This is a genomic window from Limosilactobacillus fermentum (genome assembly GCF_013394085.1).
Taxonomy (GTDB): Bacteria; Bacillota; Bacilli; order Lactobacillales; family Lactobacillaceae; genus Limosilactobacillus; species Limosilactobacillus fermentum.
The window spans coordinates 1717851-1775521 of the sequence record NZ_CP040910.1 but is presented as its reverse complement, the minus strand read 5'-3'; the positions used below and the strand labels follow the sequence as shown (position 1 = coordinate 1775521).

The window sequence follows — 57671 nt, the reverse complement described above, 5'->3', positions numbered from 1 at the left end:
AAATCGATCAACTGGCAAATCAAGCTCAGGAAACGGTGGTGGTTGAAACGATCAAAGACGCCGACGCCACCGAGTTCATGAGCGATGACGATTACGATTTTTAGGAGGAGACAATGGCTTATACAAGCGTAAATTGGAACGTCGAAGAAGACGAATTTGACGAATACGTCTGGGACAAGGCAACCGCCCAGTTCTGGCTGGACACCCGGGTGCCGGTTTCAAACGACCGCGGCGATTGGCGAACCCTAACCGACAGTGAAAAGGGGGTCATCAATAAGGTCGTCGGGGGCTTGGCCTTGCTTGATACCCTGCAGTCAGAAGAGGGGGTCAACGTGATGCGAGAGGACGCCCGGACCCGCAAGGAAGTTGGCGTGATCAACGATTTCTTGATGATGGAATCGATCCACGCCAAGAGTTACGGGACGATCCTGAGCACTTTAAACGATCAAAAGACGATTGACGATACCTTTCACTGGATGAATAATGATCCGCGGATGCAATACAAGGTTCGTCGCATTAACGAGATTTACCAAAATGGCAATAACCTAGAAAAAAAGGTTGCTTCGGTCTTTTTGGAGGGGATCTTGTATTATTCCAACTTCTTCACCCCGCTGTGGTACCGGGGTAACAACAAGTTGGCCAACCTTTCAGAGGTCATCAAGTTGGTGATCAGAGACGAATCGGTCCACGGTACCTACCTGGGTTACAAGTTCCAACAGGCCTTTGCCGAACTGACCCCGGATGAGCAAACCCGCTTCCGGGCCTGGATGGATGACCTCTTAGCTGACCTGTTGGAAAACGAGTTCGCCTTTACCGAGGTCGTTTACGCTCCCATTCAGATGGTCGAGGATGTCAAACAGTTCGTCCGCTACAACGCCAATAAGGCGATGAACAACATGGGCTTTGCCGCCATCTTTAACCACGCCGCCATTGAAGACATTAACCCGATCGTGATGAACGGGATCTCGACGGAGACGGCCAACCATGACTTCTTCTCCCAGGTTGGGGCCGGCTACTTGATGGGCAACGCCGAGGCGATGTCCGATGAGGATTATGATTTTTAGGAAGTGTGACCCAACCGATAAACAAAAAAGCACCCCACGGGGTGCTTTTTTGTTACTGGGGTTGAGAAATCCTTCCCAATCCCTAATTTGATTTTTGCCTATTCCACAGATAACGTGCTCCCAACCACAGGCCTAGTACCTAAGTCTGGCCGCAGAACATCGCTGACGCGCTAACCTGCGTCCTATCCTTAGTCATACAGCCTGTCGAGGAGGTTGGGTCGTACTTCTTATTTACTTAACCGGTAGTCTGCCTGATCGGTACCACCCGGTTCGTAGGCCCGCATCCCCATCGCCGCCCGGTAGAGGGCCCGTTCAAAGGACTGGACGGAAAATGAGGAGGTATTGGTAAACGGCAGGTCGTACTTCTTGGCAATCTCGGCGGCCGACCAGGAGGTGGCGTGCTTGCTGTAGGCGGCGATCATCACAATCAGGTCGACGCCCTTAAGTTGGCGTTCCATCAGGCGCTTTTTGGGAATAAAGCTATCCACAATCCGTGGCTTACCGTTGTAACGCTTGACGATCCGTTCAAAGAGGACGTGGTTTTGCCCGCGCCCCACGATGATGGCGACCTTTTTCCCCTTCAGGTCCAGGTCGTAAGTCGGCTTGGCCGCTGGTTTGGGCTTGGCAACTTGTTTTGGCGCCGGTTTTGCCTGCCGGATTTGACTGGCGATCGTTGGCTTGGCACTAGCTTCGACCGGGTAGTGCCAACGGATGTGGGGTTCAAAGGGGTTAACGTCGGCGGGTTGCCCCGTGTACCAGGCTAGTTCAACGATGGAGCCTTCGTTGATCTCCATCCGTTCGATACTAAGCGTTTCCACTTGGTAACTCGTCTGTTGGCCATTGATGACGAGGGGAGCGCCGCTAACGTTTTGGCGGACGACCAGTTGGCCCGGACCCAGCTTTTCGACCTTCCCGTACCCGAAGGTGGCAATGGTAGAAGCCGGCACGTCCTTAGCGTGCCCCACCACCTTCTTGATTAGTAGGGTGCCGTCGCGGTGGCCGGGTGTGGCGACCACTTCGTCACCGTGTTGAATGCCAAACTGGCGGACAAGCGGTTCGGTGATGTGTTCGATATCTTGGTGATCGGCGTCCATCAGCATGGCCCCATTCAGTTGCCGCCGTACGAGGTAGTGGTGGGCCTTTAAGCGTGGTCGCTTAGCCGCCTGGCGTTCCTCTTTGGCGACTGAAGCGGCAAACAGTTCCGCAAAGCTGGGTTCTGCCGGGGCGGACTTGGCGGCCGGTGAAGGAGTCGCTGGCGCCGTTGAGGCAGGCTTGGCTGGCGCTGGGCTTACCGGCGCCTCGTTAACTGCGGTGTTGTCCGTTTTAGCTGGGGTGGCTTCCTTAACTTCCGGCGCGTCTGTTGGCTCCGCCGTTGGTGCCTGCTCCTTGACCAAGTTGGTGATGGCGCCGTGCAGGCTGGCGGTCACCTTTTTGAGCCGCTTTAAATGGCTCTTAGCCAGGCCTAGTTCGCCGGCCAGGGCTTCCTGGTCTTCTTTGCTCAGGTCGTCAATTAGGGCGGTGAGCCGTTTTTCCACCGGATCAAAGTCCACCGTGGCCAGGGGATCTTTGACCAGCTGGTTTAGGCAGCCGTCAAAATCCAGGATCAGGTTTTTGATGGTTTGGTGGGCGCTGAACTGTTCGCCACTGTATTTGACTGGTTCAAGGTCGTCTTGACCCGTGGGTTGGTTTAACGATGGGGCTGGGGTGGCCTCTGGTTCCGGCGTCACGGCAACTGGTTCCGGCGCCGCTTCTGGCTGGTCCTCCTCAACTGGGGTAACGTTAGCCTCCGGTGGCGTGGCGACCGTTTCTGTTGCCGGAGCACTAGCGTCTGCGGTAGTTTTCGTGAGTGTTTGTTCAATCAGGTTCGCCAGCGCGCGCAAGGCGGCTGGTCCGTTGGTTAGCTCGGGGGCTTGGCTCCCAAAGCTGTTCAGGACGGTTTGTAAGTCCTGGCGGTAATCGTACATTTTAAATCCTCCCGTGGTTTGATTAACCGGCGTATATCCCCAATGCACGGCTAATCAAACGAAAAATTAATCAATAGTTTCGTACCTTCTATCTTACCGGACTTTGGGGGTGATGAAAAGGGAAGTGCTCCCCAACCTAGTGAAAACAAAAAGGCTGGGAGCAGGTAACGGCTCTCAACCTTTTTGAATGTTACAGAGATAACGTGCTCCCCAACCGCAGGCCTAGTGGCTAAGTCTGGCCGGAGAACGACGCCAGGGAGGGCGTCAACCCCCGTCCTATCCTTAGCCTACGGCCTGCTTTACGGTTGGGTCGCACTTCTTTTTATAAATCCAACAACTGTTCAGGGGAAGTCAGCATGAAGTCGGCGTCGGCCAGCTTATCCTTATCGCCGGAGCCGTACAAAGCGGCGGCAAACTTGATCCCGGCGGCGTGGGCGGCTAGCAGGTCGTTAACCGTGTCACCGACGTAAACGGCTTCGCTTAAGTCGGTGTTACCCAGGCGCTTTAAGGCGACTTGGATCATGTCCGGGGCCGGCTTACCGTGTTTGACGTCATCAAAGGTGACCGCCGTCTTGAAGTTCTTGGCAAAGGCAAACTTAGCGGCGATGTGTTCTTGGTATTCGGCGCCTAACTTAGAAGTCGCCACGGCTAGGGACGTTCCCGGCCGGTTGGCTAACTTGGCCAGCGTGTCTTCTACGCCCGGGAAGATCGTCGTCCGGTCCTCGCGTTCGTAAGAGAGCTTGAACCAGTCGGCTAAAATTGCCTCGTGCTGGTCTTCCGGGATCTGGGAGATGACCAGGGCGTCCTTACCGGTGATTCCAAAGAGGTCGTGCTTCATGCGTTCGGCCTCTTCTGGCGAGTAGGTGTAACCGTACTTGGCCAAGACGTCAATCATGGCCGGCATGTACATTTCGTAGGTGTTGATCAGGGTGCCGTCAACGTCGAAGATGAAGTTTTTCATTGCTGTTCCCCCAAATGGTGTTTACTTGTTAAAGGTGCCCGCTTCGACCTGGCGAATGAAGTCGGCCAGGTGCTTGTAGTAGACATCCGGGTTGTCGATCATGTGGTGGTGGCCACCGTTTGGCGTGGTGACCAGCTTGGAGTTTGGAATCAGGCTGGCCATCGTTTCGGCCGTTTGCAGTGGCATCGTTTCGTGTTCCCCAAAGGTTAACAGGGTTGGCACGGTGATCTTTGGTAATTGGTCGCGGAAGTGCCAGTCCTTGAGCTTACCGGTAATGACGAATTCGTTGTCCCCTTGGAAGGCGTTATAAACGGCGGTACCGCCCAAATCCTTGACGTGGTACAGGCGGGACGGTTGCTTACGGTCAACGAAGTTTTCGTTTAAGACCTGGACGTCTTGTTGGTAGCGGTCGTTGTCGTAGTCGTTGTTTTCTTCGCACTTCTTCATGAAGACGACTTCTTCGGCCGGCAGGACTTCTTCGCGGCATTGGTTAACGTGGGCAACGTATTCGTCGATTTCGTCAACCATGGAGGAGATGATGGCTCCCTTCAAGTGGTCGCCGTACTTAACCGCGTACTCTTGGACTAAGAGCCCACCCCAGCTTTGGCCGATCAAGTAGAAGTTGTCGATGCCTAGCTTTTGGCGGACTTCTTCGACTTCATCCAAGAAGTATTCGTAGGTCAAGTACTTGTCGGCGATCGCCGGGTTTTGGTAGTCCGGTTGGTCGGAGTACAGGGAGCCCAGTTGGTCGTACATGTGGACCTGGACATTTAAGCCCTGCTTTTGCAGTTGGGCCGCCGTGTCTTCCCAGTATTCGTGGTTACCACCGGGGCCACCGTGCAGGGCCAAGAGGTGGATGGTACCTTCCCCTTGGGTGTTGGTCCACAGGTGGTAGCCGTTATCAAGCGTCAAAATCGTTGTGCCTTGTTTCAAAATTTTCAACTCCCATTCTCTTTGCGTCATCAACTAACGGTTTCCATTGTACCGCAAATTTTAATTAATATTAGCCGGAAATCCCGTGACTTTAGTCATGGGATGGATAGGCCACTATTGAGCCCCTTTATGGGGCTTTTTGTTTGTTTCTGTATATTTTTGGTTATTGATATATTTCTCGACAACTTCTTTGCTCATATTGCCCAATGTACTCATATAGTAACTCGGCGACCAAAGATGACCGCCCCAATATTGGCTACATCGTATTTCTGGATGATTCTGTAAAAAAATATAGGCACTACGTCCTTTGAGCGCCTTAATGGCACTAGCCGGAGCTTTGCTTGGCGGAAAACTGATCAGCATATGAATGTGATCCGGCATGACTTCCATCTTTTCGATTACGATGTCATTGTCATCTGCAACTTGCTGCAAGATAGCTTTCATTTCGTTAGATAAGACCTCGGTTGTAAAAGTCTGATTGCGATACTTAGTTACCCAGATCAAATGATAATGGAAATTATAGATATAACGACGAGTATAAATGGCATCTTTGATTTTTTCTTTAGTCATAATATGCTCTCCTTTGTTAATACATTGACATCATGATATAATGTTATCATGTCAATAAAGGAGGTGAAATCAAATGAAGTCAATGGCAAAAATGGAATATCATTATGGCCTAAAAATGCGCTGCTATCCTAGTGACCAACAAAAGCAGTTGATTAAAATCAACAGTGACGCTAGTCGCTTTATCTATAACGAAATGGTTGCGATCAATAAGGAACTGATGCAGCTTCGCAGAGTTAAGCTACCGATTGACATAGTTCAGGATCGTATTAAGCAACTAACTATGCGCCAAAACGCTAAGCAAATGTCTAATCACTATCAATTCTTAGAAGATAAACGAATTGATAGTTTGACGAAAGCTAATGCCATTCAGAACTATCGAAAAGCTTGGAATGCTTTTCGGAAGGTTCACGCCACTGGCGTTCCCAAATTTCATCGAAAGAGTTATCACTGGCGGTATCAAACCAATTGTCAATACCCGGGGCAAAAAACTGCGTTGCTAACTAACGGTACAGTCTGTTTTCTAGATAATAGTCATGTCAAAGTACCTAAAATAGGACTGTTACGTGTTGCCGGTTCGCAAGCACGGCTTTTGAAAAGAATATGCGAGACTAGAATTGGTACCGTGACGTTGACTAAAGATTCAGCGGATCGCTTCTTTTTATCAATGCAGTTAGCTTCAGATGAATCTTTTGTTAAAGTGTCCAAAGCTACTCATGGACATGTTGGAATTGATCTTAATACTGATAACTTCTTAACCGACAGTGAAGGCAACATAGTTCCTAATCCACGATATTACCGCACTATTAAAGGCAAATTAGCCAAAGAACAGCGCATTTTATCTAGACGGCAACAACGTGCAAAAAAAGAACATCGTTCTTTACGAGATAGTAAAAATTATCAAAAACAGCGCTTGTTAGTCGCTAAACTCCATGCCAAGGTAATGAACCAAAGGCATAATTTTCTCCAACAAATTTCTACCGCATTAATCAAGAACCACGATTTAGTAGTAGCCGAGGAGTTGCGTAGCAAGAATTTGCTTAAAAATCATGCTTTGGCACTTAGTATTTCTGACGTTGGCTGGCGAACATTTCTTGGCATGTTGGCTTATAAAGCAAAGCTTTATGGGCGTCAATTTATCACAATCAACCCAAGAAATACTACCCAAACATGTCGCGATTGTGGCTTTGTAATGGGCACTAATGGGACGGACAAACTAACATTAGATGATAGAAACTGGACTTGTCCTAACTGTGGTATTCACCATATTCGTGACTGGAACGCAGCTAAAAACATTCTTGATAAGGGAATAGCTAAACTAGCCTAGCTTATCTGTCCCTATGGCAACCTGGGGACATAAAAGGCGTTGGTAATTAGACGACCGCTGTTTGATTACAATTTCAGTTGGTCAAATAAGTTGTCCCTATCTACGCAAATTGTGGTTCGAAATCCGTGATGATATTCGGCTCACAAGCCACTGACTTTAGTCAGTGGTGGTTGACGCAGTTGAAAACGGTCGCTAGGCAAAGTCGGCTGGGAGTCGGAGTTCGACCGTGGCCGGGTCGATCGTGTAGGTGGCCTTTTCGTTGCCCCGCACCGTCATCAAGTAGTCGGTGGCAAAGAGGATTAACTCCAGCTGGTGGCCGTCCTCTAAGTGGTGGTAGACCGGCTGTAAGGGCAGGGTTAGGGTGACGGTTTGGTTTGGTTGGTAGTCGTCCGGTTTGGCGAGGCTGTGGCGGTTTTGCAGGTTAAGGTGGCCGTAGGAGATGACGTGGTAGTCGCTCGGCTCCTTTTCCAACTTGAACTCGCGCAGGTCATCGTACTTCCATTGGTAGCCCAGCGGAATGGCGTTTTTGCCCAACAGGACCGGGTTCTTGGTCAAGCGCCGAGCGGTCCCGCGGTCAACTAGGTACGCCGATAAGAGGCCGTGGTCGAGGTTGGTGGCCACGTCAACGGTCAGCTGCGGGGTACCGCGTAAAACCAGGTCGCCGGCCATTACCTCGGTGGCAAAGTGGGCCGAAAACTGGCCGTCGTCGTTTAACAGGGCGGTTTGCCACTTGGCCGGGTGGGCGCACCAGTCTTGGTAGGTGGCGTCTGCTTGGTGGTCGTTAAAGGTGATGGGGCTGGCTGAAGTAGCAGCGCCCTTCACCAGTTGGTGGTCGGCCACGTGGTAGGTAAAGTTCATCCGGCCGTCCCATGCCTGAGCGACTTGCCAGTTGTCTTCTTGGCGGTTGTCTTCGAAGAGCACCCGCGGTAAGACTTGATCGGCGTCGTTTTTGACACCCCACAGCTTATCGGCCAGCCACAGGTTAACCATTTCGCTAAAGTCCAGGGAGGCAAAGGCATTGATGTAGATGTGTTGACCCTGGTGAAGGATCAGGTGGGCCGGGTGGTCGGCCGCCTTTAAGTAGTCGTCTAAGGCCTTAACGTGGACCGGCTTGACGTTGGTGTCGTTTAGGCCGTGGACCATCATCACGGCCGCCTTAATGCCGGAGAAGTGGGGGTGGTAATTGCGCCGGGCCCAAAAGTCGTTGTAGTTACCACTTGCCCGGTCTTGGGCGGCGGTCATTTGCTGGAGGTACTTTTGGTTGGTGCTTTCGATGTGTTGGTAGTCGGCGGCGGACTTGGTGCGGCTGAAGGTTTCGGCCGCTAAGACGTCGGCGTCTTCGCCCTGGAAGCCGCCCGGGGCCACCACCAGGCCGCCCTCGCGGTAGTAGTCGTACCAAGAGGAGATGGCGGCTTCTGAAATGATCGCATCGAGCCCCGCGACCCCGGTGGTGGCGACCGCCGTCGCCAAGGTTCCCAGGTAGGAACGCCCGGTCATCGCCACGTGTCCGTTGGACCAGTCGGCGACCACGCTCTGGTTGCTGGTTCGGTCGCTAAAGGCCACCCGGTCGCCGTGAAGCCACTCGACGACCGCCTTCATCGCCTCGGTTTGTTCCGGCGAGCCACAGGTCTGCAGGCCGTCGGAGTCCTTGGTCCCGATTCCGGCCGAGTAAACGACGGCGTAGCCACGGGTGGCCAGGTAGTCGTTTAAGGTGTATGACGGGGTGGCCGCAAAGCTTTCGCTCGCCGGCCCGACTCCCTGGATGTCGCGGTGCTGGGCGGGAGTCGGGAAGGTTGCTTCGGCCGGGCTGTCGGCGTCAGGATCCTTGTGGGTGAGGGGCACGTTAACGTCGTGGGTGATCTTTTCGCCCCACTCGTCGTTGGTGCCCTGGTTGTACGGACTCGCGGTAAAGAGAACCGGGACCTTGAGCCCCTGGTTGGAATCAGCCGGGCGGATTACCTCGGCCTTAACTAGGTCGGCCTTCCCATCGAAGTCGGTGTCGAGGTCGGTTTGGACGTAAACGACCTCGTGGATGAAGCGGTGGGGGTTAAAGGAGGCGACTGGTTTACCGTTGAAAAAGATCGGCTTTTGGCTGGCCGGCAGGTGGTAGGTCCAGGTGAGCATCCCCTGGCTGGTCAGCTTGTCGAGCAGGCTGATCCCGTTTTTGGTCCGGGTCAACAAGAGCAGGTAGAAGGAATCGATCACCGCTGCTTGGTCCCATTCCTCGTGGTAGTGGTGGGGAAGGTTGCTACGCTTGATCCCCAGCAGGGGGTATTCGAGCGGGAAGTCGACGGCGACTTCAAAGTCGAGCAGCTGGAGGGCCAGCAGGTAGAACACGGCGTCGGTTGGTTGCTCGTCTTCTTTAAACCAGTCGTAGGCGTTGGTGGTTGGCGTGGCCAGGAGGCTCTTTAACCAGGCGGCCCGGCCGGCGTCACTGGTGGTTTCCAGGTGGGTTCGCAAAAGGAGGGCCAACAGGAGCTGGCTGGCCGAGAGGTTTTCGTCGCCGTCCATTAGCAGGTGGAGGGCCTTTAATTCGTGACGGCGGGTGGCGTCGTCGGTTTGAATCAGTGAGAATTGGTTGACTTTCACAATGAACACCCTTTCAAAATTGGCAATTTGTATCATTATAACGCAATCAACAGCGAGAAGTGGCAAGTTAGCCGTGTAGCGGGTGAGGAGCAAAAACAAGACAGGGCAAATGTTTAGATTTGCGTAATATGGAAGTGCGACCCAACCTATCAAGCAGGCCGTGGGCTAAGGATAGGACACAGGTTATCGCGGAACGCGGTGTTCTGTGGCCGGACTTAGCCACTAGGCCTGCGGTTGGGGAGCACGTTATCTTAGGAAGTGCGACCAACCTCCTTGACAGGCCGTATGACTAAGCTAGGGCAAGGGTTGCCGCCTAGGTGGTGTTCTTTGCCCGGACTTAGCCACTAGGCCTGCGGTTGGGGAGCACGTTATCTGTCTAATCTTCTGAAGATACAACAAGAGCCTGAGAGAAAATCGCGTTTCCTCTCAGGCTCTCTTGCTGTGTTCGTTAGTATTATCTAGCTATTATGGGGAGCACTTAACTATTTAATCATGCGCCAACTTGCTGTGGCGGTAACCGTAGCTAAAGTAAAGAATAATCCCAATCACAAACCAGATGCCGGCGCCAATAAAGGTTTGAACCGACAAGAGGGCGATCATAACCAAGCAGGCGATCCCAGACAGGATTGGTAAGACTGGGAACCACGGCACTTGGAAGCCCCCCTTGTTCCCGATGTCCTTGCGCTTGCGCAGCGGGATGATCCCAAAGGAAACGAAGGTGAAGGCCAGCAGGGTCCCAATGTTAACCAAGCTAGTCAGTTGGTCTAAGGAAATCAGTCCCCCCATGGCGGCGATGATGACGGCCACGATCCAAAGGGCGGCTTGTGGCGTGGAACTGTGTTCATCAAGCTTGCTCAAGAACTTTGGCAAGAGCCCGTCACGCCCGATGGAGTAAACCAGTCGTGAGGAGGAGTAGGTCATCGTCACCATCATGGTGAACATCCCGACCAAGGCCCCAATCGATAAGAGGTCGGCGATCCAACCCTGGTTAACGGCCTTTAAGGCAAAGGCGACCGGGTTGGCAACGTCTAACTTGGTGTACGGAACCATCCCGGTTAAGACCACGGAGACCCCCATGTAAAGGATCGTGGCGATTACCAAGGTGCCGATGATCCCCAGTGGCATGTTCTTCTTAGGGTTCTTAACTTCGGCGGCCGAGGAAGAAATGGCGTCAAAGCCCAGGAAGGCGAAGAAGACGGTCGTCGCCCCGTGCATCACCCCACCCATCTTAAATGGTAAGAAGGGGTGGTAGTTGGCCGGCTTGATGAAGAACAACCCGACCCCGATGAAGACCAGGATAATCAAGATCTTGATCATCACGGCGACGTTGTTGATCCGCATCGAAGACCGCATCCCCCGCGATAAGATCAGGGTGACGATCAAGACGATGGCCACGGCGACGATGTTGATGTAGGTACCGTGGGCCGGATCAAAGGGCCCAGAAAGGGCGGTCGGGATGTTAATCCCAAACGAGGCGAGTAGGGAATTAAAGTAGGCCGCCCACCCGGTTGATACCGAGGCGACCGCCAACATGTATTCCAAAATCAAGGCCCAGCCCAAAACCCAACCGATGAACTCCCCAAACACAACGTTACCGTAAGAGTAGGCACTCCCGGCAACCGGAAGGGCCGAGGAGAATTCGGCGTAACACATGGCTGCCAACGCACAGACGATGGCGGCCATTAAAAAGGACAGGGTCACCCCCGGCCCGGCATCATTGGCTGCTACCGTGCCGGGAAGGATAAAGATCCCGGTCCCGATCACTGCCCCGATCCCGAGGGTCATCAGGTCGAAGGCAGTCAGTGACTTCACGAACTTTTGGTCGGCCCCCAAATAGGTTTGAAGGCTCTCCTTTCGCATTATCTTCAGACTCATAATCGCTAACCACCTTTGCTATAATTTATGATAAAGTCTACTTAAACATGATAGAGAACATATTATTAAAAGTCAATTAAATTTTAATGAGGTGAGTTTTGTGGCAATTGAAGTAACCGCCGGCGCCGTCGTTTACCGGCATGGCCAAGCAGGAATCGAGTACCTTCTCTTACAAAGCATGAACAAGGGCAACTTCTGGGGTTTTCCCAAGGGACACGTGGAAGCGGGCGAAAGCCTAGTCGAAACGACGACCCGCGAAATTAAGGAGGAAATCAGCCTCCAAGTCGCCGTCGACACCAGCTTTTCGGTTTACACCGAATACGACCTGCCCAACGGTAACCGCAAGCAGATGACCCTGTACTTAGCCGACTTTGATCAAGCGGCCGGCCTCCACTTGCAGGCCGAAGAAATTAAAAACGCCGGCTGGTTTGATTACCAAACGGCGCGGCAAAGGCTGACCTACGATAACTTAAAGGACCTGCTTGACCAGGTCAACGCTCACCTGGAGGAAGCATAATGGCGGGAACAACTAAGCCCGTCTTTGTGATCACCGGGGCGGCCGGGAGCGGCAAGACAACCGTGGCCAAGTACCTAAAGGATACCTACCAAATGGCTAAGGTGATCACCCACACCACCCGTGCCCCGCGGCCGGGTGAAGTTGATGGAGTCGATTACTACTTTGAAAGCCCCACGTCAATTAAGGACCGCCACTTGCTGGAACGGGTCGAGTACGATGGCCACCTCTACGGCTCTTCTTACGAGGGGCTAGAGGCCGGCTGGGCCAAGCACCCGGCCGACGTGATCGTCTTGGATACCGCCGGCGCTTTGACCTACCACCAGGCCCTGGGGGACCAAGCGGTGGTGATCTTTTTGACCGTTAGCAATCCGCAAACCCTAGCCAAGCGAATCAAGGAGCGGGGCGACCAGTTGGATGCCGTGAAGTCACGCCTGACGTCTAACGAGTACCGCCGCGATCAATCGCTACCGGACTACTTGAAGGGGATTGCCCACGTGATCGTCAATGACGACTGGGCCCAGACCACGCAAAGCCTGGACGCATTAGTCGCCCAGGTCGCCCCCGGGGTGGTACAATCAAGCTAGTTTCAAAAACGTAATCATTACTAAAAAAGGTGGGATAACCGTGGATAAACTCATTACCCAAGCCGAAACGATCATCAAAAATCACCAGTTGCGTTTAACCAAGCAACGCCGCTCCCTGATTGATTTGCTGGTTCACCAGCCGGACCACTACCTAGACATCACAATGGTGGACCGCTTGATGCGGGACATGTACCCCGGGATCTCCCACAACACGATCTACCGCAACCTCGAGGAATTTGAGGAAATTGGCCTGGTGGAAATCACCCAGCGGAGCAACTGCAAGGCGGTGAAGTTTTCTTGTGAGGACGGGGCCCACCAGCACCACCACCACTTTATCTGTCAAAAGTGCGGCCGGGTCCAAGAGATTCAGATGCCTAAGTGGCCGACCAATTTTTATGAACAACAGTTGCCGGGGGTCCAAATCACCGGCCACTCCTTTGAGCTCTACGGTCTTTGCGCCCAGTGCGCTAAGGAAGCCGGGTCAAAATAAATTCACGGGAATATAAGAATCTTTTAAACGTTACGAATCGCCGGCTAGTGTATAATTTGTAATGCTAATTTGTAATGCTAAAAAGGGGGATGAGAACGAAATGCCATTAAACACACCACCATTTATTACACCGTTTGCCCTGGTGTCGGTGGTCCTCGCCTTGGGGGCGACCAACGTGGTGGTCAACAAGACGACCAACACCAATAACGGAGCGGTGGTAGTTTCTTCGGGTTCCCGCTCGACGTCAACGAACTCCGGGCCAGCCAATAGCGCAAGCAAGCCGAGCGATGACGGCAGTGATAAGGATAGTAGTCAAACGCCGGGGAACACGACCGATTCTTCGTCGGCTAACAAGACCAACACGACTAACAACACGACCACCAATAATAACGACACGACGGCTAATGACGGCGGGAGCACCACTAGCTCGTCCACTAAGAGCACGGGAACCACCAACACCCCCAATTCTTCGTCGTCAACCAACAACACCAAGAACAATAACACCACAACGGGGGCGACCACCAATAACACGGCGGGAACCACCACGACAACCACTAACTAAGGAGGGGCGCCATGTTTTCATTACTGGACATGATCAATGGGTCGCTGGGTTACTTTAACCTCAGCGTCAAGATTAAAAACCGGATTTACGTGGGCCTGGCCTTTTTTGGTGACCTGTACCTGATCTACGTCACCTTCATGCTCCTAAAGAACCAGTCCTGGCTGCGGGGCTTTTTGTACTTCTTGGCCGTGGTGGGGGTAACTTACTACCTCTACTTGAACGCCGTTTATTATTTCCTGGGAAAAACCTCGCGTTTTGACTTCCTGTCGCCTTGGCTATCTAAGTTGACCGGGACGACGCGTGAGACCCCCGAAGAAAAGGAGCGTCAGCGGCTCGAAAAGCTGGCCGCCCTGCAAAAGCAAGCAATGGGGGCGTCCAACGGGTTATTCACTGGTGAAGACGTGATCCAAGCCGAGGTCGAAATCGATTCCCGCGAGCAAGAAAACCTCCGCAAGGTGGTCGACCACCTAGTCGCAGAAGGGGTCCTACTCGCCGACTACAACGGCCTGGACGACGACGGGATTATCACCCAGTACCAAGAAACCGGCCAGCCGGTCGACGCCTTAAACGTTGGCCAGCAGCCACCTTACTTTGAACTGGTTCACGATCCTTTGGGCCACCGCTTGGAGATTTACATGGGGCTAAACCAGATGGAAAAACGGCCGGTCGGCCACATCAAGCGGGTCGGCTTGACCGACGTTCACACCGCCCACGACCAGTTTGACCTCTACTTGGCCAGCCTCTACGTCACCGGGGGGCCACGCAAGATCCCGGGTCGGCGGGGTTCAACGATCCTGACCGATGGCGACTTTGGCCTGGTTGCCCAAGTGGCCTACCGGGACCGCCAGGGTCAAACTGATAGTTCAACCACGACGGGCGCACCAACCCAGCCGCTGGGGGCCCGGGAACGGGCCCGGCGCCGCCATTAACCAATCAAAAAAAGCACCCCGCGGGGTGCTTTTTTTGATTGGTGGCTAAGTACGGGCAAAGAACGCCGCCTGGGGCGCCAACCATTTGCCCTAGCTTAGCCCACGGCCTGCCAATGGCTGGTCCGCACTTCCATAACGTGCTTCCAACCACGTGCCTAGTGCCTAAGCAGGCTGAAGAACGATGCGTACCGCATCAACCTTCACCCAAGCTTAGTCATACGGCCCGTCGAGAAGGTTGGTCGCACTTCCACCTTAGTACTTCACCACGTACTGCAGTTGGTAGTGTTGAGGCTTACCCGGGCGCAGGACCGTGTCGCCAAAGGCCGGGTTGTTAATGGCGTCGGGGAGGGTTTGACCTTCCAGGGCCATGGCCATCCACGGTTGAGCGGGGTGGTCGAGGTCCTTGACGTCATTGTCCAAGCCGTTGGCCGTGTACATGATCATGGCGTTACGGTCGGAGTAGATCTTAACTTCACGCCCGGTAGCCGGGTCGTTCATGATGGCGACCGGCATGTGGTCCAGGGTATTGCTTGGTTCCACCACGAAGTAGTCGTCAAAGCCGCCCTCAACGGTTTGGGCCTTCATTTGGGCCAAGGCGTCGCCCATCCGGGTAGCAGTGGCGAAGTCGTACGGGGTGCCCTCGTTAACCAGCTTTTCGCCGGTCGGGATCTTACCTTCGTCCACGGCCAGGTGGTGTTTGGAGTTTAAGGTCAGCTTGATGTTTTCGATCGTGTCGTCGTCGCTGATGTTCCAGTAGGTGTGGTTGGTCGGGTTAAACAGGGTTGGTTGATCGCTAGAAGCGAAGAAGTCGATCGTCAAACTGTTGTCCTTGTGGAGGGTGTAGACGATCCTGGCGTTTTCGGTCCCCGGGAAGGTGTCCATTTCCTCGGTGAAGGTCTTGGTGAAGATCACTTGAAGTTGGTCGTCGACTTGGTCGGTCACGGCGTCCCAAATTTGGTCCTTAAACCCGTGGGAACCCCCGTGGATGTTGTTGTTCCCCTCATTTTGTTCAACTTGGTACTCTTTGCCATCGATAAAGAAGTGGCCGCCGCCGATTCGGTTAGCCACCCGGCCAATCGACTTGTTTAAGCACAGACCGTTGTCCATGAAGCCGGCCACCGTGTCGGAGGACAGCACCAGGTTCTTGTGGCCGCCGTCCTTCGTTGGAACGGCGTAGGCCTGCAGCAAAGCGGCCAGGTTCAAGACGCTAACTTGAACGCCGTTATCGTTTTCCATCGTGTACTTAATGACGTCTTGGCCCTGCCAAGTACCAAAGGTTGAAGTCGTAATTTGCATATCAAAAACATCTCCTTGATGAATTAGTAAGCGTTTTCCACGTTCCCTATTGTAGCATAGCTAAGGGCGCGTGCGGCTGTTTTTCGTAAAACTTTACTAAAACTAACTTTGGAACAATTTGTGACATTTGTCTTATAATAAATCAAAAATCCTAAAATCAACCTGTTAGAGATCGGTGTCCCACTCTATAATGTGGGGCGTTAGTTTGGAATGGAGGACCGGGAAATGAAAGCCAACCGAACCGTGCGGGACTTTGAAGTCGCCTTGATGAACCTACTGCTGACCACCTCATTTGAAAGGATCACCGTCGATCAGATTTGCGACGAGGCCCTCCTGCACCGGAGCAGCTTTTACCGCTACTTTCATGATAAGTACGACCTACTCGAGCAAGCCTTAGGGGCCTGGGTGGAGCGGATTGTTGACCAAACCGCCACCGAAGACGACCTGATCGAAGCCTTAGTCAGCCAAATCGAAGCCAACCGGGCTATGTTTTCCAACCTGGCCAACGGGGGGATGCGGAGTTCCTTTTCGGCCGAGTTGATCCGGATGATTGCCGAGATCTTACTGGCCCGGCGCCAGACGCCGAGCCAAAATACGATCGTGGTCGCCCTCAAGAAGGCGGAGAACCCGGAAATGCTGGCCTACGTCTTGAGCGGGGCAATCATGGGCGCCTTTTACTGGTGGCAAGAAAACAACTACCACGTCCCGAAAGCAGAGGTCGTCACCTTCATCAAGCGGTCGGTGCACGCCCTGGTCCAATAGTTTCAAACCAAAATCAATTGAGAGAGAGGAAAAGATCAATGTGGGAAATGATCAAGGCCGAATTTCGGCATATTCGGCGTAATCGCCTCCTGTTGTTATCATTTATCGTGATTTGTTTTATCCCCTTCTTGTACAGCATTTTCTTCTTGAAGTCGGTCTGGGACCCGTACGGGAGCACCCAAAACTTACCGGTCGCCGTGGTTAACGAGGATCGCGCCGTTAAGTACCAGGGGCAAACCCTAAAGGTCGGCGCCCAGCTGGTTCAGGAATTAAGGAAGAATAAGCAGCTCAAGTGGGAGATTGTGTCTAAGCAAACGGCTAAGGAGGGGCTAGCCCACCGTAAGTACTACACGGTGGTGACGATTCCAAAGGACTTCTCTAAAAACGCCGCCACCGTCTTGGATCAGAGCCCTAAGAAAATGGAGCTGAAGTACGAAACTAACGGCTCCTTGAACTACATCGGCCAAGTCATTAGCGAAATGGCGATGACCAAGCTCAACCAAAAGATCCGCGCCCAGGTGACCCAGTCCTACGCCACCACGATGATCAAGTTAGTCAAACAGGTGGGGACCGGCTTTAATCAGGCCGCCAGCGGGGCTAAGCAGATTAGCACCGGGATGGTGACCTTAAATTCGGGGACCAACCAGTTTGTCGCCGGGGTTTCAACGGTTAACAACGGGGTCCAAACCCTACAAGCGGCCGTGACGCCCCTAGCTAGTGGCGCCAGTCAATTGGCTTCGGGAAGTACGACCTTAGCCAGCGGGGTTAACCAATACACCAGCGGGGTGGGCCTGTTAGCGGCCGGTTTAACCAAGTTGAGCGCCAATTCGGCGGCCTTAAACGCGGGGACGGCCACCCTGGCCAGCGGGGTCAACCAGTACACCAGCGGGGTGGACCAACTCGGCAGTGGCCTGACGACCTTAAAGAACAACTCGGCCAGCCTGCGCAGCGGGGCGGCCAGCCTGAACCAGGGGGCTAGTCAGTTAAGCAACGGGGCGAGCCAGTTAAACGCCACCGTTAACAGCTCGCTGGGCAGCCTGGACTTCACCGGGATCATGTCCGCCATGAACCAGGCCAGCCAAATGAAGAGCAGCCTGGCCAGCCTCCAGTCCGGCTTGACCCAAGCCCAGAGCGCCCTTTCCGCGGTCAGCACCGAAGCGAACCAGTTAAAAACGGCTTCGAGTGCCTTAAGTGGGGTCAGCTCGGCGGCTAGCTCCCTGAGCGGGGTGGCCCAAAACGACGCCGCGATCGCCCAGTCGGCCGCCGCCTTGGCCCAGTCGACCACCGACGCCACCACCAAGGCCCAGCTAGAGACGATTGCCCAAAAGGCCCAGTCCAACGTGACGACCATCCAGGGCTTGGGGACGGCTTTAAGTCAGGTCAACAGCTTGAGCACCAGCCTGAGCGGCCTGCAAAGCCAACTTAACAACCTGGCTAGCTTACAGACGACCTTGAGCGGCGCCCAGACAACTTTGAATCAGGCCAACCAACTGTTGACGACCCTGCAGGGCTACCAAGGGGCGTTGTCTGCCATGCCAAGCCAACTGGCGGCCCTCAAGCAGGCGACTAACAGCTTGGCCAGCGGGGCGGCCAGCCTGCAAAGCGGGATGAGCACGGCCCAAGCTGGGATTAACCAATACACGGCCGGGGTGGACACGGCCGCTAGCGGTGCCAGTCAATTGAGTGCCAACTCAGCTAGTCTGACCAACGGGGCTAACCAACTCCAAAGCGGGGTTAGCCAGTACACGGCCGGGGTTAACCAAGCTAACGCCGGGACTGGTCAGTTAACCGCTAATTCGGCGGCCCTGGTTAGTGGGGCCAACCAATTAGCCACCGCCCTGATTCAACTCAACGCCAAAGTACCAAGCTTGGTCAGTGGGGTGAGCGCCCTGGCTAGCGGCACCCAGAAGTTGGTCGATAATTCGCCAGCCCTGGTGGCCGGAACGGCGAAGTTAAACGCCGGGGCCGGTGAGCTAGCTGATAAGTTGATTAGTGGCGCCGAAAAGGTTAATGCGGTGCAACCAAGCAAGAAGGCCGCCAAGATGTTTGCGGCCCCGACCACCGTTAAGCACACCAATTACAGCTACGTACCAAACTACGGCCACGCCCTAGCGCCGTACGTCTTGTCGGTGGCTCTATACGTGGGGACCTTGATCTTTAACTTCGTCTACCCAATTCGCCGGGTCGCCTTGTTTGGTCGTAAAGCCAGCGCCTGGTGGGCCAGCAAGTTAGCCGTCGGGATGACCAGCGTCACCGTGATGGCTCTGGCGGAAGGCGGCATTATGATGCTGTTGGGCCTCCAAGTCCTACATGTGCCGTCCTTTTTCTGGACCCTGATCCTGTTTGGCTGGGCCTCGATGGCCGTGGTCATGTTCTTATCGATGACCTTCGATAACCCGGGCCGGTTTGTGGCGATGGTCCTCTTGATGCTCCAACTCGGGGGCTCGGGGGGGACCTTCCCGATGCAGGTGACGATGAAGTTTTATAACGTCATCCACTGGTACCTGCCGATGACCTACTCGATCCTGGGACTGCGCAACGGGATTAGCGGCGGCCTGGGAGCACATTACGTGGCCTTTTGCAACAGCGTCTTACTTGCGATCACGATCGTTTTTGTAATATTATTGCTCGTTTCGATGATCTACCTACAACGCCATCACTACGCCGGCAAGTCCGAGCTTGACAATAATCAAGAGCTCCTCGGCCCGGAAGCAGACGATGACGGAATGCACCTCAAGGACCGTCAGTAAAGCGTCTGATAATTAGATAATAAATATTAATAAGCGTCGGGACACTCCCGGCGCTTATTCTTTTGTGTGAAATTTTAACGTTACCAAATTGTTATCTTGACGTAAAAAATAAAGGTGTTTACCCGTGGTGCTAGTTAATTTTTTCCTAGAGGAAAATGTCTAAACATGTTGGTAAATCAACAAAAAAAACGCATATAGTAGTCTTAAAACTCCCAAGAAATGAGGACTACATATGCGTTCATCAAAATATAATGAACATTATACAGATACTTTTATAACATTCAAGGAAATTATGAGAACTGTTTCTAACATATACCACAATTGTGTACCAGATAAGATTAAAAACCGAAGAAATACTGATTAACTGAAGCAACGCGATACAGTGATTATTGCTTGTGTTATATGGGGCATAATTAATGGCTATACTAGCCAAAGAGCCACGTATAGAGCGGTTTGTTCCGTCTTATTTCCTAATGGTGACTTTCCTAGTAGGAGTCGATTCACTCGCTTAAGTTCAAACTTAGCTTACACTATCAAGATTATTCGATACTTTTTCATCAAGAAGCTCACCAAAGGTGAACTAGTCGGAATTATAGATAGTTTTCCTAGTCCATCATGTAAACCAGTTAGAAATAGACAAGCAAAACTATTGAATCAAATAGCCAAAGTTGGCTATAACTCAACAAAAAAATCTTATTTTTATGGTCTTAAAATTCATATGATCGTTACTAAGACTGTCTTTCCGATTACTTACTCAATCACTAATCCAGGTGTCCATGACGTGAAAGTGTTAGAGACTTTATCGGAAGAAGCGAATCTTCCCAATATCCTAGGGGACAAAGGATATATTAGCCATAAAATCCATGAAAAGCTTGCCCTTAAGGGCATTACTATATCCGTTCCGCCACGTAAAAACATGGATAAATCAGAAAAACTAGACCACAGCTTACTTGGAAAACAAAGAAAAATTAGGTTGTCAAAATTTCAACTCACGTTCTGTTAAAGGGCTAGAGAGTAGATTTGAAAGCATATTACTGGCTTACAGTGTTCTATTAAGTCGAGCACAACGACGTTTTGAAGGAACTTTGAGATATTCTTTAGGATATTAAAATTAACTAGCACCACGGGTTATTTATAGTATATTATGTCAAAAGGAGAAGTTAGATGAACAATCAAATCACACTAGCGTATTTAGATTATGATGATCTAGATGCTTTACAAGTTGTAAGTGTTGTCAGTTTTTATGAATCGTTTATCGATGGCGCAGATCCACTTGATATGCAAGGATATTTACAGACACAATTGACAACTGAAATATTGGCAGTAGAATTGGCACAGTCAACCAGTAAATTTATTGGTATTAAGGATCATCAAATACTCATTGGTTATATGAAAGTCAATGATGAAAAAGATGCTATAGAGATTCAACGGATCTATCTGCTCAAAGATTATCAAAACAAAGGGTTAGGGCAACGGTTACTCGATGAAGCGAATCGTTATGCTAAAACGAAACAAAAACGTTATTTACGTTTGGCTGTTTATGAAAAAAATCATGCAGGTATTCGTTTTTATGAACGTCATGGATTTAAAAAAATCGGGATCAAACATTTTCCTTTAGGAAAACAAGATCGTATTTGTCCGATTTTAGAAAAAGAAATCTAAAAAAACGTCCTCACTTTTGATGCTGAGGACGTTTTTTTAGACTGGTAATGGAACCACAATTCGCTTTCCTTTTTGATAAATCGCTAATTCCGTCACACCTTTTGCTTTTAAGTTTGCTTGCGCTGAGCTGTGCTATACTATTCTCTATCACTAATCATTTGAATGGAGTAATCATGCCAAAAAATAAGATTAGCCTCTTTTCCGGGGTGATGCTGGCGCTATCGTCTCTGATCGGCTCTGGCTGGCTGTTTGGTTCGGGGACGGCCGCCAGGGTTGCTGGTCCGGCCGCCATTATTTCCTGGGTAATAGGGGCGGCGATCATGATCCTGATCGCCTTTAACTACGTTGAATTGGGGACCATGTTTCCCGAAAGCGGGGGAATGAGCCGCTTTGCTCAGTACAGCCACGGGCCCTTACTGGGGTTCTTAGCTGCCTGGGCCAACTGGGTCTCTTTGATCACCCTGATCCCGATCGAAGCAGTTGCCTGTGTCCAATACATGGCTGGTTGGCCGTGGAAGTGGGCCAACTGGACGGCCAACTTTATGCACGATGGGGCAATCACGACCGAGGGGCTCTTGGTCGTGTACGTCTTCATGCTGGTCTTTACCCTAATCAACTTCTGGTCGGTCAAGGTGTTGACCCGCTTTACCTCCTTAGTCGGGGTCTTTAAATTAGTCATCCCGACCTTGACGATCGTGACCTTGATCGTGGTCGGCTTTCACCCGGGGAACTTCGGCCACAGCACCGCGACCTTCATGCCAAACGGGACCCGCGGGATCTTTGAGGCGGTGACCGTTTCTGGGATCATCCTCTCTTACGACGCCTTCCAAACCGTCATCAACATGGCCGGTGAAATGGTGAACCCGCAAAAAAATATCTTCCGCGGGGTGTGGATCTCCCTGACGATTACGGCGGTGATTTACATCGCCCTGCAGGTCGCCTTCATCGGGGCGGTCGACCCAACCACCTTGGCGAAGGTGGGCTGGCAGGGGATTAATTTCTCCTCGCCCTTTGCCGACTTGGCGATTCTGTTAGGATTGACCTGGCTGTCAATCCTCTTGTACATGGACGCCTTCGTTTCGCCGTTTGGGACCGGGGTGACCTTCGTGGCCACCTCGGCGCGGACGTTAGCGGCGATGACGCGCAACGGCAACATCCCAGCCTGGCTGGGACGTTTAAACCGCCGCTACATGATTCCGCGCTTTGCCATGGTGGCCGACTTGGTCTTGGCGATGGTGCTGGTCTTCTTCTTCCGCGACTGGTCCAAGCTGGCGACGGTCGTTTCGGTTTCAACCTTCGTGGCCTACGCCACCGGGCCGGTAACCGCCGTTTCCCTGCGCAAGATGCGGCCTAACTTCACCCGGCCCTTCAACTCCAAGGCCCTGTCTTGGGTCGCCCCCTTATCCTTTGTCTTGACCAGCATGGTCATTTACTGGGCGATGTGGCCAACGACCGTCGAAGTGATCTTCGTGGTTGTTTTGGGGTTACCAATTTACGCCTACTACCAAGTTAAATACGACCACGTGCCGCTCCGGACGCAACTGAAGGGGTCCTTATGGATGCTCTTTTACCTGGTCACCCTGTCGGTGCTTTCCTACGTCGGGAGCAAGGGCTTTGGCGGGACCGGTTTGATCGAGTACCCGTATGACTTCGTGGTGATCACGATCTTGTCCTTAATCGTTTACCGCTGGGCGATTGCCTCGCGGATTGACGGGCCAGACCTAAAGGAGGCCGCCAAGGTCAACGAAGACGTGGTGATTGATGAGCAATAGGAAGTGCGACCCAGCCATTAAAGCAGGCCGTGGGCTAAGCTAGGGCAAATGGTTGGTGCGCCAGCACCGTTCTTTGCCCGTACTTAGACACTAGGCCTGCGGCTGAGGAGCACGTTATGGGATTGGAAAATTTTCCAATCCCATTTTTAATTGGGGCTTGTCACCCTCCGGCACCCCGCTTATGATGGTTTTAATATCATTATGGTTATTTTGAGGAGGGAAACCATGGAAAACGCACGCCACGGCTGGTGGTATAACCAGCTCTTTACCAACTGGAAGAAGTTTGAGGTTATCTACGTTAGCGTCCTCATCGCCCTACAGGTGCTCGTTTATCTAATCGCACCGGATAGCGTGATCGGGATGGTGTCGGGGGTCTTTGGGACCTTGTGTTTGGTCTACGGAATGAAGGGGCGCAAGATTTCCTTTATCTTCGGGGTGATTCAGTGCCTAGCGATGACCTACGTCGCTTGGATCTCGCACGCCTACGGTTCCTTTGCCATGGACATCTTCTACGTTATCTCACAACCAATCGGCTGGTTCATGTGGGGCCACGACGAAGCAACCAAGCGCTTCTCGAGCCGCACCCGGGGCTTAATCTTTGGCGGTGCCTTTGTGGCCTGGGCGATCGGTTGGTGGATCTTAGCGACCGTTCACGGCCAGCTACCCTACTTTGATTCGATTAACTTCGTCGTTTCCTTCATCGCCCAAATTCTTTACATCCTCAAGTTTGAGGAAAATTGGTCACTATGGATCGTTGTCAACTTGGCGAACATCATCTACTGGGGGATCTTAGCCGTCCAAGTGATGACTGGGGCGACCCACATTGGTTCCTTGGGGGCCAACTTATCGCAGGTGGCCCTGCAAGCGGCCCTCCTGTTCAACTCGGTCTACGCCACGAAGGTGTGGTCGAGCGGGGAGGCCGATAACGAAGGTGGGGCCGGAAAGTAATTGCAGATCTAAAAAGGCGCCAGCCTAGTTCGAACTACGAACGGGCGGGCGCCTTTTAGCGTTATCGGTTAACTTGAACGGTTTGGGTGGTGAACTTGGCCAGGGCTGCCTGGTCGACTTCAAATCCCAGCCCAACTTGGGTCGGCACGTCAATCATGGCCCCATTTAGGGTAACCGGCGGGGTGGTGATGTCTTGGTCGAAGTAGCGTGCGGCGGCTGAAATGTCGTTAGGGAGGGTGAAGCCGGGGAGGGTGGCAACGGCCAGGTCAAAGGCCCGCCCGATCCCGGTGGCTAACATTCCCCCGCACCAGCATTCTAAGCCGTGCTGGCGGGCAAAGTCCTGGATCCGTTTGGCGGCGCTCAGTCCTCCCACCCGGGCGACCTTAACGTTAATGATCCGGCCGCTGCCCAGCTTAGCCATCGTGGCGGCGTCTGCTAAGGAGTTGATACTCTCGTCTAGGCACAGGGCGGTCGCCAGTTCGGCTTGGAGGGCGGCGTGTTCGACTAGGTCATCGGCGCCTAAGGGTTGCTCGATCATGGTTAAGTGGAGGTCGTCAAGCCGTTTTAGCAGGGGGAGGTCGCTGAGCCGGTAGGCCGAATTGGCGTCGGCCATCAGCATCGCGTTCGGGTAGGCCTCCCTAACCGCCCACAGGTAATCGTAGTCATGCCCCGGCTGGATCTTCATCTTGATCCGCCGGTAGCCGGCCGCCAGGTAGTCGCCCACCTTAGTCACCAGTTCCGCTGGGGAGGGTTGGATGCCGATGCTGACGCCGGCCTCGACTTGGGTCTTGGTACCGCCGATCGCCTGGGCTAGAGACTGGCCGGTTCGCTGGGCAAAGAGGTCCCACAGGGCGCAGTTGATGGCGGCGCGGGCCATTTCGTTGTGGCGGACGTAGGAAAACAGGGCGTCACCGTCATCGGGATGGGCCAGGGGCGTCTTTAAGAGGCGGGGGAGGAGTTGGCGCTCTAACAGGGCCCAGTCGCCGTCTAAGAATTCCGGGGTGTAAAAGGGAACCTCAAAGGCGGCCCCCTCGCCAAAGCCGTGGTGGCCTAACTCGTCAACTAGTTCTAAGATCAAACACTGCTTGGCGCCCAGCTGTCCAAAGCTAGTCGTGAAGGGGTGTTTGAGGGGCAAAGAAAGGCGATAGAGGGTGGCTTGAACAATTTGCATGTTAACACTTCCTAAAAAGGCCGGGAGACGTGCTCTCCCGGCCCTGGTTATATTTAATATTATCCCTAACGACCTGCTTAATGGCTGGGTCACACTCACTGATAACGTGGAAAATGACCACAGACCTAGTGCCTAAGTACGGGCGAAGAACGGTGCCAAGGCACCAACCTTCTCCCTAGCTTAGTCATACGGTCTGTCGAGAAGGTCATTTCCCACGTCCTTTATTCCGTCAGCAAGTACTTTTGGAACCGGTGCAGGTCCTCAGGGGCGATCTCTAACCGTAGCTTGGTACCGTCCGGTAGGTAGTCGGTGTCCAAGATGGTGGTGTGTTCATTGAGGTAGGAAACCACGTGACCGTCGGCAAACGGCACCAACAGGGTGGCCTCCTGGTAGTCCTTAAAGAGGTGCTGGCGGATGACCTTGACGATCAGGTCGATGGAACTGTCCTGCTTAGCCGAAACGATGACCCGGTCTTCACCCTCCATGGTCGGGAAGGACACCTCGGTCTTGTCGGCCTTGTTAAAGACGTAGACCATCGGGATGTTTTCGATCCCAATTTGGCGCAGGGTTTCATCGGTCGTCGCCATCATTTCCTCGTGGTGGGGATCAGAGTAATCGATCACCTGGATCAAGAGGTCGGCGCTGGCAGCTTCGGCTAAGGTTGATTTAAAGGCTTCGATCAGGTGGGTCGGCAGTTTAGAAACGAAACCGACCGTGTCGGAAAGCAAGAAGCGCTTTTGGTCCGGCAGGGTTAGTTGGCGCACCGAGGTGTCTAAGGTGGCAAAGAGCATGTCCTTTTCAAAGACTTTCTTTTCGGACGAGACCCCGAAGCGTTCCACCAGCTGGTTCATGATCGTCGACTTACCGGCGTTGGTGTAGCCGACTAAGGCCGCAGTGGGGATCGTATCCCGGTCCCGTTTGGCCCGCTTGGTTTCTTCGGACTTGGCGATTTCCTTGAGTTCGTTGCGTAGGTGGGCGATTTGCTTTTGGATCACCCGGCGGTCCATTTCGATCTGGGTTTCCCCGGACCCCCGGTTGGCAAACCCAGCCCCCCCACCGGTTTGTTGGTCTAAGGACTGGTTGGCCGCCGTGTGTAGGCGCGGCAGGCGGTACTGAAGCTGGGCAATTTGAACCTGGATCTTGGCTTCCCGGCTCTGGGCACGTTGGGCAAAGATCTCCAAAATTAGGGCGGTCCTGTCGATCACCCGGATTTTGGTGGCTTCGGTTAGGTTGGCTAACTGACTGGGCGTCAGCTCGTCGTTAGCGATGATCGTGGTGGCTTGCTCGGCCGTAGCAAACTGGGTCAGTTCCTCAACCTTCCCCTTACCAAAGTAGGTAGCGGCGTTGGGCCGGTCGAGGGACTGGTCGAGGCGGTCGATGACTTCCATGTGGTTGGCTTGGGCCAGTTCGGCCAGCTCTAACATTGAGTACTCGTAGTTGGCCTGGCCGGTGTTTAAGCCAATGATAATCACTTTTTCACTGGGAACGGTGGTATCCATTGAGGTGAAGTTTCCCCCTATCTATTCAGGAACTTGGAGTTGATTGTAAAAGGCGAAGTGGGCGCCGTCTTGGTCCAAGACCAGCTCGGCCAGCGCGCCGTTTTGCGGTTGGGCAGTGTACTCTGCCCCGCCAAGGTGACTACCGATGGAGCGGATCGTCATCCCGTGGGAAACCACGAGGACGTTGGAGCCGTCCGGTAGTTGGCGTAGGGTTTCAAAGCCCGGTTCCAACCGCTTCCAAAAGGCGTCGTCGTCTTCGGCTTGTTCGAACGGGTCGGCGGCCGCAATCTTGTTGCGGGTAGCTTCGACACCGTAGTTGGCGATCATTTCTTCAAAGGTCCGGAATTCCCGTGACACCGTGTAGGAGGTGGCATCGGAATTGAGCCCTTCAAAGTAGCCAAAGAATTCTTCGCGCCAAGCCGGGTCTGGGGTGGCGTCGGTTAGCTTACCCGGGTGGTTGGCTAACAGTTCGTGCGCCGTTTCCATCGTCCGCTTCAGGTCCGAAGAAAAGGCGTAGTCAAAGTCAACCTTGGCTAAGGCTTGACCGGCCCGGGCGGCATCAGCCAGCCCCTTTTCGGTCAGCGGTGAATCGGACCACCCTTGCATCCGGTGGTAGAGGTTCAAGTAGGTTTGGCCGTGGCGAACAAAGTAGACGTTAATTGCCATAAATTTTTCTCCCTCACAATCGTAACGAATTAACAGTTGGCACCCGCCGGCGGAGCGCCTTGGGGTGCCTAACATTTAATTGTAAGTATACCAGAAAACATTATGAAATGCGGAACCGAGGGTTTTAAAAGGAGCCCTTTTTCATGATGATGTGGCGGCGTAAGCGATTGATCCCCCAGACGATGGCGGCCGGCAAAAAGGAGACGCAGATTAGCCCTAGTAAAACCAGGGAGAATTGGTCCTTGACGAAACTAATCGTGCCGAAGTAGTAGCCGGCCACCCCGGCTAACAAGACCCACAGGGCGCTGCCGATTAAGTTACCGATCAAAAAGCGGCGGGCTTTGAGGCCCGAGGACCCGGCGATTAGGGGGACAAAGGTTCGAATCAGGGGGACGAAGCGGCCGAAGATGACCGATTTAATGCCGTGGCGTTGAAAGAAGATCCGCGCTCGCTCCAGGTTAGGGCCATCCAGGCGTTTGAAGAGCCAGGGGAGCTTGATTAGCCGGGTGCCGATCAAGTAATTGACCGTATCACCCAGCAAGGCGGCGATAAAAAAGCCCGGCAACAAGATTTCAATGTGGATTTGGTTGGTCGAAACGGCCGATAGCGAGGTCGCCACAAAAATCAAGGACTCGCCGGGCAGCCAGGGGAAAACGACCAAACCAGTTTCCATAAAGGTGATCAAAAAGAGACACAGGTACCCCCAGTTACCGACGGATTGAAAGAGCGGAATGATGACTTCCGGAATGTGGGTGAGCCCATAGGTGAGTTGGCTGAGCATGAGGGAAGGCTTCCTTTCTAAAGTTCTAATACCCTTATTTTAGGGGGAAATGATGGTTAGGGCGAATAATTTAATCATTAATACCAAAAGCTTTACCAAAATTGAAGAGCGTTGGAGCGGAAAGGGATTGCTGATCGTGCTATAATAATTAGATTGATTTTACGCAAAAAGGAGCGATCGATTTGACTGACGCAACCCAAGCACGTGAACAGGCCCACTTGGACCAGGTGATTGACCGGATTAAGGCCGCCGAACAAGAGGCAAGCCAAAAGATCCAGTCCGCTAAAAAAGACATCGATACGATTAGCGGGGACTTCAACGAGATCCGCATGAACACCACCACCTACTCGGGGATGATGGACACGGCGATGTCGGTGCGCGCCCAACAGCAGCTCCTCGATGAGCGGGAAAACTCCTGGCAACACGCCGCCGACCGCCTAGGGACCTTCCGGCGCCTCGAGGCCAAGCCCTACTTTGCCCGGATTGATTTCACCGAAGAAGCTGGCCAGACCCCGGAAACGATTTACATCGGCCTGGCCTCCTTTGCCGACTCGCCGGACCACTTTTTGGTGTACGACTGGCGGGCGCCGATCTCTTCAATTTATTACGAGGGCGAACTGGGCGAGGTTTCCTACGACACCCCCGATGGCCAACAGACCGTCAATGTGAAGTTAAAGCGCCAGTTCCAAATTGAAGACGGCGTAATCGTGACCCTCTACGATACGGCCGAAACGGTGACCGACCAAATGCTCTTGGCGGCCTTAAACAACCACTCGTCGACCAAGATGAAGAGCATCGTCACCACCATCCAGCGGACCCAAAACCGGATCATTCGTAACACCGACGCCGACCTGTTATTCGTGCAGGGGGCGGCTGGGAGTGGGAAGACGGCGGCCGTCTTGCAGCGGGTCGCTTGGCTCTTGTACCGCTACCGGGGTAACCTCAATTCCTCGCAGGTTATCTTGTTTAGCCCCAACCAGCTCTTTAACGACTACATCGACCAGGTGCTCCCGGAACTGGGGGAACACAACATGGTGCAGCTGACCTACTACCAGTACGTTAACCGTCGGGTGCCGCGCTTACAAGTCGCCTCAATCCAGGAACGCTTCGACGCCGACCAGGAGGGGGTCAACGCCCGGGCCAGCCAACTGTTAACCAGCCTGACCTACTTTAACGCCGTTACTCGCTACGCCAAGCGGTTAGGCCGCGATGGCCACCTGCGCTTTAAGAACCTGATGTTTAACAAGAAGGCCTTCTTTAGCAAGGACAAGATCGCCGAGCTCTACTACTCCTTTAACCAAAACTACAACCTGGGGAACCGGCTGGACGCTACCAAGCAGGAGCTGCTTAAGATGCTCAACCGGCGCATTGCTGGTGAGATGCGCTCCAAGTGGGTCGAAGAACGGATCCAGACCCTAAGCAAGGAAGAGCTCGACGTCATTTACCACGAGTACGGTGGCGAGTTTAAGGACGAAGAGGCCGAAAACAAATACCTGGCCCGCCGGATCGTAATGGAGGCCTTCAAGCCGATTAAAAAGGCGATCGACCATAACCGCTGGATGAACATCAACGCCCAATACATCCACCTACTCCGGGTGACTCCGAAGCTAGTGAAGTTAGCCGACTTTGGCCTGACCGAAGACGAATGGGCGGGCTACGTTGACGACCAGTTAGCGGCCCTCAAGGAAAAGCGGATGAGCGCCAACGGAATCAGCGTCTACCTGTACTTATACGATCTCTTGACCGGTAAGCGGGGCCAACGCGAGATCCGCTTCGTCTTTGTCGACGAGGTCCAAGATTACGACGCCTTCCAGCTGGCCTACCTCAAGTTCTGCTTCCCCAAGGCCCGCTTCACCCTGCTAGGTGACTTAAACCAAGCCATTTTCACCCACAACAACGCCCGGAGCCTCTTGCAACAGTTGGGCACGATGTTTGAGCCGGAAAAGACCAAGGTCATTCAGCTGACCCGTTCCTACCGGTCGACCAAGCAGATCACCAACTTTACTAAGGCGATCCTAAAGGACGGGGAAGCTATTGAGGCCTTTGAACGGGAAGGGGAACTGCCGCGGGTGCTGACGGCGCCAAGTGAAGAGGACGCCGTTAACCAAGTTGTGGCAACCTTAGCGAAGTACCAAGCCGATCACGACACCACCGCCATCATCACCAAGACGCTGACCGACGCCGAAAAGATCACCGCCCTTCTAAAGGAGGCCGGGCAAGCGGTCACCCTGATTCAGACCGAAAATCAACGGCTGGCCCAGGGGACGATCGTGGTACCGTCTTACTTAGCCAAGGGACTGGAGTTTGACGCCGTGATCGTTTGGGATGCCAACCAGGCTAAGTACCAAGGCGACGCGGAACGCCAGTTGGTCTACACGATTTGTTCACGGGCGATGCACGCCCTGACCGTGACCAGTGTGGGCCCGGTTACGGACCTGATTGGCCAGATTCCGGGGGAATTGTACCAAACGAAGTGAGTGCGACCCAGCCTGTCCAGCAGGCCGTAAGTTATGCATGACAGCCAACAACAAAAAGGGCCAGGGGAAATTTCCATTTCTCCTGGTCCTTTTTAATTCGATGAAATTCTTTTGACAAACGGCATCTTCGCCAAGTCGAGTTGCATGAGCAGGTTGGCCAAAATTAGGATTACCCCGCCGATGACTAATTGTGGGGTGAGACGGTCAAAGCCTAGCGCCACCGACATCAAAGAGGCAAAGAGTGATTCTAGCATTAGGATGATCCCGGCCGCCGTGGGGGTGGTGAAGTGCTGGGCGGTGATTTGCATCCCCTGGGCTAAGAAGGTAACCACGATGGCGAGGATGGCTAACGGAACCAGGGCCTGGAGCCAGTGGACGTGGGCAAAGCTTGGCCGCTCAAACAAGAGGGCGCAAACCCAACCGAGGCTCCCCTGCACTAGTCCGATCAAAAAGATCACGATCCAGGGCGAGGAGACCGTGGAGGCAAACTTGGCAAAGTAGATTAATTGCAGGGCCCAAAAGATCGCTGAGATTAAGGTCAAGAGGTCGCCCAACTGGAGGGTGAAGTTAGCAGGGGAGATTCCGGACAGCAACGCCATGCCGATCACGGCTAGGATGATGGCGAAGTAATCCTTGCGCCGCGGGGCCTGGTGCCAAAATAACCAGAGGATGAAGGGGGCGATCACCACGTACATGGTCGTCAAAAAAGCGTTCTTGGCCGGGGTGGTGTAGCGCAGGGCGGCCGTTTGCAGGTAGTAGCCGGAAAAGTTAATCAACCCGGCGGTCAGCCCGATCTTGAGGTCGCGGCGGCTCATCTGGTTGATCTTGGCGTGGAAGAGTAGGTAACCGGCGGCAACGCAAAAGGTGCCCCGGCAACCGTTGATCAGCCCCGACTGCATGCCGGCGTCGACAACTTGCTTAGCAAAGACGTAGGAGGAGCCCCACAAAATGGCAACGAGGACCAGCATCAGGTTGGCCCGGGATTGGGAAATTTGCATGTATATATTCTTCTTTCTCTTATAAAGTCCGCCAATGATCATACACCCGGCCAGCGGCTTGGTAAATGGTTAATTTCCCGGGATCAACGGCGGGGCACCGCTCTATTTTCAAATATTTCCCAGGAAATAGGAAATTCTTAAGCATTTACGAAAAAAATGGTCAAGTAATTGCCAATGCCCGGAATTCTTGTATGATAGAGAATGTTGATATTTTTGATGGAGGAACACAAATTATGAAAACAGCGCTGCGAAAGGTCCGGGCGGTCTTCAATACCAAGCTCAGGTTCTTTCTTTTAACGGTGCTCTTGTTTGCGATCAAGAGTTACTGGGCGTACCAAACAAAGTTCACTCTGGGAGCGACCGGGGCGGTGCAGCAATTCCTGCTCGCCTTTAACACGATCCCCAGCGCAATCGTCTTCTTGGGGATTGGGTTATACTTTCGCGGGCGGTTATCCTATTGGGTGATGGTAATCGTGGACCTGCTTTTGTCCACCTGGCTGTTTGCCAACATCCTCTATTACCGTGAATTTTCCGACTTCATCACGATGAACGTGATCAAGGGGTCGGGGTCGACCTCCAATAACCTGGGGAAGAGTCTGGCCGAAATCATGAAACCAAGCGACTTTTGTGTCTACTTGGACGTGGTGATTTTAATCGTCATCTTGCTCTTCCACTTTGTTCGCGTCGATATGCGCTACTTTAAAATTCGCTACGCCGCGACCTTTACGGCGTTGGGCTTTGTCCTGTTTGGCGCCAATCTCGGGATGGCCGAAAGCGACCGGAGCCAGCTTCTGACCCGAACTTTTGACTCTAACTACATCGTTAAGTACTTGGGGCTGGAAGCCTACACGATTTACGATGGGATCAAGGCCACCCAAACCAGTGCGATCAAGGCCAAGGCCAGTGCCAAGGACCTCGCCCCGGTCGAGAAGTTCTTGAAGTCCAACTACGCGTCACCAAACATTCAATACGAAGGGGTGGCGAAGGGTAAAAACATCTTCATCATCCACCTGGAAAGCCTTCAGCAGTGGGTAATCGATTATAAGGTGGACGGCCAAGAAGTAACGCCCAACTTAAACAAGCTCTACCACTCTAGCGACACGTTGGCCTTTGACAACTTCTTCCACGAAGTAGGTCAGGGGAAAACGTCCGACGCCGAAATGATGTTGGAAAACTCGCTCTTTGGTCTGCCAGAAGGTTCGGCCATGACGATTGACGGGACCACCAACACCTTCCAAGCGGCCCCGGCCCTGCTGGAACAAAAGCTCGGCTACTCGACGGCCGCCTTCCACGGGGACGTGCCATCCTTCTGGAACCGGGACAACGCCTACAAGTCATTTGGCTACCAATACTTCTTCTCTAAGGACTTCTTCCCGACCGTTAAGGATTCCGACGTCGGTTACGGGACCAAGGATAAGCTGTTCTTGAAGTACACGGCCGAATACTTACAACAGCTGCCGCAACCGTTCTACGCTAAGTTGATTACGGTGACGAACCACTACCCGTACATCATCCACAGCGAAGACACCGACTTCCCGAAGCTGTCGACGGGTGACGACACGGTTGACCCGTACGTTCAAACCGCCCACTACCTCGACCAATCGATCGGGGAGCTACTCAATTACTTAGACAAGACCGGCTTGCGTAAGAATTCCGTCCTGATCTTGTACGGGGACCACTACGGGATTTCCGACAACCACAAGGCGGCGATCGCCAAGATCTTGGGCAAGAAGTCAGTTACTAACTACGACTTGGCCATGTTCCAAAAGGTGCCGTTTATGATCAACATGGAAGGACTCAAGGGGGGCATCGACCACACCTACGGGGGTGAAATCGACGTCTTGCCAACGATTGAAGACCTCCTCGGGATCTCGTCGGACAAGTACATCCAGTTCGGCCAGGACCTGTTGAGCACCAAGCGCAACCAGATCGTGCCGTTTAGGGATGGCGACTGGGTATCTAAGACCTACACCAAGTACGGTGGTGACTACTACTACACCGCTACTGGTAAGCCGATCACTAAGATGACGGCGAGCCAAAAGAAGCAGATCGACAAGATCCAAAAGTACGTCACGACCGACCTCGCCTTATCCGACAAGGTAATCAACGGTGACCTCCTACGCTTCTACAAGCTACCGGGCTTCACCAAGGTTAACAAGTCTAGTTACACTTACAACGCCCAAAAGAGTTTGGCCAACTTAAAGAAGGTCCAACAAAAGAAGAAGACGAGTCTGCTGGCGGAAAACGCTTGGAAGTCGTTGTTCGATGATTACACGACCGACGCACCAGAAATCGCCAACAAGACCCTGAAGTTCCCGACGAAATAAGAAGTGCGACCCAACCCAACCTCAAGTGAAAAATCCCGCAGCAAATTAACCAAGCTTGGTTGATCTGCTGCGGGATTTTGTTCTCCACTTCTTAATTTATTTAATCTGTTTTGGCGCCGGGTACAACCACCCCAGCGGCCAGGCAAACCAGCGGAAGTGGTGGCAGTAAATCACGGCGGGGTCGACCTTAGGATCGGTGGCCAGCAGTTGGTAGGTCATCGGCCCGTCAGCGGCCAGGTGTGGCGTTTGGTGAAAGTGATTTTTAAGGTAAAACTGTAGCCGGGCGAACCGTTGCTTGGCGTTAGTTGCCTTGGGGTCAGGGTGCTCAATTTCAAGCACGAGGGTTTGGGCCGGGTAGGTGGCCTTTAAGTGGGTCAGAATCTGGGTACCGTAGCCCTTAGAGCGGATCCGGTCGTTGACGGCTAAGTACATTAAGTAGTTAACGTTGTGGCCGACGATCAAGTAGGTGAAGCCAACCAGGTCCTCACCATCGTAATAGGCGGTGAAGTGGGCCCGGGAGCGCTTAGCCTTAAACATCAACCAGAACCAGGGAACCTGTTCGGCGCGCGGGAAGGCCTGTTGGTACAGGGCCCGGATGGCCGGGTAGTCGGCTAGGCGTTTGGTAACGGCGATGGATGTTAGTGACAAATCAATTCCCCCTTTTGGCAGTCTATCCTACCGGGAATTGGCCAAGAATGCACGTAATTACTTGAGTGTGTTAAAATGTAAGGGCTATCCAAATGAACGGAGAAATGATAATGGACGAATGGATTAATTACGATCAGTTTGACCGCCAAACCTGGCATAGCTTCTTTCCCAGCGAAATCACCTTCTTGACCCAGGAAAACCTGGACGAGATTAAGTCCTTAAATGACCAGATTTCACTGCGCGACGTCCAAGACATTTACTTGCCGTTGATTAAGCTGATCCAACTCCAGTACCAAAACTACCAGCAAATGCAGTTGCAAAAGATGACCTTCTTGCGCAAGTCCTCGCGCCGGATCCCGTACATCATCGGGATCGCCGGTTCGGTAGCGGTTGGCAAGAGCACCACGGCCCGGCTGCTTCAGATCTTGCTCAAGCGCTTAATGCCAGACCGGCGGATCGAAATGATCACCACCGACGGTTTTTTGTACCCCAACGCCGAGTTAAAACGGCGCGGGATCATGGCGCGCAAGGGGTTCCCGGAATCCTATGACATGGACCGGCTCCTGACCTTTATGAACGACGTCAACGCCGGCGAGGATCAGGTAACGGCGCCGACCTATTCACACTCGGTTTACGACGTGATGGAGGACCATCCCCAAACGATTTACAAGCCCGATATCTTAATCGTCGAGGGGATCAACGTCTTGCAACTACCGACCACCCAGCGCCTGTTTGTGTCGGACTTCTTCGACTTTTCCATCTACGTCGACGCCGACGCCAGCCTAGTGGAGAAGTGGTACCTAGAGCGGTTCGGGATGTTGTTAGACACCGCCTTTCAGGACCCGACCAACTACTATTACCCGTACGCCCAGGGCGACCGGGCGGAGGCCTTTAAAATGGCCAAGCAGGTTTGGAAAGACGTCGACTTACCGAACTTAAACGACTACATCTTGCCGACTCGGACCCGGGCCGACGTGATTTTGCATAAAACGGAGCACCACTACATTGATCGGGTGTACCTACGTGAGGATTAGTTCCACGTGAAAATAAAGACCGCCTAGCGTTTAAAAACGCCGGTCGGTCTTTTATTTCTATGCTGCAGTACTGATAACGTGCTCACCAATCACAGGCCTAGTGGCTAAGTACGGGTGAAGAACGATGCGTGCCGCATCAACTTTCCCCCGATCTTACATACGGCCCGTCGAGGAGGTTGGTGAGCACTCACTTCTACTTCGTCATCTTCAAGCGAATCGTGAAGTAGAGGGTCTGGTTCTTGTAGCGGGCGCTAATCTTGCCCTTAAAGGCGTGAACCAGGGTTTGGGCCATCGACAGGCCAATCCCGTAGCCCCTCTTCTTAGAATTGTGGGAGGTGTCATCGCGGTAGAAACGGTTAAAGAACTTGGTGTAATCAATCGCTTTGCCCTCCGCATAGGTGTTGCCGACCTCTAGGGTAACGGCACGGGTGGTTTTGTTTTCCCGTAGTAAGACCGAAACCTTCCCCCCGTCGTCGCAGTACTTATTGGCGTTATCGAGCAAGATGTTACACAGCTCGTAGAAGTAGTTTTCGTCGGCGCGGACCTTAACGCCTGGGGCGATGTTGGTGGAAAAGCCCTTCCCTTCGTGGGTGATCATCGCCTCGAAGCTGTCGGCGGCCCGTTGAACGGCGGCCGAGGCGTCGATAGTGGCGATCGTCATTTCCGGTTGCTCATCGAAGCGGGCTAAGGAGATCAGGTTGTTGATTAACCGGGTCAACCGGGCCACCTGTTGCTTATTGCTGGTCGTCCACTCGGTTTCACCGCTGATCATTTCGGATAACTCGGTGTTGGTTTCGATGATCGCCAGCGGGGTCTTTAATTCGTGGCCGTCGTGGCTAGCGAGGACATTTAAAACGTTGGTGACTTGTTGGGAAGCCTTGTAATAAGAGACCCCCAGCATGCCCCCCAGGATGGTTAAGAGGACCACGAAGAGGGCGCAAGTAGAAATGGCGATGAAGCGGCGCCGGAATTTTTGAATCATCGTCGCCACCCCCTAAGCTAGCTGGCTAAGGGTAAAGGGACCGCCCTTTTCACCGACGATCGTCACGTGGGCGTTGACGGCCTGGAGTTTTTGACGCAGGTAGGAGATGTAGATCCAAAGGTCGGTTTCGTCGGCCTCGTCGTCTTTATCCCACCCCTGGTCAAGTAGGATTGAACTTTCAATGGCTTTGCCCGGGTTTTTCATCAGGTAGGCCAAGAGCTTGGTTTCTTTGCCTGATAGGGAAATCGAGTTGTGGCTTTCCAAGCGTTGTTCGTCGTTATCCAAGGTGATGTCGGCGAAGTTTAAGACGTCTTCTTGATAATCCTCGCTGCGCCGTTCCAGGGATCGTAAGCGGGCTAGGAGTTCCTTTAAGGAGAAGGGTTTAGTCAGATAGTCATCGGCCCCGGCGTCTAGGCCAGTCACCTTATCGTCAATTTCGGCCATCGCCGTTAACATGATCACGTAGGTTTTGTTACCGGTTTGGCGAAGCTGCTTTAGGGCCTCGATCCCGTTTAACTTGGGCATCATGATGTCTAAGATGATCACGTCGTAGGCCCGTTGCCCGGCTAAGTCGACGGCTTCTTGACCGTTATAAGCCGGGTCGACGTGGTAGCCGTTCGCCTGCATGGCCGTCACTAGGGCGCGCGATAGTTGCTTTTCGTCTTCCGCAAGCAGGATGTTCAAGGGCTGTTCCTCCTTAATTACTTTCGTTGATCAGCTGGCGGATCGTTTGCATTTGCACGTCACAAGAGGCCAGCTGGTCGGCACAACGGCGGAGTTCTTTTTCAATCCGTTCCGGGTCGTTGATGTGGTGTTTATATTTCATTTCGTGTTCTAATGACGCCCACGAATCCATTGCAATCGTGCGCAACTGGATTTCGACGAAGTAGTGGCTCGGGGTGTGGCCCGTGTAGTTAGGGAGGTCGGTGGGCACGTCTAAAATTAAGTGGTAGGACCGGTAACCGTTGGGCTTGGCGTTTTCGATGTAGTCTTTTTCTTCGACGACCGTGCACCAGTCGGCGGCCTTGATCCGGTCAATTGAACGGTAAACGTCGTCGATAAAGTTGCAGACGACCCGAATCCCAATCGCGTCTTTACACTTCGTCAGGGCCGATTCCGGCGTGACCGGGTAGCCCTTGCGGCGGCATTTTTCTTCCATACTAGCCTGGGCCTTGACCCGCCCGATCAGGTGCTCGTACAGCTTGGGACGGTCGGCGGCGACCTCCTTGTTGGAGAGGTCGCGCACCCGGTCCATCACAAAATCGAGCAGCTGGGGCAGGTAAGGGGTGGCCGTCCCGTAAATATCCATTATTGATCATTCCTTTAGTAAATTAACTCTCATTATAGCAAGCTTTTAGAAAGGATTCAGGTATCAACTAATTGTAGCGATTTAACCGGGGAGGGGCGAGAACCCCCCCAACTTTATCCAAAAAGTTATCCTTCCTTAAGAAAGGATAAAAGGAAAGAAGTGCGACCTAACCTCCTTGGCAGGCCGTATGGCTAGGGAGCACTTCGTTAATTTGCCAAAGAATCCGCGAAACCGTCCCTTCACCATTGACCCACCCGGGTGAAACCCGTACAATGGTTAGGACGTTTGAAGATAATATAAAGGAGTGGAAAATTTGGCAAACATTAATCTTGACGCCTTCGACAAGATCATAGTGCTTGATTTCGGGAGTCAATACAACCAATTGATCACCCGCCGGATTCGTGATTTTGGGATTTATTCCGAACTTTTATCCCACAAGATCACGGCCGAAGAAATCAAGCAGATCAACCCTAAGGGGATCATTTTCTCCGGGGGGCCGAACAGTGTGTACGACGAAGGGGCCTTCACGGTGGACCCGGCAATCTACAAGCTCGGGATTCCGATTTTGGGGATCTGCTACGGGATGCAGTTGATGGCTCACGACCTTGGCGGGAAGGTGGAAGCCGCCGATGATTCCGAATACGGACGTGCCGACATTGAAGTGACTAAAGACGACGCCGTAATGTTTGCGGGCTTACCAAAGAAGGAATACGTTTGGATGAGCCATGGGGACCGGGTCACCGCCGTACCAGCCGGCTTTGACGTGGTCGCCACCAGCAAGAACTGCCCGATTTCAGCCATGGCTAACAACGCCGAAAAGCTGTACGGGCTCCAATTCCACACCGAAGTGCGTAACACCGAATACGGGCTGGACATCTTAAAGAAGTTCGCCTTTGACGTGTGTGGCGCCAAGGCCAACTGGTCAATGGACGACTTCATCGACATGCAAGTCGACGAGATTCGCCAAACCGTTGGTGACAAGAAGGTCATCCTGGGCCTTTCCGGTGGGGTGGATTCTTCCGTAACCGCCGTTTTGATCCACAAGGCGATCGGCGACCAACTGACTTGTATCTTCGTTGACCACGGTCTGTTGCGTAAGAACGAAGCCGACTCCGTGATGAAGGCCTTAAGCGCCGACCTCGGGGTTAACATTATCAAGGTTGACGCCGCCGACCGCTTCTTGGGCAAGCTTAAGGGGATCAGCGACCCTGAACAAAAGCGCAAGACGATCGGTAAGGAATTCGTGGCCGTCTTTGACGAGGAAGCCAAGAAGATGAAGGACGCCGATTTCTTAGCCCAGGGGACCTTGTACACCGACGTGATCGAATCCGGGACCGACACTGCCCAGACGATCAAGTCGCACCACAACGTTGGGGGGCTGCCGGAAAAGATGGGCTTCAAGCTGATCGAACCACTCCGCTCCCTGTTCAAGGATGAAACCCGTCAACTGGGTGAAAAGCTGGGGATTCCGCACGACCTGGTCTGGCGCCAACCATTCCCGGGTCCGGGCCTGGGAATCCGGGTGCTTGGTGAAGTCACTCCCGAAAAGCTAGAAATCGTCCGGGAAAGTGACGCTATCTTACGCGAAGAAATCAAGAAGGCTGGCCTGCAAGAAAGCATCTGGCAATACTTCACCGTCCTGCCGGGCATCCGCTCCGTTGGGGTGATGGGTGACGGCCGGACCTACGACGAAGCGGTCGGCATTCGGGCCGTTACTTCAATCGACGGGATGACCGCCGACTTCGCCCAAATTCCGTGGGATGTCTTGCAAAAGATCTCGGTGCGGATTGTCAATGAGGTGGATCACGTTAACCGGATCCTCTACGATGTGACCTCCAAGCCGCCTTCCACGATTGAGTGGGAATAGGGAGTGGGACAGAAATTTCTAATTTCGTCGTCCCACCCCCGCAAGCACCAATAGGGTTTCAGGAATGCTTACCTTGGTAAGCGACTGAAACCCATTGGTGTACTGCGCCGGAGTGCGGAACAACCACTAGACCCGTGGTTGGGGAGCACGTTATCTGAGTAACATTGCAAAATTAAAAGCGAGCCAGGATTTGATTCCTGACTCGCTTTTTTAATTATGCCCATTTAGAGCTAGACACAGGACAAATATTTAGATTTGCGCAAAACGGAAGTGCGACCCAATCGATCAAACAGGCCGTATTTAGCGAATCGGCGTCTATTGCGTCAAATTTTAGATTTGTCGGGTGTGGTTTTCTGGGAGTGGAAAGTAAAGTCGTTGACAAATAGTGTGTGACCCAAAATTCGTCCCCATAGTTATAGCCTAATTAAAAAGCGTCTCGCACTCTTATAAAGGTGCGGGGCGCTTTTTATTACCGTGGTTAAGTAAGAAGGAACGAAAATTGTCGGACGTAACTTTATTGATTATTATCAAGTTATGGAGTAATAAGACAAAACTAAAATTGAGGAATATCAAAATATTCCAAAATTAGTTGACAGACCGTCACACTTTAGCTAATCTTAAGTGAATTAATATTGATTTATTTTTAGGGAGGAAGCGAGATGCAAGATCAATATCGGCGGCTGTCGCGAACGTTAATCGTGACGCTAGTGGTCGTCTTTTCCATCTTAATTGCTGGGGGCTTGCTCATTTTTAAAAATGAGGCACCCCGTCCAGCAAAGATTGTGACCGAAGCGGGAACCACGCTGGTTTCCAAACAGCAGCTAATCTCTGGTCAGGCGACCTACGAAAAGTACCAGTTGGCTGACTACGGGACCTACCTGGGAAACGGGGCTTACTTGGGACCGGATTACACGGCCCAGGCGCTACACGTTTACTTGCAGGGGATGTACCGTTACTACGCCAAAACCCTGTACGGCAAGTCCTTTAATAAGTTGACCACCCTGCAACAAGAGGGAATTAAGGGGAAGGTTAAAGAGGAAATCCGGGTTAACCGCTATAACGCTAAGGATAAGGAATTAACCTTAACCAAGGCCCAGACGGCCGGGTACCAGTACCTGCTTAAGTACTACCGTAAGGCCTTTATCAACAATCCTAAGCAAGTCGGCTTGCCGGATAACATGATCAAGAACCGCACCAACGAATACATGGTCAAGGGGAACAAGGTCGACCAACTGACCGCCTTCTTCTTCTGGGGGGCTTGGTTGTCATCCACCAACCGGCCGGGACGTTCCTACTCATACACCAATAATTGGCCGTATGACCTCGAAGCCGGTAACGTCATGACGCCAAAGGCAATGACTTGGACGGGGATCTCCGTGGCCCTCTTGGTAATGGGGGTGGCGATCGCCATCTGGGTTCAAAAGAAGTACAACTTCGAATCCAAGGCCCAGTACCAAAAGGATGTCCCGATCATTGAACCGGATACCTTACCAATCACCACCAGTCAGCGGAAGACGGCTAAGTACTTCGCCCTGGTAATGGTGCTCTTCTTGGTCCAAATCCTGTTAGGTGAATTGATGGCCCACTACTACGTCGAAAACACCTTCTTTGGGATTGCGCTTCAAAACATCTGGCCGTTTAACCTGGCCCACTCTTGGCACCTCCAGTTGGTCATCTTCTGGGTGGCCACCACCTGGCTAGGGGCCGGAATCTATATCGTGCCCCGGGTCCTGCGCCGGGAACCGGTTCGTCAAGGGATCTTAGTCGACGTCCTCTTTTGGGCGCTCATCTTTGTGGTGGGCGGTAGCATGCTCGGGGAATGGTTGACCGACCTGGGCGTCTTAAACAAGAACTGGTGGCTCTTTGGTAACGGGGGCTGGGAGTACCTGGAACTCGGGAAGTTCTGGCAGTACCTGCTGATCGCCGCCATGGTCCTGTGGATCGTTATGTTAATGCGGGGCTTTGTCCCGGCGATGCGACGTAAGGATAACCAAACCCGCACCCGCCTGGTCACGATGCTCTTCTTAGGGGCGATCGCCGTGCCAGCCTTTTACTGCGCGTCGATTTTTATCATGCCCGATTCACACGTCACCTTCGCCGATTACTGGCGCTGGTGGATCGTCCACCTCTGGGTAGAAGGGATCTTTGAAGCCTTTGCCGTTATTTTAACGGGTTGGCTGTTAGTTGATATGAAGCTGACCACGATTAAGTCAACGATTCGGGCCCTGTACTTCCAATTGATCCTGCTGCTTGGTTCCGGGGTGGTCGGAACCGGTCACCACTACTTCTGGATGGGGGACCACTCCCTATGGTTGGCCCTCGGGGCATCTTTTTCTGCCCTTGAAATCGTGCCACTGTCCCTGTTAGTGTGGGAAGCCTACACCCACTACCGGGTTTACCAGGACACGTACCACAACTTCCCGTATAAGACGACCTTCATCTTCTTGATGTGGACGGGGATCTGGAACACCCTGGGGGCCGGGGCGCTAGGCTTTTTGATCAACGCACCGGCCATCAACTACTTTGAACACGGGACCCAGTGGACGGCCGCCCACGCGCACGGTTCCATGGCCGGGGTTTACGGGATGTTCTCGATCGCCATTATCCTGTACGTGTTACGCAACGTGACAGTCAAGGAATTCTGGACGGCTAAAATGGAAAAGGCGATTCGCTGGTCCGCCTGGTTGCTGAACATCGGCTTAGCCGGGATGGTCTTTGCCACCCTAATGCCGGTCGGGCAACTCCAGTTAGCCGACGCCCTGAAGTACGGCTACTGGCACGCCCGGCAAATGTCCTTTTACCACGAAAAGCTGATTTCTTTAATCTTATGGGGACGGATGCCATGGGACCTGATCTTCACGGCCGGGGTCATCATCCTGCTCGTGGTCTGCTGGAAGGCCCTCTTCCACTTGAAGAAGGCTGACAACCAGGCCGCGGCCGCTGAGTACGAACGCTTCGCCGCTGCCGAAACGAAGAGTCAGGCAAACGAAATTGATGAATAAGATTTAAATAACGGCTCCCGCCAGGTGGTGGGGGCCGTTTTTGTTTCCATAGAATTAGTGGTGGCGAATCAACCATTTGCGCCCTTCGTCAAGCAGGATCAGGGGCAGCGGGATGCACAGTAAGAACAGCCACTGAGCGGGCCCTAGTGGCACCGTGCCAAAGACGTCTTGTAACACCGGGACGTAGGTTAGGCATAACAAGAGGACGACTTCAAAGATGATCCCGAGAAAGATCATTGAGTTGTCGAAGAAGTGGCGGTTGAAGACCGATTGGGTTTCGTAGCGGATGTTTAAGACGGCCGCGATCTGGCAGAAGATGATCACCGCTAAGGTCATCGTGGTGGCCTGACGGTAGTCAAAGCCGCTGGTGGCCAGGGCCGGGAAGGCGTGACCGTTAATGGCGTTGGCAAAGAAGAAGCCGGCCACGCACAGGAGCGAACTCAACAGCCCGTACCAGGTGAAGGCCTTGAGCAAGAGGTTCTTGGTGATCAAATGCTCTTGTTTGGAGCGGGGCGGCCGGTCCATAACGCTGGCCTCGGCGACCTCCTTCCCCAGCCCGAGGGCCGGAATCAGGTCGGTTCCCAGGTCAATCGATAGGATCTGCATGACGGTCAAAGCGAGCGGGATCGTCCCGCCGGACAGCAAGAAGAGTAGCGACGGGACGGCTTCGGGGGTGTTGGAGTTGAGGATGTACAACAAGAACTTGCGGATGTCTTGGTACACCCCGCGCCCCTCCTTAATCGCCGCCACGATCGAAGCGAAGTTGTCGTCGGTTAAAATCATGTCGGCAGCTTGCTTGGCCACATCGGTCCCGGTTAAACCCATGGCGACCCCGATGTCGGCCTTCTTGAGGGCCGGGGCATCGTTGACCCCATCCCCGGTGACGGCGACGACCTCGCCCATCTCCTGCAGGGTGGTGACGACGTCGTACTTTTGTTCCGGAGCCATCCGGGCGAAGATTATCTGGCCGGCGAGCGCTTGTTTGAGGTCGGCCTTGGCCATTGTTTTGAGCTGGTCGCCGGTGATGACCGTGACTGGTTGGTCGGGGAGGACGATCCCGATTTGGCGGGCGATGCTCTCGGCGGTCAGGCTGTAGTCACCGGTCATCATGATGATCTTTATGTGGGCGCGGTGGCAAAGTTGGGCGGCCACGGCGACTTCCTTTCTGGGCGGGTCCAACATGACGGAGAGGCCGATGAAGGTCAGCCCCGTTTCAACGTTAGCGATCGTGGCGTCACTCGGGTCCCCCTGATAGGTGCGGGCCGCCACCGCTAGGACCCGCAGCCCCCGGCGGGCGTAACCATCGTTAGCGGCGTCGATTTGTTGTCTAACTTCGTCGGTGAGCGCCAGGACCTGGCCGTGGTTAAGGTAGCTGGTGCAGTGCTTGAGGACCTGGTTGGGCGCCCCCTTGGTGTAGGTGTTAAAGGGGTGGGTGGGGTCTGCTTTGACGATCACGGTCATCATCTTGCGTTCGGAATCAAAGGGGAGCTCCCGTTGCCGGGGGCTGACTTGGCGTTCGTCGTGGGCGTTTAGGCCGGCCTTTTTGGCGACCACTTCCAGGCAGGCCTCGGTCGGGTCGCCCAAGACGGTGTAGCGGGGGTGGTGGTCATCGGGCGGAACGAGCCGGGCGTTATCGGCCAACAAACCGCCGCGCAGGAGCTCGTACAAATCGGCGTCGGTCTCTTCGTTGACCTGGCGGGGCCCATCGACGACCTTGCCCTTGGCCTCGTAGCCCTCGCCGGTCACCTGGTAGTGCTTGGCGACCGTCCACAGGCTCGACACCGTCATTTGGTTTTGGGTTAAGGTCCCGGTTTTATCCGAACAGATCACCGAAGCGGCTCCCAAAGTTTCAACGCTGGCCAGCTTTTTGACCAGGGCGTTTTGCCGCGCCATCCGCTTGACCGCCCCGGCTAAGGAGAGGGTCACGGTGGGCGACAGTCCCTCGGGGATAAAGGCGACGATCATCCCGAGGGCGAAGATAAAGGATTTGACCAGCGGGTAGTGGACGAAGAGGGTCGCCACCAAAAAGAAGATCAGGCCGATCGAAACCGCCAGCACGGAGAGTTGCTTGGTCAGGGTGTTGAGCTCTTTTTGCAGGGGACTGATGTCTTCCTTGACCTGCTGGGTCAGTTCGGCGATCTTACCGAAGTCGGTGGCCATCCCGATTTTGACCACCACCCCCACCAGGTTACCTTTGACCAGCGAGGTGCCGGAGAAGACGATGTCGCCGAACTCAAAGTGGTTCTTGCCGGTTGGGTCAATGGCCTGGGCCCCCTTGTTGACCGGGTTGACTTCGCCAGTCAAGGCCGACTGGTCGACTTGGACCTGGGTGGCCGCAAGGATCCGGATGTCGGCGGCCACGTTATCGCCCTCCTCGAGCTTGACGATGTCGCCAACGACCAGGTTGCTGGTGAGTACCTTTTGGTCGTGGCCGTCGCGCACGACCCTTGAATAGGAAGGAAGCATCTTGGACAGGGCGTCGGTTTCCTTGCCGGCCTGGTATTCTTGCCAAAAGGAAAAGAGCCCGTTGATGATGTTGACGAGCCAGATGGCAATCCCCAGTTCCTTGAGTTGGGCGACAAAGGCAATCGCCCCGGCGACCCAGAGCAGGATCGCCATCATCGAGGTGAAGTTTTGGGTGAATTTGGTTAACCAGGAGGCGCCCTTAATTTGTTTGAGGACGTTGGGGCCGTCTTGGGCCTGGCGGCGGGTAACTTCGTCCTTGGTCAGGCCGGTGCGACTGGTTTGTAGTTCGGTCAGGAGGCGGGTTTGATCGTCTTCTTGGGCAATTTCTTCTAACGATAACGATTTAGTTGGCATCTTTAATCCCCCCTTTGACTTAATTGTAGGCGCAATTAGCAAATTTTAAAGCGGTTTTAATAATAATTTTAATTAACGAAGCGGCGCCGTTCTGATTAGTGGTTCTGATCAACCGGGAGTCTTGTTCGTGCATAATATTAGTCAAAGGTAAAGAAAAACTAAAGCTAATCTGATGGGTGCTGGGAGGGCGAAATTCTATGTCAACCGTTTGCATTAGCGGTTTGTGCCATTAAAAGGGTTGATAAAAACGAAAATTTAGTTTGAGAATTCTTCATAAATGATTCATAATTATCTCCTGTAAAGATCATCAGTTAGGGGAGTAAACAAATGAAGAAAGTACGGATCGGTGCCGGGCTGTTAGACCTGACCATTCTCTTGGCCGGGTGCGGCGGCAACTCTACGGCCAAGCAGGCCAGCCAGTCGTCTTCGAGCACCAGTCAAAAGGTTTCGAGTAGCCACAAGCAAACTACGCCCTGGAACAGTCAAAAGACGACCAGCTGGAAAGCTTCATTAACCAGTGGGCGCCGACAATGAGCCAGGCCTACACCAAGTACAACGGCAAAACCGCTTTAAAGACTAAGTTGGACGTCAAGTACCCGAAGAACTTTGCCCAGGCCAAGGTTAACGGCAGCACCAGCGCTTCGATTGGCTGGGCGCCAAGCGGTAAGGGCAAGTGCGATTACAACGTGGTCGCCATCTACAACGATGACGACTTCGCCGGCGCCAAGTACATCACCTACGCCTTTGCCTTCCACGACGGCCAGCCGGTCGCCCTGGTTGACCAAGCAACTAACGGCGGTCCGGACTTTTATCCGACCCAAAACGCCAGCGTCCGCGACGCCTTCGACCGGATTGCCAACGGGACGAGTGCCACCTATGGTAGTACGTCAACTAGCGCCAACTCCAGTAGCAGTGCCTCCAGTAGCGCGACCAGCGACCTGACTTCCGATGGGCGTAACGGTTACTTTGCGACGCCAAGCGCCACCCGGGGGACTTGGTACTTCGTCAACGACAACCAGTCCGTCACCAAGGTCACAATTACCGACCACGAGCTAACCACGACGATTGAGGACGGTTCCTCCAGCACCACGGTCCTTTACAATCGTCAGTCCGACTACCAAATCCCGCAAAACCCGAGCCAGGACCTGCAGTTTAAGTCGATGGATTGGTCGGAGGGGAACGCCTTTACCCATAACGGTATCCAGTACTTTAGTGTTCGTTCTTGGTTGCAATAAACCGCACCCCACAACTACTACGGCGTGACGACCGAAAAGGTGAACGGCCAAGACACCCGGGTGCTGTTGCTAGTCGAAGGGGGCCACGTTCAGGTACAAGAAGTCGGTTACCCGACCGAACAGCTGGCCAAGGATAACGTCGACACCAAGTTTGATAACCTAGATTACCAATAACCACGAATTAAGAAGAGAGCGAGAGAGGCGATCGGAATGAAGAAGAGATGGCTTGGCCTAGGGGGCTTTACCCTGGCCGTGGTGGCCCTCTTGGCATTATGGGCATTCTTACCAAGCGGGCCGAAGCACCACCCAGAAATGGAGTCGGGGAGTAGCAACAACCAAATTAAAACGGTGACGCAAAGTTCAACCACCAATTCGTCAACGACGGCCCGCTGGAACCAAGGCAAGGATAACCAACTGGCAGCCTTCATGGCTAAGTGGGGGGCAGCGGACAAGCAAACCTACGCCAAGTACAACGGTAACAGCGACCTGGTAACCGCCTCGGGAACCAGTTACCCGACCGGCTTTAGCGCCGCCTTCGTGGGGATGCGTAGCGTCTCGATGGGGTGGACGGACACCGGGAGCGGTAATTACGATTACAACGTGGTCGCCGTCTACAATTACAACCAGCCCAAGGACCTGGGGCGGACCACTTACGCCTTTGCCTTTCACGAGGGCAAGCCGGTGGTCTTGATCAACCAGACCATGGAGGGGCCGGATAACTGGACGGTCGCTAAGGACACGACGCTCAAGAGCCGGTTCGTGGAGATCGTTAACGGAAAGTGAGCGGTGGGGAATTGACAGATCGATAAAAGCCGATCTATAATCAGACCATGGAAATAAATGAAAAGCTATTTAAGGCCCTGGCCAACCAAACCCGCCTCGATATCTTGCGCTGGTTAAAAGACCCGCTCACCCATATCGACGTCGTAACCTGTGAGACGGTTCAATACGAACTCGACCACTTCGGCGGCATCTGCGTGGGCGACATCGTCCGTAAGGCTGGCCTGGCCCAATCAACGATTTCGTCGTACTTAGCCATGCTAGAAGAGGTGGGGTTACTCACCTCCAGCCGGCACGGCAAGTGGACCTACTACCGGCGTAATGAAGCCCAGGTGCAAGCACTGGGGCGGCTAATTGAGGAATCACTGTAAGGGTGGTTCCTTAATTTTCACCCCGTTAGATCGTTAATTAGCGATATGTAAATTTAAGGAGGAAACCAATGTCATCCGTTACCGAACTTTTGCACACCAAGTACCCGCTCGTCCAGGCCCCGATGAACTGGGCGACCGACGCCCGGTTTGTAGCCGCCGTCGCCAACGCCGGTGCCCTCGGGGTGTTGGGCCCCAACGCCGGCCTGAGCGAAATGGTGCACGGCTCAGCGGCCCACGAGCGCCAGTTGCAAGCCCAGTTGGACCAAGTGCGCACCCTGACGGACCAGCCAATCGGTATCAACGTGGTGTTGGAACCGGACCCGGCGCCCCACATGAACAGCACGCTTGAGGTGGCCTTTGCCAACGGGCTCCGCTACTTTGCCGTGGTTGGTGAACCCGACCAGGCGGTTTACCGGCGGATCAAGGACCACGGTGGGGTAATCTTGGCCCGGCCACTAACGCCAACCGTGGCTAATGCTAAAGCCGCCGAGGCCTACGGCGCCGACATCTTAGTGGCGACCGGCTACGACGAAGGGGGGATCTTGCCCCAGCACTTCCAGGGGACCTTCACGGTAGTGCCGACGATGGCCGATGCCGTTTCGATCCCGGTCCTAGCCGCCGGGGGGATCAACGACGCCCGTGGGGTTAAGGCGGCCCTGGTCCTCGGCGCCCAAGGGGTTTACGTGGGGACCCGCTTCTTAGTCACTGATGAGGCCCCGGTTGCCCCGGCTGCCAAGGAGACCCTGTTGGCGGGGTCTTACGATCAAGTCGATTTGGTCTCACACGACCAGCGCTCGTTAATGACCCCGGGGGCTAAGCAACTAGCGGCCCGGTTTAAGGAAACCAATGACGGACGGGCAATTGACCAAATAATCGCCCAACGCGGCGGGATGTTGCCGGGCCTGCGCCTGGGGAAAGTGGACGACAACATTATTTCCACCAACACCGGGCTGGACTTGATCAAGCACGGTGGAACGGTTGCCGAGCTGGTTGAAGAATTAATGGAGGGGATCAAATGAAGCGCTTAAAGATTATCTTGCCCCAGTGGGAAGGTGGGGTGAACCCCAACTACGTCTTAGGGGCCTGCTTAATGGATTTGATCGTGCCGGCTGAATAATTACCAACGGTGACGATCCCGGTTGCCGACGTTAATGCCCCCGAGGTGTTGGAGGCCAACACGGCATCGATGCCTACCAGGCCTTGCAAGGTCAACTAACGGCGGTCCAGGGAGTCTTAGCCACCAAGCAACCGGACAAGGTTTTGATGGTGGGGGGCGACTGCGCCGTCAGCCTGGCCCCCTTTGATTATTTGAGTGGGCGTTACGGTCGGGACCTGGGGGTCGTTTGGCTGGATACCCACCCCGACATCTCCACGACCGAGGAGTCCCACCACCTCCACGAAATGGTGGTCAGCTCCCTGCTGGGCAAGGGGGCACCGGGCTTTAACGCCCACCACCCCCTTGCAAGCGACCAGGTCATCTTGGCGGGGTTGATTGAAGAGGACCTGCGTCCGATGGACCACAACGTTTTCGATTACCAGGTCCAACGGCTGACGCCAAAGCAGCTGCGCGAACCTCCGAACGCCCTTAGTGATTGGGTCCGCGGCCACGGCTTCAAGCAGGTGGCCGTTCACTTTGACCTCGACGCCTTGTCGCCCACGGCTTTTCGCTCAATTTACCCGGCCGAACCAGGGACCGACCCGGCGGACTTCCCGGCCGCCGTGGGCCAATTAACCTTGCCAGAAGTGGCGAACCTGTTGACCCAGCTCGATCAAAGCGCCGAACTGGTCGGCTTAACGGTGGCCGAGTACATGGCCTGGGATGCGCTCAATTTACGCCAGTCTTTAAGTGGGTTGTCCTTGTTGGAGTAAAGCAGCAGCGCCCCTACCATTAAGTTGGTAATTATGCGATAATTAAGGTAATAACCGTAGCCAACCCACCAAAGGAGGGACCACCATGCTAGTGACAACGACCGAACGGATTCCGGACCAAGAATACGAAGTGTTGGGCGAGTGCTTTGGGGTGACCACCCAAAGCCGGGACATCATTAGTAATTTCGGCGCCGGACTTAAGAACCTGGTCGGCGGCGAGATCAAGGGTTACACCAAGATGCTGACCACCTCGCGCCAGGAGGCGATTGACCGTTTGAAAGAAGAGGCGGCGGCGATGGGCGCCGACGCCGTGGTGATGATGCGGTTTGACTCCGGTTCGATCGCTTCGGACATGCAGTCGGTGGTGGCCTACGGGACCGCCGTTAAATTCATCGAAAAAAATTAGGGTGCGCCCCTTGACCTAAAGTCAGCTTTAAGTAGTATGCTATGACCATTCCAAACCAAAGGAGTGGTTTTTTTGTTACTCGAATAAATTCATTCGTCAAAAGACGTTAAGCAACTCACTAATGACCAACTGCACACCCTGGTTGATGAGGCCCGGGCGGCGCTCTTGCAAAAGTTGAGCGTTCACGGTGGCCACAACGGCCCGAACCTCGGGGTCGTAGAAATGACGGTCGCCCTGCACGCCGTCTTTGATTCACCAACTGACAAGATTATCTATGACGTTTCCCACCAGTCCTACGTCCACAAGATGTTGACCGGACGGGCCCAGGCTTTCTTGGACCCGGTCCACTACTATGACGTGTCTGGTTACACCAACCCCAAGGAAAGTGACGACGACTTCTTCTCGATCGGTCACACCTCGACGTCCCTGGCCCTGGCCAGCGGCTTTATCAAGGCCCGCGACGTCTTGGGTAACCACGAAAACATCGTCGCCGTGATCGGGGACGGTTCCCTTTCCGGGGGCCTGGCCTACGAAGGCTTGAACAACGTGGTGACTGAAAACTCCAATGCGATCGTGATCGTCAACGACAACGACCAATCGATCGCCAAGAACCCGACCGGCGGGATCTACACCGCCCTGCGCAAGCTGCGGGAAAGCAACGGCCAGGCCGAAGACAACTTCTTCACCGCCCTGGGGTATGAGTACCACTACTTAGCCGACGGGAACGACCTCGACCAGCTGATCGCCCTCTTTAAGAGCGTCAAGGATACCGATCACCCGGTTCTCTTGCACGTTCAAACCGAAAAGGGGCACGGCTTTGCTCCGGCCGAAGCCAACCACGAAAAGTTCCACGCCGGCGGCCCAATCGGCCTCAAGACCGGTGACTACAAGGGGGCTGGCCAACCGGCGGGGGAAACTTACGACGCCGTCTTGTCCGACCTAGTCTTCAACAAGCTGAAGCAAGACCGGTCCGTGATCGCGCTGTCCTCGGGGACGCCAATGATCATCTTTAACCAGGAACAACGCCAAGCGGCTGGCGCTCAGTTCATGGACGTGGTGATTGCCGAAGAACAGGCCACCACGATGTCGGCCGCCCTGGCCAAGTACGGCGCCAAGCCAGTTTACCCGGTTTACGCCACCTTCTTACAACGGGCGTACGACGAACTGTCGAATGACGTGGCCCTAAACAACGACCCGGCGACCCTCCTGGTGTACCTGGCCGGCGCCTACGGGATGAACGACGAAAGCCACCTCGGCCTCTACGACATCCCGTTCTTGAGCCACATCCCGAACTTCGTTTACTTGGTCCCAACCAACAAGGAAGAGCTGGTCGCAATGACTAACTGGGCGATTGATCAACCAGACCACCCGGTTGCCATTCGGGTTCCGGCCGTGGCGTTGGAAACAACCGGCCAAGCTGACACCACCGATTACGGCGACTTGAACAAGAACCAGGTGGTTCACCAAGGTTCCAAAGTCGCCATCTTCGGGGTCGGCAACCTGCTCGGCTTAGCTAAGCAAGCCGCCGCTAAGTTAGCCGAAGAGGGCGTCGACGCCACGGTCATCAACCCCCGTTACCTGACCGGGTTGGACACCGAATTGCTCGACCAACTCCAGGCCGATCACCAAGTGGTGGTGACCCTAGAAGACGGGATCCTAGAGGGCGGTTACGGTCAAACGATCGCCTCCTACCTCGGTGACAGCGCCGTGCGGGTGCAAAACTACGGCCTGCAAAAGGCTTACCCGGACCGCTACGACGTCAACGAACTGTTGGCCCAAAACGGCTTGACGGCTGACAACATTGCCCAACAAGCATTAAAAGCACTTAACTAAACTAAAAAGAGCCTCAGAGAAGCTACTTCTCCGAGACTCTTTTTTTGCTGTTACACAGATCGCGCACTAACCTTCGTCCTAGCTTAGCCATACGGTCTGTCGAGAAGGTCATTTCCCACTCACTGATAACGTGCTCCCCAGCCGCAGGCCTAGTGGCTAAGCCTGGCCACAGAACACCGCGTGCCGCGCTAACCTGTGGCCTATCCTTAGCCCACGGCCTGCTTTACGGCTGGTCCGCACTCACTGATAACGTGCTCCCCAACCGCAGACCTAGTGGCTAAGTCCAGCCATAGAACACCGCTGACGCGCTAACCTATGTCTAGGCCTTAGCCCACGGCCTGCCAGTTGGTTGGGTCGCACTCACTGCTTACTTCCCCGTCAGCCCATACAAAAGGACGTTAACGATCCCTTCGGCTTGCTTAGGGTCGGGTTCGTGGCCGTTGGCATCGCCATAATAAACTAGCGAGGTTAGGATGGTGATGATCGCTTCATCGCTGGCCGGGGTGGTGATGAAACCATCACGGCGCCCAATCTGAATGAAGGTGGTAAACAGCCCATCCAGCTTGGCCCGGACGTGGGCCCGCAATTTCGGGGTAGTCTCGATGGTCTTAGAAAGCTCTTCGTAGGAAGCCTGACTGGTGATGGCGCCGAGCGAGGAGGTGTTGGGAATCGCCTGCAGACGTTGCAAAAAGGGCTGACTGGAGTTTTTGATCGTCGCCTGGGCGTCTGCAAAGGACGTGTCGATCAGGCCGGTTAAAACTTCTTGGACCAGGGCCTCCTTGTCGGCAAAGTACTTATACATGGTGACGTAAGAGATTCCCGACTCCTGGCTGATCTGGCGGACGCTGGTTTTTTGGATCCCCTGGGCCAAAAAGAGCCGCTTGGCCGCTTCGATGATCTGGGTTCTGTTTTGTTCCTTGAGTTCTTCGCGCTTCACGAGTTCACCCCCACTTGTTGAATCTAGAATCCCATTATACCCTAAAAGCTTAAATTTAAAAGTTAAATATTTAACTAAGATGTTAAACTTTATTGACATACCCCGCAAAACGGGTACAATATGACACATGCTTAAATCTTAACGCCAAATGTTTAAGTTTTACTTTGAGAGAATGGAGTGTTTCAATGGCCTACTTAGAATTAAAAGACATTCGTAAGTCTTACTTCCTCGGCAAGGAAGAGTTCCCGGTCCTAAAGGGGATTAACCTGCAGTTTGAGTTAGGGGAATTCGTCTCGATCCTCGGGGAATCCGGGGGTGGGAAGTCGACCTTGATGAACATCATCGGGGGGCTGGACCGCAAGTTTGACGGTGAAGTGATCATCAATGGTAACAAGCTTGATCACAGCCAAGAACAACGCATGGATCGTTACCGGCGCGACGAGATTGGTTACATTTACCAGTCTTACAACTTGATCAACCACTTAACGGTGACCGAAAACGTCCGCTTGTCCTTAGACATGACCACCCTGAGCGCCAAGGAAGCCACCGACCGGACGATGGACCTCTTGAAGCGGGTTGGCTTAAGTGAACACGCTAAGAAGTACCCGAGCCAATTGTCCGGGGGGCAAAAGCAGCGGGTGGCCATCGCCCGGGCCTTGGCCAGTGACCCGAAGATCATCATCGCCGACGAACCGACCGGGGCCCTGGACGCCGAAAACACCGAAGACGTCTTGAAGATCTTAGATGAGATCGCCGCCGAAGGACGCCTGGTGATCGCCGTTACCCACTCCCAGCACGTGGCCGATTCCGGGACCAGGATCGTCCACCTGGCCGAGGGGCAAATCGACGGTGACGAGCGCCTGCGCCCGGCCTACCCGGTCGACAAAAACAAGGGGCGCCTGACCTCAAAGCCCCTGTCCTTTGAGACCTCGCTTTCGACGGCCTACAAGCACTTCAAGTTCCACTTCGCCCGTAACCTCTTGATCGTGGCCGGCACGGCAATCGGCCTCTTTGCCGTGATCCTCTTCTCCGGGTTAGGTAACGGGGTCCAGGGCTACGTTAACAAGCAGGTTAACGACATGGTTAACCCCCGTTCGGTAATCGTCACCCAGTACGTGAAGGGAAGCGATGCATCCGGGGGTAGCGATTCTGGCGCCAGCCAGCAGTCGATGATGGCCGAACTCAGTAAGGGCGCTGCCACCTTTAAACAGTCCGACGTCCAAAAGATCAAGGACTTAAGTGACGTGACCGCCGTTCAAAAGATCTACACGGCCGCCAACGTCACGATCGCCGCGGGCAAGAAGAGCACCGTCGCCCAAACTTTAACTAACTGGAACAACTCCAGCACCAATTCTTCCATTAAGTACGGCCACAAGCCGGGCGCCGGCGAAGTGGTTCTGGACCAAAACACGGTCGCCAAAAAGCTGCAAAAGGGCAGTGGCAAGAGCCTGATCGGCAAGACGGTCACCCTTTCTTACACCGCCCAAAACAGCCAGGGGCAACCGGTAACCGTTAAGTTTACCGCCAAGGTCGCCGGAATCTCCAGCAGCTCGGTGGGGGCAACTTACGTCAACACCAAGACCCTGACTAAGGCGATGAAGGACCAAAGCGTTAAGCCAAACGCTAGCTCCTTGGCCGTGACGGCGAACACGATGGAAAACTCCAAGTCAGTTGCCAAGCAGATCAATAAGATCAAGACCAACCACAAGCGCGTCTTCACCGCTAACGCCGTTTCCTCAATGATCTCGCGGATTGAAACCTACATCAGCTTGATCACCAACATCTTGTCCGGGGTAGCCGGGATCTCACTGTTGGTTTCCGCTTTGATGATCATCGTAACTATGTACATGTCAGTGGCCGACCGGACCAAGGAAATTGGGATCCTGCGGGCGCTGGGGGAAAGCAAGAAGGACATTCGCCGGATGTTTATCGCCGAATCCTTGATCATCGGGATCTTCTCGGCGATCGTCGCCACCGTGATTGCCTTCGTGGCCCAAGCCGGGTTCAACGCCGCCCTGTCTAAGATCGCCACCTACGCCTTTATCCAAATCACCTTTGGCAACGTGGTTACGGTCTTCGTAATCGCCCTGATCATCTCCTTGTTAGCGGCTTGGCTGCCGGCCCGGCACGCCGCCGCCCTCAACCCAATTGACGCTCTGGCGGTCGATTAATAAATCCTTAACCTAATCTAAGTCCCTTAAATTGGCTCTTGAGCCGGTTTACGGGGCTTTTTTGGTTCTATCAGATAAAAGAGTGTGGAATGCGTAACAAACTAGAAAATAAGTGGGCATAATTCTACCCGTCGTCGTCATAGTTTCTCCCTTAATCTAGTTTAAAATGGTTCTTACAAAGTTAAGATAAAACAATTTAAAACGCGAGGTGACAACCATGTTTAAGAAATTTCTGATTACAATCGTTTCAATTTCATCGTCAGTAGCGGTTCTAATCGACGGTTACTTAATGTTCTTCAAACATGACCAAAGCCAGGAAACGGCTCAAAGTCAAGCCACCGCAGCGAGTGATACCGAATCGGAGAGCTCCACCACTACTTCATCATCATCAACTAGCAGTTCCAACTCGACCATGAAAGACGGGACCTACACCGGGAAGTCGACCAGCACCGAATGGGGCGACGTCCAGGTCAAAATCACCGTGGCCAGCGGCAAGATCACCCAGATCACGGTCTTAAAGCACCCGACTGGCGGGAAGTCTGACGAAACCAACTCCCGCTCCTTACCGACCTACAAGCAAGAAGCCCTGGCCGCCCAAAGCGCCAACATCAACCAAGTTTCCGGGGCGACCGAAACTTACAAGGGCTTCACTGGTTCCCTGCAAAGCACCTGGCCCCGCTCCTAGAGGACCCGCGCGTCGTCGGGGTCTGCTTAAACGGGGCCGGTGAGGCGTTCGCCGTCAATGACGCCGGGGCGCTGCTTGGCGGTCCCGACCGGGAAGACGGTGTCCAAGTGGCCCAATAAGATCGGTGGGGCGCTCGGCGCCGTTTCGTTTAGGTCGGCGACCAGGACGGGATTAGCGGTGGTGGACTGTTCACGAACGGCGGTGAGGCCGTGGCTGGTCAAGAAGTCTTCAACCAGGGTGAGGGTGGCGTCGACGCTGGCGGCATCGAGGGCGTTGGTGTCCTGGTTAATCAAGGCGGTGGACAGGCTAGCCTTAGCCGCCTGGTACTTGGCGGCCCGGTGCTGATTGAGGTCCTTTAAAAGGGTCGCTTGCCGCTTATTCATCAGTTTCGTGTAGGCGTTGGAATAGGCGTTGAGCTTGGCGGTATCCCGGTAGCTGATCCGGGCGAGGTTGTACTCGGTCAGGGAGAAGGCTCGTTTGGTGGTGACCCCAAAGCCGCTCAACTGGCCGGTCCCAACGCTGGTTTGGCCAAAGTCGTTGTGGTTGATGAACTCGGCCGACTTGACGAAACCGACGACCTTAAACTTGGTTTTAGCAAGGCCGGTGCCATCTTGCAGGGTGATCGTTTCGCCCAGGTGGTAGGTGCCCTTGAGGGTGTTATTTAAGGCGATTTCGGTGTCTGTCTTGGCCAGGCGCCCGGCCACCACTTTATACTGCGACAGGGAACCGGAATTGGAAAAGACCCGGATGCCGTTGGTGATGCCCTTAATCTTAGCATCGGTGAAGTAGCCGTAGTTGACGGTCTTGACCCGGGCTTGGTCGGCGATCGTCTTTTGGTCGGCCTGGTTTAACCCGTAGGCGGAGGTGACGGTCATGTCGGCCAGGTGGGTTTGGTTAAAGTAGTTCAGCCCGGTCTGGCGCATGTCCGGCCCGGTGATTTTGAGGCCGACAAAGGAGAAGGTCCCGAGCAATATTAACAAGACCAGGGCGATGAAACGGCCCGGCGACCGCCCGATCGATTACCAGGCGTCCTTATATAATATTTTCTTGCTCACGATCTTCACCTACCATTCCAAAGTGGCGATGTCTTGCGGGTGGTCCTGGTGGGTGATCTCCTTCACCCGGCCGTCGTGGATGTGGATGACCTGGTCGGCGATCGGAGCCAGGGCGGCGTTGTGGGTGACGATTAAGACGGTCGATCCCTGCTTTCTGCTCATGTCCTGGAGGATTTGCATAACGGCGCGGCCGGTTTCAAAGTCCAGCGCCCCGGTCGGCTCGTCACCGGACGGGAAGGTCTTGGTGTTGTTTATCACTTATATGTATGCCATTTTCTAAACCTCACTCTTTTAATTCGACATATGTTTATTTAACAGCCTTATTGTAGTATTCTTAAAAAAAGTGAACAAGCAACAAATTGAATAATGTGTTGAAATAAGGATAAAAAGATGACCGCCACCCGACAAACCAAAACTAAGGCCCGCCTCTACCAAGCCTTCATCGCCCTGCTAGAGGAGCGCGGCTTCAACCAGATCACGGTTAAGGAACTGTGTGACCGTGCCCAGATTAACCGGGGCACCTTTTATAACAATTATACTGACATTTACGACCTGGAAACATGGCTGGAGGGCCAATTGTTTGGCCAAATTCGCCAAATCCTGCGGGCCGATCCCGCCCACCACGCTCTGTCGCCGGACAGCATCCGTGCGGTGATCGATTACGTTAAGCAAAACCAGCAACTGGTGATGGCGATGGTGCACGGCGGCCTGGCAAACCGGATCGAAACGGTTCTCAAGCGGGAGTTAGTCTCGATCATGGAGGACTTTTTGCAAGCCGATTTTGAACGGGCCACCTTACTGCCGGCCAAGTACGGGCGGGCCGTGTTTGCCAGCGAGGTAAGCGCCGTGATCATGCTGTGGATCAACGACGGGATGGTGGAGTCGAGCGCCGACTTGGTGGGGATGCTGACGGTCCTGCGCGACCACCCGCTCAAAGATATCGTGGGGTGCGTGTATGACTAAGCTCGTCAGGGCGGTGCTGGTGTTAATCCTCTTAATGGCCACCATTGCCAACCTCAGGACCGACCTTAAACAAGGGCGCGGCGCCCTGTTAATCGTTTTGGCCGGCCTCGCCCTCGCCCCCCGGGTTTGGCGTTGGTTAAGCGGTCGGTCGGCCACCACCAAACGGAACCTGTGTTGGGGCCTGCTCGGCCTGACGGCGGTGATCGAACTGACCGTGCTACTGACCATGCCGA

50 protein-coding genes and 2 pseudogenes (2 of these 52 cut by a window edge) are annotated in these 57671 nt (G+C 53.9%); 32 read left to right on the top strand and 20 right to left on the bottom strand.

Annotated elements, in window-relative coordinates; translation table 11 throughout:
• Both FG166_RS08945 and nrdF read left to right on the top strand, forming a co-directional pair.
• Positions 1–104: the end of a ribonucleotide-diphosphate reductase subunit beta gene (locus FG166_RS08945; RefSeq protein WP_003681259.1), read on the top strand. It extends 817 nt beyond the left edge of the window; the window shows 104 of its 921 coding nt (coding positions 818–921); its start codon lies off the left edge, out of view; its stop codon occupies positions 102–104.
• Positions 105–113: 9 nt separating this feature from the next.
• Positions 114–1064, top strand: coding sequence for a class 1b ribonucleoside-diphosphate reductase subunit beta (gene nrdF, locus FG166_RS08940; protein WP_003681260.1), 951 nt, complete (start codon positions 114–116; stop codon positions 1062–1064).
• 227 nt (positions 1065–1291) lie between these two features.
• On the opposite strand, the gene FG166_RS08935 is transcribed toward nrdF, so the two are convergent.
• From FG166_RS08935 to tnpA, 4 genes are all read right to left on the bottom strand, one after another.
• Positions 1292–3028, bottom strand: a complete 1737-nt coding sequence (locus FG166_RS08935) for a DUF2325 domain-containing protein (RefSeq protein ID WP_003681261.1) — start codon at positions 3026–3028, stop codon at positions 1292–1294.
• A 322-nt stretch (positions 3029–3350) separates the two neighbouring features.
• A complete protein-coding gene (locus tag FG166_RS08930) occupies positions 3351–3989 on the bottom strand; it encodes an HAD family hydrolase (protein WP_003681263.1) in 639 nt (212 codons plus the stop codon).
• Between the two features lie 21 nt (positions 3990–4010).
• Complete coding sequence (locus tag FG166_RS08925; protein ID WP_024501211.1) at positions 4011–4922, bottom strand: proline-specific peptidase family protein; 912 nt, start codon at positions 4920–4922, stop codon at positions 4011–4013.
• Between the two features lie 114 nt (positions 4923–5036).
• On the bottom strand, positions 5037–5492 hold the full coding sequence (tnpA, locus tag FG166_RS08920; protein ID WP_137876780.1) for an IS200/IS605 family transposase: 456 nt from the start codon (positions 5490–5492) through the stop codon (positions 5037–5039).
• A gap of 73 nt (positions 5493–5565) precedes the next feature.
• Here tnpA and FG166_RS08915 point away from each other — a divergent pair, with 73 nt between their 5' ends.
• Positions 5566–6816: an RNA-guided endonuclease InsQ/TnpB family protein gene (locus tag FG166_RS08915; protein WP_178958872.1), complete on the top strand. Its 1251-nt coding sequence runs from the start codon at positions 5566–5568 to the stop codon at positions 6814–6816.
• 192 nt (positions 6817–7008) lie between these two features.
• Here FG166_RS08915 and FG166_RS08910 read toward each other — a convergent pair whose 3' ends face one another.
• Complete coding sequence (locus FG166_RS08910; RefSeq protein WP_014562675.1) at positions 7009–9405, bottom strand: Xaa-Pro dipeptidyl-peptidase; 2397 nt, start codon at positions 9403–9405, stop codon at positions 7009–7011.
• A 486-nt stretch (positions 9406–9891) separates the two neighbouring features.
• The gene (locus FG166_RS08905) at positions 9892–11280 is read right to left on the bottom strand and encodes an APC family permease (RefSeq protein WP_003681266.1); all 1389 of its coding nucleotides are present in this window, start codon (positions 11278–11280) and stop codon (positions 9892–9894) included.
• 100 nt (positions 11281–11380) lie between these two features.
• Here FG166_RS08905 and FG166_RS08900 point away from each other — a divergent pair, with 100 nt between their 5' ends.
• The 5 genes from FG166_RS08900 (at position 11381) to FG166_RS08880 (ending at position 14362) form a co-directional block, all read left to right on the top strand.
• Positions 11381–11797: a bis(5'-nucleosyl)-tetraphosphatase gene (locus tag FG166_RS08900; protein WP_035430691.1), complete on the top strand. Its 417-nt coding sequence runs from the start codon at positions 11381–11383 to the stop codon at positions 11795–11797.
• On the top strand, positions 11797–12381 hold the full coding sequence (locus FG166_RS08895; RefSeq protein WP_003681268.1) for a guanylate kinase: 585 nt from the start codon (positions 11797–11799) through the stop codon (positions 12379–12381). The genes FG166_RS08900 and FG166_RS08895 overlap by 1 nt, the downstream gene beginning before the upstream one ends.
• A 40-nt stretch (positions 12382–12421) precedes the next feature.
• Positions 12422–12871, top strand: a complete 450-nt coding sequence (locus tag FG166_RS08890; RefSeq protein WP_003681269.1) for a Fur family transcriptional regulator — start codon at positions 12422–12424, stop codon at positions 12869–12871.
• 100 nt (positions 12872–12971) lie between these two features.
• Positions 12972–13433, top strand: coding sequence for a hypothetical protein (locus FG166_RS08885; protein WP_003681271.1), 462 nt, complete (start codon positions 12972–12974; stop codon positions 13431–13433).
• Positions 13434–13444: 11 nt separating this feature from the next.
• Positions 13445–14362: a DUF6681 family protein gene (locus FG166_RS08880; protein WP_003681273.1), complete on the top strand. Its 918-nt coding sequence runs from the start codon at positions 13445–13447 to the stop codon at positions 14360–14362.
• A gap of 252 nt (positions 14363–14614) precedes the next feature.
• Here the strand turns inward: FG166_RS08880 and FG166_RS08875 are convergent, their stop codons facing one another.
• On the bottom strand, positions 14615–15658 hold the full coding sequence (locus FG166_RS08875; protein ID WP_003681275.1) for an aldose epimerase family protein: 1044 nt from the start codon (positions 15656–15658) through the stop codon (positions 14615–14617).
• A gap of 225 nt (positions 15659–15883) precedes the next feature.
• Here FG166_RS08875 and FG166_RS08870 point away from each other — a divergent pair, with 225 nt between their 5' ends.
• The 6 genes and pseudogenes from FG166_RS08870 (at position 15884) to pnuC (ending at position 23552) form a co-directional block, all read left to right on the top strand.
• Positions 15884–16420: a TetR/AcrR family transcriptional regulator gene (locus FG166_RS08870; RefSeq protein WP_024271724.1), complete on the top strand. Its 537-nt coding sequence runs from the start codon at positions 15884–15886 to the stop codon at positions 16418–16420.
• A 38-nt stretch (positions 16421–16458) separates the two neighbouring features.
• A complete protein-coding gene (locus FG166_RS08865) occupies positions 16459–19170 on the top strand; it encodes a YhgE/Pip domain-containing protein (RefSeq protein ID WP_003681280.1) in 2712 nt (903 codons plus the stop codon).
• 232 nt (positions 19171–19402) lie between these two features.
• Positions 19403–20279, top strand: a pseudogene (locus FG166_RS08860) (IS982 family transposase).
• Positions 20280–20334: 55 nt separating this feature from the next.
• The gene (locus FG166_RS08855; protein WP_003681285.1) at positions 20335–20832 is read left to right on the top strand and encodes a GNAT family N-acetyltransferase; all 498 of its coding nucleotides are present in this window, start codon (positions 20335–20337) and stop codon (positions 20830–20832) included.
• Between the two features lie 173 nt (positions 20833–21005).
• Entirely contained in the window at positions 21006–22604 is a 1599-nt protein-coding gene (locus FG166_RS08850) for an APC family permease (protein ID WP_035430692.1), read from the top strand.
• A 225-nt stretch (positions 22605–22829) separates the two neighbouring features.
• Positions 22830–23552, top strand: a complete 723-nt coding sequence (gene pnuC, locus FG166_RS08845) for a nicotinamide riboside transporter PnuC (protein WP_003685341.1) — start codon at positions 22830–22832, stop codon at positions 23550–23552.
• Positions 23553–23613: 61 nt separating this feature from the next.
• Here the strand turns inward: pnuC and menC are convergent, their stop codons facing one another.
• From menC to FG166_RS08825, 4 genes are all read right to left on the bottom strand, one after another.
• Positions 23614–24723: an o-succinylbenzoate synthase gene (gene menC / locus FG166_RS08840; protein WP_003681292.1), complete on the bottom strand. Its 1110-nt coding sequence runs from the start codon at positions 24721–24723 to the stop codon at positions 23614–23616.
• A 221-nt stretch (positions 24724–24944) separates the two neighbouring features.
• The gene (gene hflX, locus FG166_RS08835; protein WP_003681293.1) at positions 24945–26222 is read right to left on the bottom strand and encodes a GTPase HflX; all 1278 of its coding nucleotides are present in this window, start codon (positions 26220–26222) and stop codon (positions 24945–24947) included.
• A gap of 21 nt (positions 26223–26243) precedes the next feature.
• Complete coding sequence (locus FG166_RS08830) at positions 26244–26888, bottom strand: histidine phosphatase family protein (RefSeq protein ID WP_035430694.1); 645 nt, start codon at positions 26886–26888, stop codon at positions 26244–26246.
• A gap of 124 nt (positions 26889–27012) precedes the next feature.
• Positions 27013–27669 carry a VTT domain-containing protein gene (locus tag FG166_RS08825; RefSeq protein ID WP_003681298.1) on the bottom strand — a complete coding sequence of 219 codons (657 nt, stop codon included), beginning with the start codon at positions 27667–27669 and terminating at the stop codon, positions 27013–27015.
• 182 nt (positions 27670–27851) lie between these two features.
• Here FG166_RS08825 and helD point away from each other — a divergent pair, with 182 nt between their 5' ends.
• A complete protein-coding gene (gene helD, locus FG166_RS08820; protein WP_003681299.1) occupies positions 27852–30146 on the top strand; it encodes an RNA polymerase recycling motor HelD in 2295 nt (764 codons plus the stop codon).
• A gap of 92 nt (positions 30147–30238) precedes the next feature.
• On the opposite strand, the gene FG166_RS08815 is transcribed toward helD, so the two are convergent.
• Positions 30239–31144, bottom strand: a complete 906-nt coding sequence (locus FG166_RS08815) for a DMT family transporter (RefSeq protein WP_003685329.1) — start codon at positions 31142–31144, stop codon at positions 30239–30241.
• Between the two features lie 233 nt (positions 31145–31377).
• Here FG166_RS08815 and FG166_RS08810 point away from each other — a divergent pair, with 233 nt between their 5' ends.
• A complete protein-coding gene (locus FG166_RS08810; protein ID WP_035430696.1) occupies positions 31378–33471 on the top strand; it encodes an LTA synthase family protein in 2094 nt (697 codons plus the stop codon).
• 96 nt (positions 33472–33567) lie between these two features.
• Here the strand turns inward: FG166_RS08810 and FG166_RS08805 are convergent, their stop codons facing one another.
• A complete protein-coding gene (locus tag FG166_RS08805; RefSeq protein WP_003681304.1) occupies positions 33568–34119 on the bottom strand; it encodes a GNAT family N-acetyltransferase in 552 nt (183 codons plus the stop codon).
• Positions 34120–34229: 110 nt separating this feature from the next.
• Between FG166_RS08805 and coaA the strand changes: the two genes are divergently transcribed.
• On the top strand, positions 34230–35153 hold the full coding sequence (gene coaA, locus FG166_RS08800) for a type I pantothenate kinase (protein WP_015639506.1): 924 nt from the start codon (positions 34230–34232) through the stop codon (positions 35151–35153).
• A 193-nt stretch (positions 35154–35346) separates the two neighbouring features.
• Here the strand turns inward: coaA and FG166_RS08795 are convergent, their stop codons facing one another.
• From FG166_RS08795 to FG166_RS08785, 3 genes are read right to left on the bottom strand one after another with little or no spacing between them, the layout of a single operon-like run.
• Entirely contained in the window at positions 35347–36135 is a 789-nt protein-coding gene (locus tag FG166_RS08795; protein ID WP_003681306.1) for a sensor histidine kinase, read from the bottom strand.
• A 12-nt stretch (positions 36136–36147) separates the two neighbouring features.
• On the bottom strand, positions 36148–36819 hold the full coding sequence (locus tag FG166_RS08790) for a response regulator transcription factor (protein WP_003681307.1): 672 nt from the start codon (positions 36817–36819) through the stop codon (positions 36148–36150).
• 13 nt (positions 36820–36832) lie between these two features.
• On the bottom strand, positions 36833–37444 hold the full coding sequence (locus tag FG166_RS08785; RefSeq protein WP_003681308.1) for a GTP pyrophosphokinase: 612 nt from the start codon (positions 37442–37444) through the stop codon (positions 36833–36835).
• 313 nt (positions 37445–37757) lie between these two features.
• On the opposite strand from FG166_RS08785, the gene guaA reads away from it, so the two are divergent.
• Both guaA and FG166_RS08775 read left to right on the top strand, forming a co-directional pair.
• Positions 37758–39311, top strand: a complete 1554-nt coding sequence (gene guaA / locus FG166_RS08780; RefSeq protein WP_015639502.1) for a glutamine-hydrolyzing GMP synthase — start codon at positions 37758–37760, stop codon at positions 39309–39311.
• A 659-nt stretch (positions 39312–39970) separates the two neighbouring features.
• Positions 39971–42313, top strand: coding sequence for a nitric-oxide reductase large subunit (locus tag FG166_RS08775; RefSeq protein ID WP_003681310.1), 2343 nt, complete (start codon positions 39971–39973; stop codon positions 42311–42313).
• Positions 42314–42367: 54 nt separating this feature from the next.
• Here FG166_RS08775 and FG166_RS08770 read toward each other — a convergent pair whose 3' ends face one another.
• Positions 42368–45133 (bottom strand): cation-translocating P-type ATPase, encoded by a 2766-nt coding sequence (locus tag FG166_RS08770; RefSeq protein WP_003681311.1) that lies wholly within the window; start codon positions 45131–45133, stop codon positions 42368–42370.
• 327 nt (positions 45134–45460) lie between these two features.
• Between FG166_RS08770 and FG166_RS08765 the strand changes: the two genes are divergently transcribed.
• The 9 genes from FG166_RS08765 to FG166_RS08725 all read left to right on the top strand — a co-directional run bounded on the left by FG166_RS08765 (position 45461) and on the right by FG166_RS08725 (position 51627).
• Positions 45461–45667, top strand: coding sequence for a hypothetical protein (locus FG166_RS08765; protein WP_003681312.1), 207 nt, complete (start codon positions 45461–45463; stop codon positions 45665–45667).
• Positions 45664–46368 (top strand): DUF4767 domain-containing protein, encoded by a 705-nt coding sequence (locus FG166_RS08760; protein WP_003681313.1) that lies wholly within the window; start codon positions 45664–45666, stop codon positions 46366–46368. The genes FG166_RS08765 and FG166_RS08760 overlap by 4 nt, the downstream gene beginning before the upstream one ends.
• Before the next feature lie 24 nt (positions 46369–46392).
• Entirely contained in the window at positions 46393–46542 is a 150-nt protein-coding gene (locus FG166_RS08755) for a hypothetical protein (RefSeq protein ID WP_003681315.1), read from the top strand.
• 36 nt (positions 46543–46578) lie between these two features.
• Positions 46579–47151 carry a DUF4767 domain-containing protein gene (locus FG166_RS08750; protein WP_003681316.1) on the top strand — a complete coding sequence of 191 codons (573 nt, stop codon included), beginning with the start codon at positions 46579–46581 and terminating at the stop codon, positions 47149–47151.
• A 47-nt stretch (positions 47152–47198) separates the two neighbouring features.
• Entirely contained in the window at positions 47199–47519 is a 321-nt protein-coding gene (locus tag FG166_RS08745; RefSeq protein WP_003681317.1) for an ArsR/SmtB family transcription factor, read from the top strand.
• A gap of 68 nt (positions 47520–47587) precedes the next feature.
• Positions 47588–48538: an NAD(P)H-dependent flavin oxidoreductase gene (locus FG166_RS08740; RefSeq protein WP_003681318.1), complete on the top strand. Its 951-nt coding sequence runs from the start codon at positions 47588–47590 to the stop codon at positions 48536–48538.
• Positions 48539–48719: 181 nt separating this feature from the next.
• Positions 48720–49388, top strand: coding sequence for an arginase family protein (locus tag FG166_RS08735; protein WP_003681320.1), 669 nt, complete (start codon positions 48720–48722; stop codon positions 49386–49388).
• An 85-nt stretch (positions 49389–49473) separates the two neighbouring features.
• Positions 49474–49794 (top strand): heavy metal-binding domain-containing protein, encoded by a 321-nt coding sequence (locus FG166_RS08730; protein ID WP_003681322.1) that lies wholly within the window; start codon positions 49474–49476, stop codon positions 49792–49794.
• An 87-nt stretch (positions 49795–49881) separates the two neighbouring features.
• Positions 49882–51627, top strand: a complete 1746-nt coding sequence (locus FG166_RS08725; RefSeq protein WP_240839937.1) for a 1-deoxy-D-xylulose-5-phosphate synthase — start codon at positions 49882–49884, stop codon at positions 51625–51627.
• A 367-nt stretch (positions 51628–51994) separates the two neighbouring features.
• Here FG166_RS08725 and FG166_RS08720 read toward each other — a convergent pair whose 3' ends face one another.
• Positions 51995–52564, bottom strand: coding sequence for a TetR/AcrR family transcriptional regulator (locus tag FG166_RS08720; protein ID WP_021349582.1), 570 nt, complete (start codon positions 52562–52564; stop codon positions 51995–51997).
• Positions 52565–52749: 185 nt separating this feature from the next.
• Here FG166_RS08720 and FG166_RS08715 point away from each other — a divergent pair, with 185 nt between their 5' ends.
• On the top strand, positions 52750–54735 hold the full coding sequence (locus FG166_RS08715; RefSeq protein ID WP_003681331.1) for an ABC transporter ATP-binding protein/permease: 1986 nt from the start codon (positions 52750–52752) through the stop codon (positions 54733–54735).
• A 217-nt stretch (positions 54736–54952) separates the two neighbouring features.
• Positions 54953–55420 carry an FMN-binding protein gene (locus FG166_RS08710; RefSeq protein WP_003681333.1) on the top strand — a complete coding sequence of 156 codons (468 nt, stop codon included), beginning with the start codon at positions 54953–54955 and terminating at the stop codon, positions 55418–55420.
• Positions 55421–55446: 26 nt separating this feature from the next.
• Here FG166_RS08710 and FG166_RS08705 read toward each other — a convergent pair whose 3' ends face one another.
• Positions 55447–56400 carry a zinc-binding metallopeptidase family protein gene (locus FG166_RS08705; protein ID WP_003681335.1) on the bottom strand — a complete coding sequence of 318 codons (954 nt, stop codon included), beginning with the start codon at positions 56398–56400 and terminating at the stop codon, positions 55447–55449.
• Between the two features lie 84 nt (positions 56401–56484).
• Positions 56485–56700: pseudogene (locus FG166_RS08700) on the bottom strand (ABC transporter); the annotation flags it as partial.
• 165 nt (positions 56701–56865) lie between these two features.
• On the opposite strand from FG166_RS08700, the gene FG166_RS08695 reads away from it, so the two are divergent.
• Entirely contained in the window at positions 56866–57438 is a 573-nt protein-coding gene (locus FG166_RS08695) for a TetR/AcrR family transcriptional regulator (protein ID WP_003681339.1), read from the top strand.
• Positions 57431–57671, top strand: partial view of a hypothetical protein gene (locus FG166_RS08690; RefSeq protein WP_003681341.1) — the 5' portion only. It continues 1637 nt past the right edge of the window; 241 of the gene's 1878 nt are visible here — the first part of the coding sequence; the start codon lies at positions 57431–57433; the stop codon falls past the right edge of the window. The genes FG166_RS08695 and FG166_RS08690 overlap by 8 nt, the downstream gene beginning before the upstream one ends.

Bases quoted from the DNA above. Each gene is read 5' to 3' on its own strand.
- nrdF (WP_003681260.1), top strand. From the start codon at position 114: ATGGCTTATACAAGCGTAAATTGGAACGTCGAAGAAGACGAATTTGAC.
- FG166_RS08935 (WP_003681261.1), bottom strand. From the start codon at position 3,028: ATGTACGATTACCGCCAGGACTTACAAACCGTCCTGAACAGCTTTGGG.
- FG166_RS08930 (WP_003681263.1), bottom strand. From the start codon at position 3,989: ATGAAAAACTTCATCTTCGACGTTGACGGCACCCTGATCAACACCTAC.
- tnpA (WP_137876780.1), bottom strand. From the start codon at position 5,492: ATGACTAAAGAAAAAATCAAAGATGCCATTTATACTCGTCGTTATATC.
- FG166_RS08915 (WP_178958872.1), top strand. From the start codon at position 5,566: ATGAAGTCAATGGCAAAAATGGAATATCATTATGGCCTAAAAATGCGC.
- FG166_RS08905 (WP_003681266.1), bottom strand. From the start codon at position 11,280: ATGAGTCTGAAGATAATGCGAAAGGAGAGCCTTCAAACCTATTTGGGG.
- FG166_RS08895 (WP_003681268.1), top strand. From the start codon at position 11,797: ATGGCGGGAACAACTAAGCCCGTCTTTGTGATCACCGGGGCGGCCGGG.
- FG166_RS08885 (WP_003681271.1), top strand. From the start codon at position 12,972: ATGCCATTAAACACACCACCATTTATTACACCGTTTGCCCTGGTGTCG.
- FG166_RS08880 (WP_003681273.1), top strand. From the start codon at position 13,445: ATGTTTTCATTACTGGACATGATCAATGGGTCGCTGGGTTACTTTAAC.
- FG166_RS08875 (WP_003681275.1), bottom strand. From the start codon at position 15,658: ATGCAAATTACGACTTCAACCTTTGGTACTTGGCAGGGCCAAGACGTC.
- FG166_RS08870 (WP_024271724.1), top strand. From the start codon at position 15,884: ATGAAAGCCAACCGAACCGTGCGGGACTTTGAAGTCGCCTTGATGAAC.
- FG166_RS08865 (WP_003681280.1), top strand. From the start codon at position 16,459: ATGTGGGAAATGATCAAGGCCGAATTTCGGCATATTCGGCGTAATCGC.
- FG166_RS08855 (WP_003681285.1), top strand. From the start codon at position 20,335: ATGAACAATCAAATCACACTAGCGTATTTAGATTATGATGATCTAGAT.
- FG166_RS08850 (WP_035430692.1), top strand. From the start codon at position 21,006: ATGCCAAAAAATAAGATTAGCCTCTTTTCCGGGGTGATGCTGGCGCTA.
- pnuC (WP_003685341.1), top strand. From the start codon at position 22,830: ATGGAAAACGCACGCCACGGCTGGTGGTATAACCAGCTCTTTACCAAC.
- menC (WP_003681292.1), bottom strand. From the start codon at position 24,723: ATGCAAATTGTTCAAGCCACCCTCTATCGCCTTTCTTTGCCCCTCAAA.
- hflX (WP_003681293.1), bottom strand. From the start codon at position 26,222: ATGGATACCACCGTTCCCAGTGAAAAAGTGATTATCATTGGCTTAAAC.
- FG166_RS08830 (WP_035430694.1), bottom strand. From the start codon at position 26,888: ATGGCAATTAACGTCTACTTTGTTCGCCACGGCCAAACCTACTTGAAC.
- FG166_RS08825 (WP_003681298.1), bottom strand. From the start codon at position 27,669: ATGCTCAGCCAACTCACCTATGGGCTCACCCACATTCCGGAAGTCATC.
- FG166_RS08815 (WP_003685329.1), bottom strand. From the start codon at position 31,144: ATGCAAATTTCCCAATCCCGGGCCAACCTGATGCTGGTCCTCGTTGCC.
- FG166_RS08810 (WP_035430696.1), top strand. From the start codon at position 31,378: ATGAAAACAGCGCTGCGAAAGGTCCGGGCGGTCTTCAATACCAAGCTC.
- coaA (WP_015639506.1), top strand. From the start codon at position 34,230: ATGGACGAATGGATTAATTACGATCAGTTTGACCGCCAAACCTGGCAT.
- FG166_RS08795 (WP_003681306.1), bottom strand. From the start codon at position 36,135: ATGATTCAAAAATTCCGGCGCCGCTTCATCGCCATTTCTACTTGCGCC.
- FG166_RS08785 (WP_003681308.1), bottom strand. From the start codon at position 37,444: ATGGATATTTACGGGACGGCCACCCCTTACCTGCCCCAGCTGCTCGAT.
- FG166_RS08775 (WP_003681310.1), top strand. From the start codon at position 39,971: ATGCAAGATCAATATCGGCGGCTGTCGCGAACGTTAATCGTGACGCTA.
- FG166_RS08770 (WP_003681311.1), bottom strand. From the start codon at position 45,133: ATGCCAACTAAATCGTTATCGTTAGAAGAAATTGCCCAAGAAGACGAT.
- FG166_RS08765 (WP_003681312.1), top strand. From the start codon at position 45,461: ATGAAGAAAGTACGGATCGGTGCCGGGCTGTTAGACCTGACCATTCTC.
- FG166_RS08760 (WP_003681313.1), top strand. From the start codon at position 45,664: ATGAGCCAGGCCTACACCAAGTACAACGGCAAAACCGCTTTAAAGACT.
- FG166_RS08750 (WP_003681316.1), top strand. From the start codon at position 46,579: ATGAAGAAGAGATGGCTTGGCCTAGGGGGCTTTACCCTGGCCGTGGTG.
- FG166_RS08745 (WP_003681317.1), top strand. From the start codon at position 47,199: ATGGAAATAAATGAAAAGCTATTTAAGGCCCTGGCCAACCAAACCCGC.
- FG166_RS08740 (WP_003681318.1), top strand. From the start codon at position 47,588: ATGTCATCCGTTACCGAACTTTTGCACACCAAGTACCCGCTCGTCCAG.
- FG166_RS08730 (WP_003681322.1), top strand. From the start codon at position 49,474: ATGCTAGTGACAACGACCGAACGGATTCCGGACCAAGAATACGAAGTG.
- FG166_RS08715 (WP_003681331.1), top strand. From the start codon at position 52,750: ATGGCCTACTTAGAATTAAAAGACATTCGTAAGTCTTACTTCCTCGGC.
- FG166_RS08710 (WP_003681333.1), top strand. From the start codon at position 54,953: ATGTTTAAGAAATTTCTGATTACAATCGTTTCAATTTCATCGTCAGTA.
- FG166_RS08695 (WP_003681339.1), top strand. From the start codon at position 56,866: ATGACCGCCACCCGACAAACCAAAACTAAGGCCCGCCTCTACCAAGCC.